This window comes from Nocardioides sp. ChNu-153 (assembly GCF_030466625.1).
GTDB lineage: Bacteria > Actinomycetota > Actinomycetes > Propionibacteriales > Nocardioidaceae > Nocardioides.
The window spans coordinates 1-44,149 of record NZ_JADEVT010000020.1 but is presented as its reverse complement, the minus strand read 5'-3'; the positions used below and the strand labels follow the sequence as shown (position 1 = coordinate 44,149).

The window sequence follows — 44,149 nt, the reverse complement described above, 5'->3', positions numbered from 1 at the left end:
ACCGCACCCTCGCCGACGGCTGGGCCTACGCCCGCCACTACCCCTCAACCCAGCAACGCGACGACACCCTCGAGACCTGGCTGCACTTCTACAATCACCACCGGCCCCACACCGCCATCGGCGGCCAACCACCCATCACCAGGCTGACCAACGTCCCTGGACATCACAGCTAGCGCGGCCACCTCAACCACCGGGCCAGCGCGCGGCCACCTCGACCACCGGGCCAGCGCGCGGCCACCTCGACCACCGGGCCCAGCGCGCGGCCACCTCGACCACCGAACCGGGAGCGGGGTGGCGCGCCAGCGCCGCGTCCCGACACGACGCCGCGTGCCGCCCTACTCCACCGCCATCTGCCGCGGTGCTGACGTCTGACGCGGTGCTGACGTGTCTGGGTGCGCCGCCTGACGCGTGTGCAGTAGCCCGGACACCGCGTTACACGGGCGGGCGACCGGCCACGGACCGGCGACGGTGCGGGCGGATCGACCCCGCCCGCTACCTCACGCCACGTACGGCGCGGCGTCGCCGTCGGCGACCACGGGGCGGCCGGCGGCCTCCCAGTCGAGCATGCCGCCGTCGAGGTTCACGACGTCGCGGCCCTGCTGCGTCAGCCACGCCACGGCCTGGCCGGAGCGGCCGCCGGCCTTGCACACGACGAGCGTCTGCTCGGTCGGCACCTCGTCGAGCCGGGCGGGCAGCTCGCTGAGCGGCACGTGGAGCGCGCCCTCGATGTGGCCGGCGGCCCACTCCGACGGCTCGCGCACGTCGAGCACGGGCAGGCCCTCGGGCAGCGGGTGGGGCACGCCGTCGATGCCGACGGTGGGGATGGAGACCATGCGGCAACGGTACGACCCGCGGGCCACCTCGGGCGGGCCAGGGCCGCGCCCTACTTCAGCAGCTTCGACATCCGCCGGTCGGCCAGCGGCTTGCCGCCGGTCTGGCAGGTGGGGCAGTACTGCAGGCTCGAGTCCGCGAACGACACCTCGCGCACGACGTCGCCGCAGACGGGGCACTTCTCGCTGGTGCGGCCGTGGACCGACAGGTTCGACTTCTTCTCGCCCTTCAGCTCGCTCGCGGCGAGCCCGCGGGAGCGGCGTACCGCGTCGCCCACGACGGCGTCGATGGCGGCGAACAGCTGGTCGACCTGCTCCGGGGTCAGGCTGTTCGCGGGCTTGAACGGCGAGAGCCGCGCGGCGTGCAGCAGCTCGTCGGAGTAGGCGTTGCCGATGCCCGCGATCGTCGACTGGTCGCGCAGCACGCCCTTGACCTGCGCCCGCCCGGCCGCGGTGAGGATGTCGGCGAGCGTGTCCCGCGTGAACTCGGCCGACAGCGGGTCGGGCCCGAGCCGGGCGATGCCGGGGACGTCGGCGGGATCGCGCACGACGTACATCGCGAGGCTCTTGCGCGTCCCGGCCTCCGTCACGTCGAGGCCCGTGTCGTCGTCGAGCACGATGCGCGCCGCGAGCGTCGACTTCGTGCTCGGCCGCGGCGGCACCGCGGGCACCTCGTCGCGCCAGCGCACCCAGCCCGCGCGGGCCAGGTGCAGCACCAGGTGAAGCCCCCCGACGCCGATGTCGAGGAACTTCCCGTGCCGCGACACCCCCTCGACGAAGGAGCCGTCGAGCGCGCTCAGCGGCGGGTCGAACGTCTTCAGCGCGCTGAACGCGGCCAGGTGCACGGTCGCGACCGCGCGCCCCTCGAGCCGGCCGCTCAGGTCGAGCGCCAGCGCCTCCACCTCGGGCAGCTCGGGCATGGGCACGAGCCTAGTGCCGCACCCCAGGTCGTACGCCGGAAAGCGGCCGCCGCAGCAGGCTGCGGCGCGTCTCTACGAACGGGGCTAGACGCCCCGATACGTTCCTCGCCATGGACCCGGTGCGCAACCCCTACGCCCCCGGCGCCGGCCAGCGGCCGCCCGAGCTCGCCGGCCGCGACCGCCAGCTGGAGCAGTTCGAGGTGACCCTCGAGCGCGTCGCGGCCGGCCGCCCCGAGCGCAGCATGGTGCTCTTCGGCCTGCGCGGCGTCGGCAAGACGGTGCTCCTCAACGCGCTGCGCTCCGCGGCGGTGAACCGGGCCTGGGGCACCGGCAAGATCGAGGCGCGCCCCGAGGTCAGCATCCGGCTGCAGGTCGCCCAGGCCGTGCACGCCGCCGTGCGCGAGGTCGCCCACCGCCACCGCGACCCCGACCGGGTCGACGAGGTCGCCGGCGTGCTCAAGTCGTTCGCGCTGGCCACCGGCCGCGGCGACCGGGCCGGCAGCCGCTGGGTGCCCGGCGCCCACCTCGCCGACGTGCCGGCCACGAAGGGCCGCGCCGACTCCGGCGACCTCGAGCTCGACCTGCTCGAGCTGTTCACCGATGTCGCCGCGCTGGCCCGCGACCTCGGCGTCGGCATCGGCCTGTTCCTCGACGAGATGCAGGACGTGCCGCTGCCCGAGCTCACCGCCCTGTGCGGCGCCTGCCACGAGATCAGCCAGCAGGGCGCCCCGCTCGTCGTCGTCGGCGCCGGCCTGCCGCACCTCCCGGCCGCCCTCGCGGCGTCGCGCTCCTACGCGGAGCGCCTGTTCGCGTACGTCGAGGTCGACCGCCTGCCGCGCGCCATGGCCGAGCGCGCCTGGACGGTGCCGGCGGCGGGGGAGGGCGTCACGTTCGAGCCCGATGCGCTCGACGAGCTCTACCGCCTCACCGACGGCTACCCCTACTTCGTGCAGGCCTACGGGAAGGTCACCTGGGACGCCGCGGTGGCCGACCCGGTGCGGCTGGCCGACGTGGAGGCCGCCGCCCCCGAGGCGGAGGCCGAGCTGGGCCGCGGGTTCTTCGGCGTCCGCTACGAGCGCGCCACCCCCGCCGAGCGCGACTACATGGTCGCGATGGCCGACCTCGCGCTGGAGACCGGCGACGGCCCCGTCGCCACCGCCGACATCGCGCGGCACCTGGGCCGCAAGCCGCAGTCGCTCAGCCCCGCCCGCGACGGCCTCATCAAGAAAGGCCTCGTCTACTCCGCCGAGCGCGGCCAGATCGCGTTCACGGTGCCGCACTTCGCCCGGTTCCTCCGCGGCCGCGACGCCTGAGCGCCGCGCCCCGACAGCACCGCGGCCCCGACAGCGCCCCGGCCGACCTACGAGGTACGACGCCCTCAGCCCCGGCGCCGCGCCTTCACCCAGCCGCCGGCGGCGCGCACGGGCGCGGTGACGCGCCACGACGTCGACCCGGTCATCGCGTCGACACGGCGCTGCGCGTCGACCGCCGCCTGCCGGCACGCCACGAGCGCGCGCCGCGCCTCCTCCAGCTCGCGCTGCACGGTGGCCAGGCGGGTCCGGCCCTCCTGGAGGTCGCGGCGCAGCTGCTGCTCCTGCGCCGACCCGTCCTTCGCGCGCGCGGCCGCCTCGGCGGCGGCCCGCCGGCGGCGCTGCGAGCCCATCCCGTACACGTCGACGAGCGCGCCGAAGAACTCGACCTCCGGCTTGCCGAGCAGGTCGGCCATGTCCTCGCGCAGGTGCGCCACCAGCGGGCCGGTCGCGTCCGGCCGGGCCAGGTAGAGCTTGTTGGCCGAGACCGCGAACGGGCGCAGGGCGCTGCTCGTCGCCAGGTAGTCGCGCAGGCCCGACAGCACGCCGAGCCAGTGGGGGTTGAAGATGTCGTCGAGCACCACGACGCCGTCGTCGACGAGGCACGCCTCGGCCAGCCGCAGGTCGTGGCACGTGATGCCGCTGGTGTGGCCGCCGTCGACGGAGAAGAGGCGCACGTGCCCGAACGTCTCCACCGCCCGGTCGGGGGCCACGTCGGTGCTCGAGCCCTGCACCACCACCACGCGGTCGGGGTCGGCCCACGCGGCGACGTTGCGCTCGAAGACGGCGCGGTCGCCCTTGCCGGACTGGTCGACGTTGAGGTGCTGGTCGTCGAAGACGTCGAGGGCCACGGCCCGCTCGTCGGGCCGCACGCCGTTGGCGAGCAGCAGGAACGACTTGCCGTGGTGCACGCCGATCTCGGCCACGTCGCCCTGCGTGCCGGCGGTCAGCTGGTGGCGCAGCAGCGAGGCGATCACCTCCGCCGACTCGGTCTCGAACCAGCCCGTGACGGCGCCGAGCCCCTCCTCGACGTACCGGCTGATCCGTCGTTCGACGGACGTCGTCCCTGCTCCCGACATGGGCCCCCCTCGTGTGGTCGCTGGCACCCGACCCTAGCGACCGCGCGCCCCGCCGCGCCGGGGACGACACGCCCCGGCGCGCCCGGCGGGCGGACGGGCGGGTTGACAATGGCGGGATGAGGCCGCTCGTCGTCGCCCACCGCGGTGCCACGGACGTGGCCGCCGAGCACACCCTCGGCGCCTTCGTCGCCGCCCTCGACGCCGGCGCGGACGGCCTGGAGTGCGACGTGCGGCTCACCGCCGACGGTCACCTCGTCCTCGTCCACGACCGGTTCCTGCCGCGCCCTGGTCGCCGCCCCGGCATCGTCTCCACCATGGAGCTCGCGGACCTCCACGAGCTCGACGTCGCCGCCCGCCACCGGCCCTGGACCGTCCTCGGCGACGAGGCGCCCGACCTCGACCCCGCCGAGCACGGCGTGCTGACGCTGCGCCGGCTGATGGAGGTCGCCGCCGACCACGCCCGCCCCGTCGAGCTGGCCATCGAGACGAAGCACCCGACCCGGTACGGCGGGCTCGTCGAGCGCCGCCTCGTCGAGCTGCTGCGCGACTTCGGCTGGGACGGCGCGGACGCCCCCGTGCGGGTGCTGAGCTTCTCCCACACCGCCCTGCAGCGGGTACGCCGGCTCGCCCCCGACCTGCGCGTCGTCCAGCTCTTCGAGCAGGCGCACTACTGGCCCGCGCTGCGCCGGATGATCGGCAGCGACTGGGGCGTGGGCCCCGGCATCGACGAGCTGAGCGAGCACCCCGGGCTCGCCGAGCGGCTGGCGCTGGGGCCGCACGAGGTGCACGTGTGGACCGTGAACGACCGCGCCCAGCTCGACCTGTGCCGCCACATCGGCGCCCACGCCGTCATCACCGACCGCCCGCGAGCGCTGCGGGAGCTGGTGGACGCCGCCCCGACGTGACCGCGCCCGACGCGACCGTGCCCGCCGGCGGCCCCACCGCGCCGCACGACCTAGGGTGGCCCGCATGGCGAAGCGCTCCCGCACCAAGGCCCGCGACCAGCAGACCACCCCCGGCGAGGTCGGGCCCCGGCAGCCCTGCCCGTGCGGCTCGGGCCGCCGCTACAAGGCCTGCCACGGCTCGCCCGACGGCCCGCCGCCCGTCTTCGTGCGCCGACCCTTCGAGGGCCTGGCCTCGGAGTGCGACCTCGTCGCGCTGCGCGAGCTCGTCCCGGCCGCGACCGCGCCCCTGACCCTGCGCGACGGGGGCGACCGCGAGGTCCTCCTCGCCACCCTGCTGCCCGGGGCCGCCCCGGCGTACGTCGGCGCGGACGGCCGCGTCGTGCTCGCGCTGCAGGTGCTCCACGGCTTCGGCGACCCGTCCCGCGACCTCGGGGCGGTGCTGACGGACGCGCTCGCCTACGCGGAGGCCGGCGACTCCGGCACGGTCGGGCTCACGAGCGACCCGGGCGAGGGCCCGCGGCTGCAGGACCTGCTGGTCGACGGCCCGCTCGACATCACGGTCCACCCGACGTTCGGCTACTGGGCCGACGTGGTGGACGACGAGTCGGGCGCCGTCGCGGCCGCCGCGGAGCAGGCCGACGCGCAGATGACGCCCACGCGGCGCCTGGAGAGCGTGACGGCGGCGTACTGGACCGACGTCCGCACCAAGGAGCACCTGCGCTGGGCCATGCCGCAGCCGGAGGACGAGCTGCTCGACGCCCTCGCCCGGCTGCACGCCGCGGGCGCCGACGAGGTGGCCGAGGGCTCGCGCCTCGTCGGGATGTTCCGCGCCCACGGCCTGCTGACCCCGGTGTGGGACCTGCCGTCGGGCACGGGCGCCGACGTGCTCGAGGACGCCGCCACCGCCTTCGCCGCCCGGCTCGACGACGCGCTCGCCGAGAGCACCCCGCTGACCACCGAGCAGCGCTCCGTGCGCTCCGCGCTGGCGGGCCGTCAGGTCACGATTCGCTGAGCGGAGACCGACCGATTTCCCGCGTCGTTGACGGCCGCCGCCCGTCTGGACCGGGATGCGGGACGTTGCCCGCGGAAGTTGCCTCGGGGCCCCGAGGTCAGTAGATTCACCCTCGTCCGGTCGTTGCTGTATCCCCCGTCAGCAGCGGCCGGACTTCTACATTTCCTCCCCGGCCCCCTCGTGCGCGCCGCAGCGGGAGACGCAGGAACCGGCGACCCCGACCGCGTGGGTGGGATCGCCGGCTCCTCCTCCGGTACGGCGGACGCCGCTCCGGTGGTGCGCCGGGGGCGCAGCCTCAGACGTTGACGCCGAAGTCCGACGCGATGCCGCGCAGGCCCGAGGCGTAGCCCTGGCCGACGGCCTTGAACTTCCACTCGGCGCCGTTGCGGTAGACCTCGCCGAAGACCATGGCGGTCTCGACGGAGGCGTCCTCGGTCAGGTCGTAGCGGGCGATCTCCGAGCCGTTGGCCTGGTTGACCACGCGGATGAACGCGTTGCGCACGGCGCCGAAGTTCTGGCTGCGACCCTCGGCGTCGTAGATCGAGACCGCGACGACGATGCGCTCGATCTCGGCGGGCACGGAGGCGAGGTTGGCCTTGATGACCTCGTCGTCGCCCTCGCCCTGGCCGGTGGTGTTGTCACCCGCGTGGTTCACGGAGCCGTCGGGGGAGGCGAGGTTGTTGAAGAAGATGAAGTGCTGGTCGGAGACGACCTTGCCGTTCGAGCCGACCAGGATGGCCGAGGCGTCGAGGTCGAAGTCGGCGCCGGAGAACGTGTTGACGTCCCAGCCGAGACCGATGTCGATGGCGGTGAGGCCGGGGGCCTCCTTCGACAGTGAGACGTTGCCGCCCTTGCTGAGCGAGACTCCCATTGCGGTTCCCTTCGCGTTGCGTGACCCGGGTCGGTCGACCCGGGTCTCCCTGGTGCCAGTTCTAACGGACCGGTGGGCACGGAAGTGCCCGTTCAGCGCCCGCCCTGCTGGGAGCGGGCGATCAACCGCTGCCCGAGCGCGCCGGCCGACTGCGCGTCGAGCAGGTTCGTGTGGCTCTCCACCGTGCGCAGGAGGGCCGCGTCGACGACGAGCTTCTCCGAGCTCTGCAGCAGGATCGTGCCGGCGCCGGTGAAGTCGTACTGGCGCTCCTCGCCGGACTCGCGCCCGAGCATCCCCTGTACCCCCGCCATGAACGACTGCGCCATCCAGTGGTGGTCGTAGTGCTGGCTCGGCGACGGGCAGTCCGACCAGCCGAGCAGCGCCTCGGGGTCGGCGCGGAACGGCGGCTCGACGAAGATGACGGGGCCGTTGGAGGAGGCCAGGAACTTGCCGGTGCCGATGAGGGTGACGAACCCCGGCACGATCGACTGCTTCAGCTCCAGCGTCGGGGCGAACCCCAGCAGGTTGGCCTGCTTGATCGTGAGGTTGCCGTCCTCCAGGTCGTAGGAGTTCACGTCGTGGCCGCGGTCGGCGACGACCACCTTGCCCTGACCGCTCGCGACGACCCACTCGTCGGCGTACATGGGGGAGGAGAAGCGGGCGGCGACCCAGCTGGCCCGCGACGCGTACTGGCTGACGCCGGCGAAGTCGACGTTGCCGTAGTAGGCGATCATCGCGCCCTTGGAGACGAACCACTCGCCCGCCAGCGCGATCGAGAACGCGTAGGGGTTGACGTTGTCGTCGGCCGGGAGGCTCTGGGCGTCGTACGACGCCGTGCCGAGTCCGTCGATCATCAGAACTTCTCCTCCGAGGCCTGGACGTGCACGACGCCGTGACCCGAGACGTGCAGCTGGAACGCCTCGCCCGAACCGCGGCCGATGAGGTCCCGCATGCCGAGCGACTGCTTGAGCTCGACCTGCAGCGCGCCGGTGTGCGCGACGTACGCCTGCGGGTCGACGCCGACGGTGTCCCCGTTCAGCTGGATCGGGAACGTGCCGCCGTGGGAGAGCAGCACGACCGTGCCCTGCCCGGACACGCGCGTGGTGAAGAGGCCCTGACCGGTCACGGCGCCGCGGGCCATCTGCCGCACGCCGCCCTGCCCGACCATCTCGATGCTGGTCTGCAGGTGGGCGTCGTGGACGAGGAGGCGGTCGGCCTCCACCACCATCGAGTCGCCCGTCAGCTGCACGACGGTCGTGTAGAGACCACGGAAGCCGTAGAGCACGGACCCGTCGCCCTCGGTGACCATCATCGCCGTCGACTCGCCCGCCAGCGCGGCGCCGACCATCGACCGCACGCCCTGGCCCTGGCCCGCGACGGGGCGGAAGGAGACCTGGCCGGAGTAGCCCAGCATCGAGCCCCGGCGGGCCAGCACGGGACGCGACTGCGTCACCGGCACCCGCACGACCTTGGAGTTGACCTGCTCGTACGTCACGACGCCCCCCTCAGCGCTCGGCCGGCTGGATGTAGACGCGCCCGTGGCCCTCGAAGCGCAGCGAGAACGGCTCGCCGCCGCCCTCCCCGACGAGCGAGCGCCACGTGACCCCGGAGACCAGGGACATCTGCAGCTGGCCCAGCCCCGCGACGTACGCGTCCGGGTCGACGACCACCGGCTGGCCCGGGGCGACGTCGAGCCCGATGAGCGGCCCGTCGGAGACGATGGCGAGCTGACCGGAGCCGCTGACCTTGGTGGTCGCGAGACCCTGGCCGGTCGTCATGCCGCGCAGGCCGGCGAACTGCACGTCGAGCTGCAGGTCGCGCGTCACCGCCAGCACGTGCTCCGACTCGACCGTCACCGTGTCGTTCTGCACGCCGATGACCGTCACGTCCTGCGCCTGGTAGGCGAGGTGGACGCGGCCGTGGCCCGTGCACTCCATGAGGGAGATCGACTCGCCGGCGACGCGCTGGCGGATCGCGGCCCGGAAGCCGCCACCCCCGCCCATGCCGGCGCTCTTGAACTCGACCTGGCCCTGGTAGGCGACCATCGAGCCGGACATCGCCCGGATCGAGTCGCCCGTGAGGTCCGCGAGCAGCACCCGCTTCTGGGCCACGAGCTGGGCCATCCGTTCCTCCTGCCGCCAGGCGCCCTGGCTCTCACGGCCCCGGGGGGCCCGTCTCGACGCACGTCACCGCACCCGCCACCACGACCCGCTCGGCCCCGAGGCCGCCGCGAGCCTAGCGTCCGGGCTCGGCCCTGCGCAGTACCCGACCGCGCACCCCGGGAAACCCCTTGAGGGTGGCGCGTCGGATGCGCCGGAAGCGGTAGGGCAGGTGGGCGGGAGCGGCCTCGCCCGTCAGCAGGGCGAGCGCCTCCTGCGCGTGGTGGCGCGCCTCGTCGGTCAGCTGCGCCGCGAGGCGGAGCACGTCGTCGCGCCCGCCCCCGTGGGGGTCCTCGGGGTCGTCGGGACCCTCGGGGTCGTCGGGGTCCTCGGGGTCCTCGGCGGCCGCGGCGAGGCTGGTGAGCACCTCCTGCAGTCCGCTGTCGACCACGACGGTGCCGGGGCGCGCGATGGACGTGAGCCGGGCCGCGATGTTGACGGTGCTGCCGTAGACGTCGCCGAGGCGGATGACCACCTCGCCGTACGCGAGCCCCGCCCGCACCTCGGGGAACGGGTCGTCGGCGTCGGCGCCGCGGGTGGTGAGCGCGAGGGCCACCTCGGCGGCCTGCACGGGGTCGTCGGTGACGAAGAGGATCTCGTCGCCGATCGCCTTGATCACCCGGCCGCCGCGGTCGGTCACCTCGGCCGTCGCGACGTCCTCGAACGACTCGATCCAGGTGACGAACTCCGGCTCCGAGAGCGTCCGGCTGCGGCTGGTGTACCCGACGATGTCGACGAATCCGACGGCCAGGTACGCCGTGGGGTCGCCCGCGCGGCTCGCGTCCGGGTCGGGCCCGGTCGGGGTCAGGATGCGGTTCGCGGCGCTGACGAGGTGCCGGCGCCAGATGTAGCTCTGCAGCACCTCCAGGCGCGGCAGCACCTCGTCGGTCAGCTCGGTGATGCGCTGGCCCGGGTCCTCCGCGGACAGCGCGAGGCGGGCCAGGAGGTCGGTCTGCCACTCGGCGAGCCGGGCGAAGCTGCGGCCCCACGTGCGCACCATGGCGGCCTGCGAACCCGCGTCGAGGATGCCCAGCATCACGAGGTCCCGGGCCAGGGAGAGCGCCTCGACGTCGGCGTCGGTGAACGCCACGTCGTCGTCGGCGTGGTGGGGGAAGCCGAGGCGGTGCCACAGCTCCTCGGCGAGGCTCAGCGGCACGCCCACGCGCTCCGCCACCTGCCGACGGGTCAGGTGCGGCTCACCGCCGAGCAGCCCGGTCTCCACCGCGCGCACCTGGGCGCGGACGTCGGGGACCTCACGGCCCTCGCCGACGTCCTCGACCTCTCCGACCTCGCCGACCTCTCCGACCTCGGGGTCCTCGGCGGCCTCGGGTGCGACGAGCGCGTCGAGGGGCTCCTCGGCGGGGGGCACGGGCCCGGGTGCGCTCAGCCGTCGTCGCCGACGCGGGCGGCCGCGGCGGCGCGGACGGCCTCGCCGAAGGCGGGCACCGAGGCGTCCAGCTTCTCGATGGCCTCCGGCGACAGGTGCACGACCTTCAGGCGGGTCAGCGCCACGATCGTCGCGCTGCGCAACGTGTGGTTGATGATCGCCATCTCGCCCATGATGTCGCCGGGGCCGAGGGTGGCGATCTCCGTGCCGCCCTTCCGCACCGAGACCTCGCCCTCGAGGATGACGTAGGCCTTGTCGGCGCCGGTGCGCTCGCTGATGGGCGACCAGCCCGCCGGCAGCGGGAGCGTCGTCCCGGCGGCCTTGACCTTCTCGATCTCGGCCGGGCTCAGGGCGTCGAAGACAGACATGTGGCTACCTCTCGCGTTCGCCGGCGCCGAGGTTCGGCGCCGGTCCTTGCTCCCCTCCGCCGGATCTTCGCGGAGCCCTCCGCCGGATCTTCGCGGAGCCCTCCGCCGGATCTTCGCGGAGCCCTCCGCCGGATCTTCGCGGAGCCCTCCGCCGGATCTTCGCGGAGCGAACGGTCGGTGTAAAGCAGTGTTCGCTCACAGCGACCGGTACCCGGCTGGTGCCGGGCGGGTCGCCGTCGGGGTCGCTGGCGGGTCGCCGGCGACCCGCTCAGGCGAGCGGCTCGCGCAGCACCGGGCAGCTCATGCAGCGCGGCCCGCCGCGGCCCGAGCCCAGCTCGGAGCCGGCGATCCGGACGACCTCGATCCCGGCCGCCTCGAGCCGGGCGTTGGTCTCGTCGTTGCGCTCGTAGGCCACCGCCACGCGCGGGGCGAGGGCGAGGGTGTTGTTGCCGTCGTCCCACTGCTCGCGCTCGGCGGTCACGGGGTCGAGGCCGGTGTCGATCTGGTGGAGGACGTCGATGCCCATGGCCCGTGCGGCCGCCACGAGGAACGGCTCGGGCGGGGCGACGGCCAGCTCCAGCGCCGCCTCGTCGGCGGCCCCCTCGGCCGCACCGGGCCCGCCGGCGAGGGTCACGGCGTGGGCGCGCAGGCTGTCGGCGACGTTGGGGTACATCACCACCTTGTCGACGTCGACCATCGTGCACACCGTGTCGAGGTGCATGGTCGCCCGCTCCTGCGCGATCGGCACGGCGAGCACGGTGTGGGCGAGACCCGCGAAGAAGGCCTGGCGCGCCAGGCGCTCGACACCCGCGGGGGTCGAGCGCTCGCCCACCCCCACCGCGATGACGCCGGGCGCGAGCAGCAGCACGTCGCCACCCTCGACGTACTCGTTGTGCCAGCCGTGGATGCGCTGCGTGCCCGCGAACCGCGGGTGCAGGCCGTAGATGAGCTCGGTCAGCTGCGTCTCCCGGGCGCGGGCCGGCATCGCGAGGCTCGTGACGGCCACCCGGTCACGCACCCACACGCTGGAGTCGCGGGTGAAGAGCAGGTTGGGCAGCGGGTCGACGAGGAAGTCGTCGGGCGCCAGCAGCGACGTCACGAGACCGTGGCCGCCGCGCACCTCGTCGTTGCGGATGCCGGCGGTGAGCGTCGTCGTCAGCTCCTCGGGGCTGGCGTCGGCGAGCGCGTCGGCGAGGTAGGAGCGCAGGGTGTCGCCGAGGTGCAGGCTGGTCAGCACCGAGGTGATGGCCTGCGCGCGGGCCTCGGGGCTCGCGAAGGTCTCGGTCAGCAGCTCGGTCAGGTAGAGCACCTCGACGTCGCGCGCCCGCAACGCCTCCGCGAAGGCGTCGTGCTCCTCCTGCGCCCGGCCGACCCACGGGATGCCGTCGAAGAGCAGCTTGTCGTTGTTGCGGGGCGTGAGGCGCTTCAGCTCGTTGCCGGGGCGGTGGAGCATCACGGTGCGCAGGCGTCCGACCTCGCTGTCGGCTCCCCACGCGGGTACGGCGGACGGGGCGGCGCTCGGCGTCGTGCTCATGCGCGCCAGCCTAGGGCGGAGCCGGGTTGGCGGTGGCGCGCCGTCGCCGGGGACGTGGACGACCCGGAGATGGGCATCGACCTCTACCTCGACTGAGGCGGGCCCTCCGGCCGCTAGGGTCGCGGGCGTGTGGATCGTCGCCGCCCTCGCCCTGCTCGTCGCCCTCGCCGCCCTCGGTACGGCGGTGGCGGCGCTGCGCCGTACCGCCCGTCCGGCGCCCGTCGAGGGCGTCCCGGCCGACGTGCTCGGCCTCCGTCAGGAGGTGGCGGCGCTGCGGGCCGAGGGGACCGGGGCGCTGCGGCACCTCGCGGTGGTGCGGTACGACGCGCACGGCGACATGGGCGGGCACCTGTCGTGGAGCCTCGCGCTGCTGGACGACCAGGGCCACGGCACCGTCGTGACCTCCATCCACGGTCGCAGCGAGGCCCGCACCTACGCGAAGACGGTGACGGGCTGGACGAGCGAGCAGCAGCTGTCCCCCGAGGAGCTCGAGGCGATCGGCGCCGCCCGGCCCTGACCCCCGGGTCGTCCCACCCGTCGGGGTGAGAACCGGCATCCGAGGGGTGGAGCATTTGCCTGCGCGGGTCGTCGCTGGGAAACTCCCCCCTGCGGTTGAGCAGGCAGCCGAGGGTGAGCTGTGCCCTGGTTTGCGGACGAAGGTGCTCGACGTGCGTGTCTCCGACCTGGGGCGCCGGATGGCGGAGCTGGCCCGGGAGCTCGACTCCCTGCGCAGCGTGGAGGCCGTCCAGGAGCACGTCGTCGCTGCAGCGGTCGACCTGGTCGAGTCCTGCACCAGCGCGAGCCTCGTGCCGTCCGCGCCCGCCGAGGGCCAGGCCAACCACGCCACCCCGGTCACCCCGGCGGCTCCCGTGCCCTCCGCCGTGACGGACCCGCGCCTGCAGGCCCTCGACGACCTGCAGCGCGCCCTCCGGGAGGGGCCGTGCGTGGACGTCGTCGGCGAGGTGGCACTGGTCCACTCCTACGACCTCGCTGCCGAGAGCCGCTGGCCCCGCTGGTCGGCCGAGGTCGTGCGCACCCTCGGGGCCCGGTCGCTGCTGAGCGTGCGGCTGCGGACCAACCGCGACCAGATCGGCGTGCTCACGCTCTACTCCGACGCGGTCGGGGGCTTCGACCACGAGGAGCGGGAGAGCGCGCAGGCCATCGCGGCGCACGGCGCCGTGGCCCTGGCCGCGGTCCGCAACGTCGACCGGATGCTCGAGGCGATGAACCGCCGCACCACCATCGGCGCCGCCATCGGGATCGTCATGGAGCGCTTCGACCTCGAGGAGGCGGTGGCCTTCGAGGTGCTCCGCCGGCTGTCGCAGGAGCAGAACCGCAAGCTCTTCGACATCGCCGAGGAGCTGGTGCGCGAGCGGCACGTCGAGGGGCTCGGCGCCCCCGCTCCCGCCGCCGACTGACGACTCGAGCGCCGGGGGCGGCTCGCGGCGGCTCGCGGAGGCGGCTCAGCGGGGGACGCGCACGAGCACGCGCCCGTGGATGCACTCCATCCGCAGCTCGCGCCCGGAGCCGACGGAGTCGCCGTCGAGCTGGCGGGGGGTGTCGGTGTGGGTGCGCACCACGATGCGCTGGCCGGTGAAGCGGTTGATCGTGTCGTCGACCCGCGACAGCTTGGCGACGATCCGCAGGGCGAGCGGGATCCACGACACGAAGCGCTGGGGGTGCAGCAGCACGACGTCGAGCAGACCGTCGTCGATCGAGGCGCTCGGCAGCAACGGCATGCCGGCCTGCAGCGAGCCGACGTTGCCGACGACGACCGTGCGGGCGCGGTGGACGGTCGGCTCCCCGTCGTCGACGGTGATCTCGACGCGCACGGCCGGGAACATGAGCGAGCGCAGCCCGGAGATGACGTAGGCGAGCCAGCCCACCTTCTTCTTGATGTCCTCGTTGACGCCCTCCATGATCGCGGCGTCGAAGCCCATGCCGGCCATCACCATGAAGTGGGTGTCCTCGATGCCGTCGCCCGAGACCGCGACGAGGTCGATCGCCCGGTCCTGGCCGTTGAGCCCCACGTCGATGGCGGAGCGCAGGTAGAGGGGGATGTCGAGGTTGCGGGCCAGCAGGTTGCCGGTGCCCGCGGGGATGATCCCGACGGGCACGCCGGTGCCGGCCAGCTCGGCGCAGACCTCGCGCACGGTGCCGTCCCCGCCGCACACGAGGACCAGGTCGGCGCCCGCGAGGGCCGCCTGCTCGGCCATGCCCGTGCCGGGGTCCTCGATCGTCGTCAGGTACCAGGTCGGCTCCGACCACCCCGACTCCAGCGCCAGGCGGGTCACGACGGCGCGGAACGCGTCCTCGTCCTCGACCTTGATGGGGTTGAGCACGACGGCGAGTCGCCGGGTCGAGGTGAAGACCTCCGGCAGCGGCTCGACCTTCCCGGCGGTGCTGCGGGGCAGCGGGGAGACGACGACCATGCCGAGCAGCACCATCCCGGCCGCCAGCAGCACGCCGCCGAGCACGTCGGTGGGGTAGTGCCGGCCCAGCAGCACCCGGTCCGCGGCGACGGCCAGCACGGCGAGCAGGCCCAGGGTGGCGACGAGGCGGCGTACCCCCGCCCGGCGCGCCAGCATCACGGCCAGCACGAGCCCCACGCCGGCGAGGGCGCTCACCCCCGACACGTGGCCCGACGGGAACGAGTTGGTGCCGAGCGTGCCGACGACGTCCTGCCACTCGGGCCGCGGGCGACCGACGGCGAGCTTGATGCCGGTCGTCGCGAGCGAGGTCGCGAGCATGACGACGACGACGTAGATCGCCGCCCGGCGGTGGGCCCGCACGAGCAGCAGCGCCAGGACCGCGGTCATGATCGTCAGGCCGACGGTCCCGAAGACGAGCTCGACGACCCCCAGCACGTCGCGCAGCCACGACACCTCGGTGCGCCACGACTGGGCGCCCTCGCCGCGGTTGTCGAGCGCGGCGACCGGTCCCCACTCGCCGACGGCCAGGGTGCCGACCAGCGCCAGCAGCAGGAAGCACGTGAGCGCCCAGCCCAGTTGCAGGGTGCGGGAACGGTCGAGCACGGGGCCTCCTCGGGCGGCTGTCGGGCGGGGCTGCGGACGGCTGTCGGGCGGGTACGACGGGGCTCCCCGCCGCGGGGCCCGGCGCGCACGGGAGCCCTGGAGAGTATGCCTGCTGCGGGCTCCGCGACCGGGCCCGGCGACGCCGTGGCCGCCCCCACGTCCGCGCCCGCGCCGGTACCCCCCACCGGGCGCGCGACGCGCGGCCCGCGCGGCAGGCCGGGCCCGATAGCCTCGCCCCATGATCGATCCCCGCCTCCTCCGTGACGACCCCGACCGGATCCGTGCCGCGCAGGCCAAGCGCGGGCTGTCCGACTCCGTCGTCGACGAGGCCCTCGCCGCCGACCGCGCGCGGCGCACCGCCATCGCGACGTTCGAGGCGAGGCGGGCCGAGCAGAAGCAGCTCGGCAAGCTGGTGCCGAAGGCGGCGCCGGAGGAGAAGCAGGAGCTGCTGGCGCGCACCCGCGAGCTCTCCGCCGAGGTGAAGGCCGCCGAGGCGGCGCAGGGCGAGGCCGAGGCGGCGTGGCAGGAGGCGCTGCTCGCCATCCCGAACCCGGCGGCCGAGGAGTCGCCCGCCGGCGGCGAGGACGACTTCGTGGTGCTGGAGACCGTCGGCACGCCGCGCGACTTCGCCGCCGAGGGCTTCGAGCCGCGCGACCACGTCGAGCTCGGCCGGATGCTCGGCGCCATCGACCTCGACCGCGGCGCCAAGGTGTCGGGCTCGCGGTTCTACTTCCTCACGGGCGTCGGCGCGCAGCTGGAGCGCGCGCTGGTCAACATGGCGATGGACCAGGCGCACGCCACCGGGTTCACCGAGGTGATCGCGCCGGCGCTGGTGAAGCCCGAGGCGATGGCCGGCACCGGCTTCCTCGGCCAGGCGGCCGACGACGTCTACCGGATCGAGGGCCAGGACATGTACCTGGTCGGCACCTCGGAGGTGCCGATGGCGGCGTACCACTCGGGGGAGATCCTCGACGGGGCGACGCTGCCGCTGCGCTACGCCGCGTTCAGCCCCTGCTTCCGCAAGGAGGCCGGCTCGCACGGCAAGGACACGCGCGGCATCATCCGCGTGCACTGGTTCGACAAGGTCGAGATGTTCGTCTACACGACGATCGAGGAGTCCTACGCGGAGCACCAGCGCCTCCTGCAGTGGGAGAAGGACTTCCTCGACAAGCTCGAGCTGGCCTACCGGGTCATCGACGTGGCGGCGGGCGACCTCGGGCTCTCGGCGCAGCGCAAGTTCGACTGCGAGGCGTGGATCCCGACGCAGGGCAAGTACCGCGAGCTGACGTCGACGTCGAACTGCACCGATTTCCAGACGCGCCGGCTCGAGACGCGCGGGCGCTTCCCCGAGGGCACCGGCGCGGTGGCGACGCTCAACGGCACGCTCTGCGCGATGACGCGCACCATCGTCGCGATCCTCGAGACCCACCAGCAGGCCGACGGCTCCGTGCGCGTCCCGGCCGCGCTCCGCCCGTACCTCGGCGGCCGCGAGCTGCTGACCCCGGTCGGTGCCTGACGTGGCCGGCCCCACCCCGGGGGACGGCTGGCGTCCCCGCCTCGTCGCGCTCGACATCGACGGCACGCTGCTGAAGTGGGTCGACGGCTCGGGCACCACCCACGAGGAGGTCGCCCCGGCGGTGCGCGCCGCGGTGCAGCGCGCCCTCGACGCGGGGGCCCACGTGGTGCTGGCCAGCGGCCGCTCCGTGCACTCGATGACCCCGGTCGCCGAGCTGCTCGGCCTGCGCGGGCAGCCCACGCCCGACGGTGACGACCGCCTGTGGGTCGTCGCGTCGAACGGCGCCGTGCTGACGCGGTGGGCCCCGCTGGAGATCGTGCACGAGGAGACGTTCGACGCCCGCGAGGCGGTCCGAGCCGTGCTCGAGCACCACCCCGGCGCGCTCGTGGCGGTGGAGGACCGCAACGGCGGCGGGTACCACGTCAACGCGCCGTTCCCCCCGGGCGAGCTCGACGGCGAGCTGCGGGTCACCGAGCTCGACACGATGGTCGCGGAGCCGGTCAGCCGCGTCATCATCCGCGACCCCGAGGCCACGGCCGAGGACTTCGTGGCGCTCGGCGCCCGGCTCGGCCTGCAGGGCACCGACTACGTCGTCGGCTGGACCGCCTGGCTCGACCTCACCCCGGTCGGGGTCCACAAGGCGTCGGGCCTCGCCCACGTGTGCGAGGCGCTGGGCCTCACCGCGGCCGACGTGCTCGCGATCGGCGACGGGCGCAACGACGTCGAGATGCTCGCGTGGGCGGGCCGTGGCGTGGCCATGGGCCAGGCGGTGGAGGCCGTGCGCGAGGCCGCCGACGCCGTGACGGACACCGTGGCCGACGACGGCGCGGCCGTCGAGCTCGACCGCTGGTTCGGCTGAGTCGTCCAGTGACGCACGCGGAGGGGGCCGGCGGCGCGCCCCGGACGGACGGCGCCCTGCCGCGCCTCGTCGCCACCGACCTCGACGGCACCCTGCTCGGCGCCGACGGGCGGGTCAGCGACCGCACCCGCGCGGTGCTGGTCGAGCTCGACGCCCGGGGCGTGCCCGTCGTCTTCGTGACCGGCCGCCCGATCCGCTGGATGGAGGACCTCTGGGCCGACGTCGGGGGCCACGGGCTCGCGGTCTGCTCGAACGGCGGGATCGTGTACGACGTCGCCGCCCGCGCCGTGCGCACCGCCCGCCCGGTGCCCGGCGCGGTGCTGCTCGAGGTCGCGGACCGGCTGCGCGCCGCCGTACCGGGCACCGTGCTCGCGCTGGAGACCACCGAGGGCCTCGCCTGCGAGCCCGCCTGGGCGCCCCGCCCGTCGGGGGCGCGCGACCCGCGCGACGCGGAGCCGCTCGTCGCCCCGTTCCCGGAGCTGGCCGAGCGCTCCGACGGCCCGGCCCCCTGCGTGAAGCTGCTCGCGCGGCACCCGACCCGCACCCCGGAGGTCTACTGGGGTGAGGTCGAGGAGGCGGTGGGCGACCTCGTCACCGTCACCTGGTCCTCGACCGGCGCGCTCGTGGAGATGAGCGCGGCCGGCGTCACCAAGGCCTCGACGCTCGCGCTGCTCTGCGACGAGCTGGGCGTGGCGCCCGCGGAGGTCGTCGCGTTCGGCGACATGCCCAACGACATCCCGCTGCTGAGCTGGGCGGGCACGTCGTACGCCATGGCCGACGCCCACCCGGCGCTCGTCGCGGTGGCCGGCCACCGCGCCGGTCCGCACGACGCCGACGGGGTCGCGGCCGCCCTGGCCGCCGTGTTCGGTCTGGCAGGATGGCCGGCGGCCGAGGACCCCGACGAGGAGGAGGGCGCACGATGACCGACCGACGAGCGCGACACCGCGTCGGAGCCGCCGTGCTCGGCGGCTGGGTGCTGGGCGCCGTGCTGGTGGCCCCGGCCACCGCTGCCACCGCTGCCACCGCCGCCCCGGCCGGCACGACGGTCGCCGCCGAGGAGTGCGCCGGCGACGTCGAGGACCGCACCCGCGAGGCCCAGGTCGTGCTACGCGGCGTCGTCCGCACCGCGGGGGTGCCGGGCGTGCCCCCCAAGGACCCGTCGGGCGACGCGAGCGCCGCGGGCGAGCCGGTGCGCGACGTGGTCGTCGTCGCCCAGCGCGTCTTCCGCGGCGGCGTCGAGGAGGGCGGGGCGCCGCTGAAGGTGCAGGTCTCGGGGGCGGCGTCGGCCACGACGCCGGAGCCGCGGGCGGGCGCGTCGTACGTCATGTTCCTGACGCCGCAGGACGGCGCGGTGGAGTCCTACGTGCTCACCACCGACCTGTGCGGCCTCGTGCCCGCCGGCGAGCTGACCGACGCGGCGGTCGAGGAGGCCGTCGCGGGCGTGGACGCGAGCCCCACCCTCACCTCGGCGGGGGCGGGCGAGCCGCCGGCCTACCTCGGCGCCATGCTCCCGGGCCTGCTGGTGGTCGCGATCGGCCTCGTCGGCTTCGCCGGTACGGCGCTGCTCGGCCGGGTGGTGGGCCGCCGCCACTGACGGCGGCCCGGCGCCGGTGACCCGGCGCGCGACCTAGAGGTACATCCCGCCCGACTCGCCGGGCTGCGCCGGGCGAGCCTGCGCCGGGAGCCCCGCGGTGGGGACGGCGCCGGGCTGGCCCTGGCCGGGCGGCAGCGCGCGCCGCATCTGCTCGAGCTGGGCGCGCGCCACCATCTGCTGGGCGTGGATCGCGGTCTGGATGCCGTGGAAGAGGCCCTCGAGCCACCCGACGAGCTGGGCCTGCGCGATGCGCAGCTCGCCCTCGCTCGGCGTGCCGTCGGCGAACGGCAGCGAGAGGCGCTGCAGCTCCTCGACGAGCTCGGGGGCGAGGCCCTCCTCGAGCTCCTTGATCGACGACTCGTGGATCTCCTTGAGGCGGTTGCGGCTGGCCTCGTCGAGCGGTGCCGCCTTCACCTCCTCGAGGAGCTGGCGGATCATGCTGCCGATCCGCATGACCTTCGCGGGCTGCTCCACGAGCTCGGCCGGGTGCCGCTCGCCGCCCTCGCCCTCGGCGTCGCCGTCCTGCGCGCCGGCGTCCGCCAGGGCGCTGGCCGGCACGGTCGCGACGGGCTGGCCGTCGGGGCCGATGATGACCACGCGCTGCTCGTCGCGGGGGGTCTCCTCCGCGGGGGTGCCAGCCGCGGGGGTGCCGGCCGGGGTCGTGCTCTGCTCGGGCTGCTGGCTCATGCGCCCCACCCTAGCCAGCGGCCGGTGCCGCCCCGGGGCGCCCAGATCGCCCAGATCGCTCAGAGCGTCAGCAGCACCTTGCCGGAGTGCGAGGACTCCTCGACCACGGTGTGGGCGTCGGCGACCTGCTCGAGCGGCAGCGTCGCGTGCACGACGGCGCGCACGGAGCCCGCGCCGACGAGGGGCCACACGTGCTCGGCCACCTGGGCGCAGATCTCGGCCTTCTCCGCCACGGGACGCGCGCGCAGGGACGTCGCGGCGACCGACGCGCGCTTCGTCAGCAGCGTGCCGAGGTCGAGCTCGGCCTTGCTGCCGCCCTGCATGCCGATGACCACGAGCCGCCCGCCGGTGGCGAGGGCGTCGACGTTGCGGGACAGGTACTTCGCGCCCATGTTGTCGAGCACCACGTCGGCGCCGCCGAGCTCGCGGAGCACCGCGACGAAGTCCTCCTCGCGGTAGTCGATGGCGCGCTCGGCGCCCAGGTCGACGCAGAGCGCGCGCTTCTCGGCGCTCCCGGCGGTCGCGAGCACCCGGGCGCCGCGGGCGGCGGCGAGCTGGATGGCGAAGGTGCCGATGCCGCCGGCGCCGCCGTGCACCAGGAAGGTCTCGCCCTCGCGCAGACCGGCGGTCATCACGACGTTCGACCACACGGTGCAGGCGACCTCGGGGAAGGCCGCGGCCGTCACGAGGTCCACGCCGGGCGGCGGGGGCATGAGCTGGCCTGCGGGCACGACGACGTGCGAGGCGTAGCCCCCACCGGCGAGGAGCGCGCAGACCTCGTCACCGACCGACCAGCCCTCGACGCCCTCGCCGAGCGCGGCGACCCGGCCGCTGCACTCGAGCCCGAGCACGTCGGACGCGCCCGGCGGCGGCGGGTAGAAGCCGCGGCGCTGGAGGAGGTCGGCGCGGTTGACCGCGCTCGCCACCACCTCGACGAGCACCTCGCCGGGCCCCGGCTCGGGGTCGGGCAGCTCGGACAGGACGAGGGCCTCGGGCCCGCCGGGCTCGGGAGCAGTCACGGCACGCATGGCTCCGACCCTACGCTGGCCCGCATGTCGTCCCCCGGGTCCGGAGCCGCCCCGACCGCCGCCCTGCGGGTGGCCCTCGTGCAGGAGGCGTCGGGGCTGGACCCCGCCGCCAACCGCCGCCGTCTCGCCGAGGTCGTCGCCGACGCCGGGCCGGGCGCGGACCTCGTCGTGCTCCCCGAGGCCTTCGCCCGCGACTTCGGCACGGCGGGCTCGGACGTGGCGGCGTTCGCCGAGCCGCTCGACGGGCCCTTCGTGGAGGCAGCGGTCGCCGCGGCCGCCGCGGCCGGTACGACGGTGCTCGCCGGCATGTTCGAGACGTCCGACGACCCGGCCCGGCCCTGGAACACGCTGGTGCTCGTCGACGCCGGGGGCGTGCGGGCGTCGTACCGGAAGATCCACCTCTACGACTCCTTCGGCTACCGCGAGTCCGACCGGCTCAGCGCGGGGGAGCCGACGCCGGTCGTGGTGCCCGTCGCGGGGTTCACGGTGGGCCTGCTCACCTGCTACGACCTGCGCTTCCCCGAGCTGGCGCGCGCGCTGGTGGTCGACCACGGGGCCGAGGTGCTCGTGTGCCCGGCCGCCTGGCTGGCGGGGGAGGGCAAGGCCCACCACTGGCGCACGCTGGCCACGGCCCGCGCGATCGAGGACACGGCGTACGTCGTGGCGACCGGCCAGCCGGCGCCGCGCTACACCGGCCGCTCCGTCGTCGTGGACCCGTTGGGACGGACCGTGGCCGAGGCCGGCGACGGCCCCGAGGTGCTGCACGCCGAGCTGCGCCGCGAGGTGCTCGACGAGGCGCGGCGCACCAATCCCTCGCTCGCGAACCGGCGGCTGTAGCGTTGGCGGCCGTGTCGAGAGCCTCCGCCGTCCCCCGGACCCCGCGGGAGCAGCGGCTGTCCGCGTGGTGGCTGCTGGTCCTCGGTGGTCTCGCGCTGCTCGTCGGCGGTGGTGTCGGCTGGCTGCCGGCCGTCACCGAGGGGCTGGGCGCCGTCGCGGTGTCCGCGGCCTACTCGTGGGCGCTCGCCGCCCGCACCGGCGGCCGTCCCATCATCGCCGGCGTCCTCGCCGCGTCCCTGGGCCTGGCGGCGCTCGTCGTCGACACCCAGACGCTGCGCACCGGAGCGGCGGTCATGACCTGCACCGTCGGTGCGGTGCTCGGCGTGATGGCCACCGTGCCGGCGCGTCGCTTCCTCGCCTGCGTCCGCGAGGTCGCGATCGCCCTCGCGCTCGCCGGCGGGGCCGCCGTGGGGGCGGTGGGCTACGGGCCGACCATCTCGCTCGCCCGGTTCGAGTACACGGTGCTGGCCCTGTCGTTCGTCGTCGTCGCGCTGCTGGTGCACCGGCTCGGCGCGGGCCTGCACGGGCTCGGGCGCCGCGGCGTCGTGGGCGTCGTCGTCGGCACCCTCGTGCTGGCGGTGATCCTGGCGTACGCCGAGGCCCTGCGCCGCTACGGCGCCAGCTCCCTGGTCACGACGGTCCTCGACACGGCCTCGTGGATGCTCGACACCCTCGGCGGCGTGCCGCGGCCCATCCAGGCCGTGCTGGGCGTGCCCGCCCTCGCCTGGGGCGTCTACATGCGCGCCCGCCGCCGCCAGGGCTGGTGGCTCTGCGTCTTCGGCGTCGCCGCCACCGCGCCGGTGGCCAACGGCGTCATGAACCCCTCCGCCACGCTGCTCGAGGCCCTGCTGGGCGTCGTCTACTCCGTCGTCGTGGGCCTCGTGGTGGCGTACGGCGTGATCCGCGCCGACCTGGCGCTCACCGGTTCGCGCGGGTCGCGCGCCCGCCGGGCCGAGGAGCGCAGCGCCGTGCGCCCCGAGCCCTCGCGCACCCGCCCGCTGCTCTGACGGGCCCCGACGGGCGCCGACGCGGGGCGGGCGTGGCGACCGCGGGGTGCGGCGTACCTCCCGGTAACGACTAGCGTCACGCCCATGGCTCGCAAGCAGGTCGTGGAGGTCGTCGCCGAGATGGTGGCGTCGGTGGTCGAGGTCGGGTGCGCCGTCGGGGACGACGTGACGCCCACCAGCACGGTGCTGCTGCTGGAGTCGATGAAGATGGAGATCCCCGTGCACCCGGAGCACGCCGGGCGGGTGCGGGAGATCAAGGTCGCCGCCGGCGACGTCATCCAGGAGGGTGACGTGCTGGTGGTGCTCGACCCCGCCTGACGGGGCGGGCGTGCGGCAGAGGGGGCGGGATTCGAACCCGCGGCTGACATCACTGCCAGCGACCGCTTTCAAGGCGGTTCCGATCGGCCACTCCGGCACCCCTCCGTGCGCGGCGCCGCACGGGCCCGCGCGGGCGTCAGTCTAGGCAGGGGCTAGGCGGGGGGCGCGGCGGCGGGCTCGGTGCCGACCCGGCCCGCCTCGCGGACCCGCACGACGTGGTGGTCCACGTCGATGAGCAGGCGCATCAGCTCGCGGCGCACCGTGTCGGGCTCGGGGCTCTGCAGCACGAGGGAGTCGAACGCGCGGGCCCGCTCGATGAGGTGGTTGCGCTGGTCGAGGAGACCGCCCTCGCCCGTGCTGCGCCACCCGGGGCCGTAGCCGTCGGTCTCGTTGACCAGCATGTTGCGCACGGCGCCGAGTCGCTGGCGGACCGTCCAGCGCCAGTTGCCGAGGGCGGGACCCTGGCGGCTGTGCGGCGGCGGGAGGGCGTCGAGCGCCACGTGCAGCGCGTGCAGCGCGGGGGCGGAGCTGCGCACAGGGTCACCTCCATCGGGCGTCCGGGCGGACGGACCACCATCGTAGCGGCTTGTGACGGCCATCACGCAGCGGTCCCCGTCCGCGGACGGCGCGAGGGGCGGGGGGAGAATGGCGGGGTGCAGCACGACTACCGCCCGGCCCCCGCCCTCGTTGCCCGCCTGCTGGGCCTGGCCCTCGCCGGCCTCGGGGTGGTCCTCCTGGTGCTCCTGGTCGCGGCGTGGCTGCTCGACCTCCCGCTGGGGTACGCCGTGCTCCTCGCCGCCGTCCTGCTGTTCGTGCTGGGCGCCGTCGGCCTCTGGCTCGTGCGCCGGGCCACCGTCCTCCGGTTCACCGACCAGGGCTACCGCCTGCGCTTCGTGCGCGGCGCCGGCGTGACCCGCGCCCGCTGGGCCGACGTCGAGGACGCGGTGACGACCCACGTCGCGGGCTCGCCCTGCATCGTCCTGCGCCTGCGCGACGGCGGGTCGACGACCATCCCCGTCGACGTGCTGGCCGGCGACCGCGAGGAGCTGATCCACGTCGTGCAGGCGGCGCTCGACCGCGGCCACGGGCTGCGCCGGCTGAAGTGAGCCCGGGCGCCCGCCCTACCCGACCTGGTTGCGCACTTCCCGCGGCTTCCTAGTAGCCTGTCCGGGCTGTCGGGGAGGCGTCGCCTAGTCCGGTCTATGGCGCCCGCCTGCTAAGCGGGTTTGGGGCTACAACCCCATCGAGGGTTCAAATCCCTCCGCCTCCGCCAGCCGAGCCGAAGCCCCGCCCAGGAACTCCTGGGCGGGGCTTCGTGCGTCCGAGCGGGGCTGGTCAGCGCACCGAGAACGTCCGGGTGGCGCTGGAGGGCAGCAGGTCGGGCGTGCCGCCGTACCCCACCACGAGCTGGTAGCTCCCGCGCGGCAGGCGGGGCAGGCGCACGACCATGTCGCCGAGCCGGGGCGGCACGCGCAGGACGCCGGAGGACCAGACGACCCGGCTCCCCTGGTAGATCTTCCACGCGATCGGCGCCGGCGGGCTGCCGATACCGCCGAACCTGACGGTGGTGCGCAGACGACCCGTCGCGCTGCTCGTCGGCACCTGGAGGAACGAGGTGCCGATGCTGGTCGCGGCGGGCACGATGGTGACCCGCCCGGTGGCGCTCAGGCCGTCGCCCACCGCGCCGTCCGGGACGTCGAGGGTCGCGGTGTAGTCGTAGGTGCCGACGTGGTCGGCGGGGAACGTCGTCACCCCGGGGTCGCCCAGCAGGTTGATGTAGCTCTTGACCGGGCCCCGGGGAAGACCCGTCACCGTGACGAAGCTGCCGTGCGGCGTGTCCTGCACGGTGATCGGGAGGCGGGCGACGCCGTACGGCACGGTCACGGGCCCGCCCGCGGTGATCGCCACCCGCGGCTCGAGGGCGGCCCAGTCGATGGTGATCGGCGCCTCGGCCTGCCCGAGCGCGCGCCCGCCGTCGGGGACGACGTACAGCGCGTAGGTCTGGTCGGGGTCGAGCGGGTACGCCGCGAGCCGGTACGTGCGGGTCGCGTCGTCGCTGTTCAGCGAGTACCGGGCCCCCCGCGACACGACGGCCTCGGGCGTCGCGGCGACGTCCTCGATGCCGGGCGCCGCGAGGGCGAGGCGGTAGTAGGCGAAGTCCTGCTCGCTGTAGGGCCCGAGGCCCCACCCCCGCAGCCGCACCGTGACGTCGATCCCGGGGCCGTAGCCGACCTCGTCGACCGCGAGCACCTCGACGCTCGGTGCGGGTTCGGCCGCAGCCGTGCGTCCCGGCGCCGCGGTGGTCTGCGTCGCGGCCTGCGCCGCGGGCGCGGGCAGCGGTGCCAGCGCGACCACGATGCCCAGCACGACGGTGGCGACCCACCCCTTCCGCCGGGCCGTGCCCGACGTCTCCCCCGTGTTCGTCATGGGGGGAGGGTACGTCGCAGCGGACCCCCGCTCACCTGGTTCTGCATATATCTGCATTGCACAGAGTTGAGCCAGCATTCGGCACTGCGGGCCCGTCGGGGTGCCGCACTATTGACCTCGGAGCGCCGCGAGGCCCGCGGTGCACGAGCAGGATGGAGACCTGGATGAGATTCGTTCGTCGAGCCGGCCTCGCGCTGGCAGCGACTGCGGTGAGCATCGGGCTTCTCGGGGCCGCATCGACCACGGCGCACGCCGACACCAGCTGGGGTCAGAAGTTCAAGAGGACCGTTCCGACGGAGACCGTCGAGGTCCAGCCCCTCGACACCAGCTGGGGCATGAAGTGACCGTCTGAGGCGGTCGCGCACGACACAACTCAACAGACTCCTGAGGCGAGGGCCAACCCAACCCCCACAGTTCGGTCCCTACGCCCCCCCGGCTCGCCTCAGGTGGTGAGGGCGGTGGACGCGGATCCCGCGTCCTCCGCCCTCGGTACGTCCTCACCTCGTCAGCGGCACGCCGACGAGGCGTGCGGGTGTGCCTCAGCCGGCCGAGCGCAGCTCGAGGAACACGGTCGTCCCCACGCCCAGCGTGCTCTCGATCCGCACGTCGCCGTGCTGGCGCGCCATCAGCCGTCGCACGCTGTCGAGGCCCAGGCCGTGCCCGCCGTCGGCGGTGGCGAGGCGCCCTCGCTCGCCGGGCTCGAAGATCCGCTCGAGGTCGTCGGGATGGATGCCGCGCCCGGAGTCGGTGACGGTGATCCGCACCAGCGACGTGCCCGGCCGGGCGCCGTCCGCCGTACCGGTCGGCACGGCCTCGGTCGCGACGACCACCTCGCCGTCGGAGTAGCGCAGCGCGTTGCCGACGACGTTCGCGAGCACGCGCTCCATCGCCTGCCGGTCGGCCAGGACGGTGCGGGCGGTCGTCGACAGCCGCAGCCGCACCCGGTCGGCCGCGGGGGCCGTGAGCGCTGCGCGCACGGTGGCCGGCACGACCTGGTCGATGCGGATGGCCTCCAGCTCCAGGACGTCCGCGGACGCGGACCCCGGAGAGCGCGGGGCGCCGAGCTGACGCTCCATCATCGTGTCGAGCCGGCGCAGGCTCCGTACGGCGCGCTCCAGCATCGCGGCGGGCACCCCGGCGGCGTCGAGCTCCTCGAGGGCGAGGTCGACGTACCCCAGGGCCGCGGTCAGCGGGGCCCGCAGGTCGTGGGTGAACGCGGCGTGCTGCTGCTCCCGGGCGAGCTCGGCGAGGTGCTGGTCGGTGACGTCGCGGGTGACCTTGACGAAGCCGGCCAGGCTCCCGTCGGCGTCCCGGACGGCGCTGATCGTGACGTCGGCCCAGAACCGCGTGCCGCCCCGGCGCACCCGCCAGCCCACCGAGTGGGCCACGCCCTCCTCGGCGGCCTGGCGCAGCAGCCGGCCCGGGAGGTCGGCGCGCTGGTCGGCCTCGGTGTAGAAGCGGGTGAAGGAGGTGCCGACGACCTCGGAGCTGCGGTAGCCCTTGACCTGCTCGGCCGCCGCGTTCCAGCTCAGCACCGTGCCGTCGACGGTCAGGGTGATGACGGCGTAGTCGCGGATCTGCGCGAGCAGCGCGTGCACGTCGCGCAGCACCCACGACTCGTGGGCGGGGCCCACGGCGGGACCGGAGCTGTGGGGCACGGGCGTGTCGCGCGGCCCGTCCGCGCGGGACGAGGCGCGTCGGGCGTCCGTGGGCACTCGGGTTCTCGGCACGCGGCTGGCTCCTGGGTCGTCGACGATCAACGGCGGTCGCGGTCCGAGATGCCGCAGGCGACGGCCGGGGCCGCCGTGGTGGTCCCCGGGCACGCACACCCGACGACCGTGAACAGTGTGCTCCGTCGGGACGGGCGACGGGGCTTTTTCGAGGTTACCGGCTGGCCGGAGGCCGCTCGTGGCCCGAGACCCCCCGCTGGCCCATCGTGTAGCCGAGCTGGAACCGGGTCTGCGCCTCGAACTCCTCCTTGAGGTCGGCGACGTAGCCGGCGTACGTGCGGGGGCTGACGCCGAGACGCTTCGCGCTCACCGGGTCGGCGTGGCCCTCGATGAGCATCCGGATCGTCATGGCCCGCTGCTCCGCGGCGATGTCGCGCAGCATCGACGACTCGTTGTTGGCGAAGGCCCGGCCCCGCTCCCAGTGCCGCTCGAACACGTCGACGAGGTAGGCGACCAGGGACGGCTCGCGGATCGCGATGGCCACGGAGTGCCCCTCCCGGCCGGGGATGATCGCGAGCCGACGGTCCACCACGATGAGGCGGTTGAAGAACTCGTCGAGGGTGCGCACCTCCGCGCCACGCTCGGTGACGGTCGCGACGTACTTGTGCGTGATCGAGCTGCGCCGCGCCGCGTGCTGGTAGAGCGTGCGCATCCGCACCCCTCGCTCCAGAGCGGCGCTGTCGCGCTCGGCGGCCTTGGCCAGCGCCGCCGCGTTGCGGCCCACCTGCGGCTGCGCGGTCAGCAGCTCGGTCTCCGCGTCCGCGACGATCGCGCCGATGAACGGGTCGATCGCGTCGCCGCGGATCTCGGTGACGGGGCCCGAGGCGGGCTGCGGCGCGCGCCGCCAGGCGTGGGCCAGCGTGCCGAACGTGCGGGCCCAGGCCGAGGACTCCGCGAGCAGCTCGGCGCCGCGCTGACCCAGGGGCGAGACGACCTGCGACTGCGCGGCGGTGGGGTCGATCGCGACGTACCGGTTGCCCTCGCGGCCCAGCAGCCCCAGCTCGAGCAGGAGGGCGAGCGCCTCGGCGAGCTCGGCCCCCGGCAGCAGGCGGGGGTCGTCGACGGCCAACCCGTTCGCGTCCAGCGCCTCCTCGTACAGGCGGGTACCCGCCTCCTCGAAGAGCGCTCGCGCCCCGGGACCCACCTCGACCACCGCACCCGCCCTCCGCGACGACACACCGACCCCCGCGGACGATCATCCCACCCCGCGCACGCCCGAGGTGGGCAGATGCGGCAGCACGCCGGACGGCCCCGGGACCGTGGGGTCCCGGGGCCGTCCGTGTGCGGTGCGCGACCTGCCGCCGCGGCGTGGTCTCAGAGGCCGAGGCGGGCCTTCAGACCGTCGAGCTCGGTCCACAGCACGCTCGGCAGGTCGTCGCCGAACTTGTCGAACCACTCCTGGATCTGCGGGATCTCGGCCTGCCACTCCTCGACGTCGACCAGGAGCGCCTGCTCGAGCGCCTCCGTGGTCATGTCGAGGCCGTCGATGTCGAACGAGCCGACCTCCGGCACGTGGCCGATCGGGGTCTCGACGGCGGCGGCCTGGCCGTCGATGCGCTCGACGATCCACTTGAGCACACGGCTGTTCTCGCCGAACCCGGGCCACAGGAAGCCGCCCTCGTCGTCGCGGCGGAACCAGTTGACGTAGAAGACGCGCGGGAGCTTGGCCGCGTCGTTCTCCTTGCCCACGTTGATCCAGTGGCTGAAGTAGTCGCCGGCGTTGTAGCCGATGAAGGGCAGCATCGCCATCGGGTCCCGGCGCACGACGCCGACCGCGCCGACGGCCGCGGCCGTGGTCTCCGAGGAGAGCGTGGCGCCGAGGAACGTGCCGTGCGTCCAGTCGCGGGCCTCGAAGACCAGCGGGACGGTCGTCTTGCGGCGACCGCCGAAGAGGATCGCGTCGATCGGCACGCCGCGCGGGTCGTCGTACTCCGCCGCGAGGATGTCGCACTGCTTGATGGGGGTGCAGTAGCGGCTGTTGGGGTGGCTCGACAGCTCGTCGCTGTCGGGCGTCCAGGGCTCGCCCTTCCACGAGGTGGCCTTCGCGGGCGGGTTCTCGAGGCCCTCCCACCAGACGTCGCCGTCCTCGGTGAGCGCGACGTTCGTGAAGAGCGAGTTGCCCTTGTTGATCGTGCGCATGGCGTTGGGGTTCGTGTGCTCGTTCGTGCCCGGCGCCACGCCGAAGAAGCCGTACTCCGGGTTGACGGCCCACAGGCGGCCGTCGGGGCCGATGCGCATCCAGGCGATGTCGTCGCCCAGCGTCTCGACCTTCCAGCCGGGGATGGTGGGCTCGAGCATCGCGAGGTTGGTCTTGCCGCAGGCGCTCGGGAAGGCGGCGGCGATGTACTTCACGACGCCCTGGGGCGAGGTGAGCTTGAGGATGAGCATGTGCTCGGCCAGCCAGCCCTCGTCGCGGGCGATGACGCTGGCGATGCGCAGGGCGTAGCACTTCTTGCCCAGCAGCGCGTTGCCGCCGTACCCGGAGCCGAAGGACCAGATGGCCCGCTCCTCGGGGAACTGCACGATGTACTTCGTCTCGTTGCACGGCCAGGCCACGTCGGCCTCGCCCGGCGCGAGCGGGTGGCCGACGGAGTGCAGCGCGGGGACCCAGCGCACGTCGGCACCGGCGGCGTCGAGCTCCTCCATGCGGCGCAGTACCGGGGTGCCGAGGCGCGCCATCACGCGCATCGAGACGGTGACGTAGGCGGAGTCGGTGATCTCGACGCCGAACATCGGCTGCTCCGCGTCGAGGTGACCCATCACGAAGGGGATGACGTACATCGTGCGCCCGCGCATGCAGCCGGCGTAGAGCCCCCGCATGAGCTCCTTCATCTTCTCCGGCTGCATCCAGTTGTTCGTGGGGCCGGCGTCGCGCTCGTCGACGGAGCAGATGTAGGTGCGGTCCTCGACCCGGGCGACGTCGATGGGGTCCGACGCGCCGTGGAACGAGTTGGGCTTGAGCTCGGGGTTGAGCCGGGTGAAGGTGCCGGTCGCGACGAGCGCGTCGGTCAGCTCGGTCCACTCCTCGTCGGAGCCGGTGACCCAGTGGATGCGCTCCGGCTGGGTGAGCTCGGCGACCTCGGTGACCCAGGCGAGGATGCCCTCGTGGCTGGTCGGCTGGTCGGTGCTGGCGGGTGCTGCGGTGGCGGTCATGCCTGCGGGGTTCCCTCTCGCGCATCGCGGCGCCGGCCCCTGTGGGACGACGCCGGCCGTCGAGCGTGTCGACGGTGTGGTCGGAGTGTGCTGATCGCGCGGCGACGTCGGCGGCGATGCCTCCCCGTGACGCGGCTGCACCGCGGGGAGGACTTCTGGGCGCCCGGCGGGCCGGGCGTCACCGAGGCTGGCACACGATCGGCTGCCGCCCTATTGGATCGATCTACGGGTCCTGGTTCCGGTTGGGAACATGCCCGAACGTGCCCGCTCGAGGTATCTCCGCAGGTCACCGGCCGAGTGATCGCTCGGCGCGGGCGTCACGATAGCGCGCCGACGGCCCGGACGTCATGCGGATCGTGGCGCGGGGCCTCGGGTCCGGATGACGTCCGGGGTGGGGGCGGCGGTGGGGCGGGCCCCAGGGCGGTGGTGGGCGGCGGCGGGGGCCTCAGGCGGCCGGTACGGCGGAGCGGGGCACCACGCGGGCGCGGTGCGCGACGAGCTCGACGACGGCGGGGTGTGCGCCGATGACGTCGGCGACGACCGTCGCGCCGGCGGCGCGGGCGAGCTCGGCGCAGCGCCGCGCGAAGAACCCGGGCGCCAGGAGGTAGGGCACCACGGCGTCGCCGGGACGCACGACGTCCTCGGGGCGCTCGCCGAGCCCCGAGAGGGTGGCGACGCGCACCGGGGCGCCGCGCAGCACGCCGAGCATGCGAGCCGCGGCCGCGAGGTCGGTGCTCGACCCGGGGCGGCGGGAGCCGGCGGCCACCATCGTCACGGGCTGGCCGGGGCGGGCGCCGGCCGCGACGAGCCGGTCGCACATCGCGTCGGCCAGCAGGGGCGAGGGCCCCAGGGCGGCGGCCAGCGCGGCCGGGACGGGCGCCGCGGCGACCGCCTCGGGCACGTCCGAGTCCACGTGCAGCCCCGACGACAGCAGCAGCGGCACGACGACGACCGGGTGGGTCGCCGCGGCCAGCACGTCCTCGAGCAGCGGGGCCGCGAGCTCGACGTACGACGCCGTGGCCCGCAGGCCGAGCCGGGCGCCGACGGCGGCGGTCAGCTCCTCGGCCACCGGGCTCCCGGACCCGTCGCGGGTGCCGTGGGCGACGGTGACGAGGTGGGCCTGCTGCGGGGAGAGGTGGCGGGGGTGGCGGGCGGGGGTCACGGCGCTCCTCGGGCTCACAGGTCGACGGCGAGGCGGTAGCCCCGCTTGTAGACGGTCTGGACGACCTTCGTGCCGACGCCGGCGCGCAGCCGGGCCACGGCCATGTCGACGGCGTGGTCGGAGCTGCCGGCAGCCGCGGCGCCGCGGGGCAGGGCGGCGAGCAGCTCGCGGCGCGAGACCACCGCGCCCGGCCGCTCGGCCAGCGCCTGCAGGATCGCGAGCGGGGCCGGGGTCAGGGGCGCCTCCGCGCCGTCGACGATCACGGTGTCGCCCACGAGCCGCAGGACGTGGCCGCCCGCCTCGAGCACGAGGCCGGCGTGGCGCAGCGGCAGCTCCTGCTCCAGCAGCTTGACCATCGCGGCGAGGCGGGCGCGCTCGGGCTCGACGGTCGGCACGCCCCACAGCTCGAACGCCGCGGAGGTGACGGGACCGACGCAGGTGGCGAGCACGTCGGCCTGGAACGCGGCGACGACGTCGTCGCGCCGGCCGACCGAGGCGGCGGCCTCCATGAGGGCGGCGACCGCGGGCGCGGAGGTGAACGTGACCGCGTGCAGCGAGCGGTCGGCGATGCGGTCGATGAGGGTGAACATCGGCGTCGGGTCCTCGGCGGGCTCGACGCGGTAGACGGCCACCGAGGTCACGGCCGCCCCCAGGCGGCGCAGCGCGTGGGCGACCATCGACAGCGACTGCCCGTGCTCCTGCACGACGATGTGCGCACCGGAGAGGTCGCGGCCGCGCACGTGGCGCAGCACGTCGTCGAAGCGCTCCGAGTCGGGCGCCCACAGCTCGCGCAGGCCGCGGCGCCGCAGCGCCCCCACGGACTTCGGGCCGCGCGCGAGGATCTCGGCCCGCCCCAGGTGCGCGACCAGCGCGGGCAGCAGGCCCCACTCCTCGGCGGAGTCGAACCACGCCTTCATGCCGATGCCCGTCGTGGCGAGGAAGAGGTCGACCGGGGTGGACAGCACCTGCTCGGTGACCGCCCGGAGCTCGGCGTCCTCGACGCGCCGCGGGTGCATCGAGAGCGCGGGCGCCCACACGGTCGCGGCGCCGCGGCGCTCGAGCAGCGCGACCTGCTCCTCCACCTTCCGCGCCGCCGTGACGCCGACGGTGAACCCGGCCAGCGGCCCGGTGCCGTCCGCCGTACCGGTCTCGTCGGCGGCGTCGGCGACCGCGGGGGCCTCGTCGGTCATGGGGCTGCGACTCCCTGGGTCTCGGGCGGTGGGCCGGCGACGGTGCCCACCTCGACGACGCCGTCGACGACGCGGACGGGGTACGTCGCGACCCGGACGTCCGGGTCGTCGAGGCACACGCCGTCGCGCAGGCCGAAGGGCTGCTTGAGCATGGGCGAGGCCACGAAGGGTACGTCGCCGCGCGTGCCGACGATGCCGCGGGCCAGCACCGAGGCGCGGGCGAACGGGCAGTGGTTGTCGAGCGCGAACCACTCGTCGTCGTACGTGCGGAACACCGCGACCGCCCGGCCGCCCACCAGCGCCGCGACGCCGCGCTCGCGTCCCAGCCGGTCGGTGGCGCAGACGGGGGTCCAGACGGTCGTGGCGGCGGCAGCCGGGCCGGTGGCCGGGGTGCCGGCGGGGGTGCCGGTGGTGGTGCCGGTGGTGGTGGTCGGGGTCATCGGGGGGCTCCCACGGGGATCGTCGCGCCGAGGTCGACGGCCGCGGGGGCGGGGTCGCCGGCGAGGACCGGGCGGATCTGGCCGCGCTCGGTCGTGAAGGTGATGGCCGGGTCGGGGGTGCCGGGTGCGTTGACGAAGGAGACGAAGCGGGACAGCTTCTCCGGGTCCTCCAGGGTCGCGCGCCACTCGTCGGCGTAGGTCTCGACGTGCCGCTCCATCGCGGCCTCCAGCTCGCTGCCGAGGCCGAGGGCATCGTCGACGACGACCTCCCGCACCCGCTCCAGGCCGCCGTCGAGGGACTCGACCCACGCGGCGGTGCGCTGGAGGCGGTCGGCGGTGCGGATGTAGTACATGAGGAACCGGTCGAGGTAGCGCAGCAGCGTGGGGGTGTCGACGTCGCCGACCAGCAGCTCCGCGTGACGCGGGGTCGCGCCGCCGTTGCCCCCGACGTACAGGTTCCAGCCCTTCTCGGTGGCGATGACGCCGAAGTCCTTGCCGCGGGCCTCGGCGCACTCGCGGGCGCAGCCCGAGACCCCGCCCTTCAGCTTGTGGGGGCTGCGCAGGCCGCGGTAACGCAACTCGAGGTCGATGGCGAGCTGCACCGAGTCCTGCACGCCGTAGCGGCACCAGGTCGACCCGACGCACGACTTCACGGTGCGCAGCGACTTGCCGTAGGCGTGGCCGGACTCGAAGCCGGCGTCGACGAGACGGGTCCAGATGGCCGGCAGCTCCTCCATGCGGGCGCCGAAGAGGTCGATCCGCTGGCCGCCGGTGATCTTCGTGTAGAGCCCGAAGTCCCGGGCGACCTCGCCGATCACGATCAGCTTCTCGGGGGTGATCTCGCCGCCGGGGATGCGGGGGACGACCGAGTAGGTGCCGTTGCGCTGGATGTTGGCGAGGTAGGCGTCGTTGGTGTCCTGCAGGGCGCCGGTCTCGCCCTCGAGCACGTGCCCGTTGAACTGGCTGGCGAGCACCGAGGCGACGGTCGGCTTGCAGATGTCGCAGCCGCGGCCGGTGCCGTGGGCCTCGACGACCTCGGTGAAGGTGCGGTAGCCGTGCACGGCGACGACGTCGAAGAGCTCCTGGCGGGTGAGCGCGAAGTGCTCGCAGAGGCTGCGGTCGACCTCCTTGCCGACGGAGGCGAAGTAGTCCTCGATGATCCCCTTCACCGTCGGCACGCACGAGCCGCAGGTGGTGCCGGCGCTCGTGCACGTCTTGACCGTCGCGAGGTCGGCGCAGGCGTGCTCGCCGTCGACGTCCACCGCGTCGAGCAGGTCGCGCTTGCTGACGTTGTTGCAGGAGCAGACGACGGCCTCGTCGGGCAGGCCCAGCTGCAGCGCGCCGCGACTCTCCGGGAGGATCAGCTCCTCCGGGTTGTCGGGCAGCAGCATGCCGCTGGCCACCATCGGCCGCAGCAGCCCGTACGCCGACGCGTCGCCGACGAGCACGCCGCCGAGCAGCACGTAGGCGTCCTCGCGGGGGGTGCCGTCCTCGGCCGGGCCGGCGGGGCCGACGACCAGCTTCTTGTAGAGCCCGGCGACGGCGTCGGCGAAGACGAGCTCGAGCGCGTCGGGGGTGGTGGCGAACGCGTCGCCGAACGACGCGACGTCCACCCCGAGCAGCTTGAGCTTGGTGGACATGTCGGCGCCGGTGAAGGCACCGGCGGTGCCGCCGAGGAGGGTGTCGACGACGATCTCGGCCATCGCGTAGCCCGGGGCGACGAGGCCGTACATGACCCCCGCCGGGGCCGCGCACTCGCCGATCGCCCACACGTGCGGGTCCGTGACCGAGCGCAGCTGCTCGTCGACGAGCACGCCCCCGCGCGGCGCGACCTCGAGCTCCGCGGCCCGGGCGAGGGCGTCGCGGGGCCGGATGCCGGCGGAGAACACGACGACGTCGGCGGCGATCGGCTCGGCGTCGCGCAGGCCGAGGCCGGCGACGCGGCCGGTGCCGTCGTCGAGCACCTCGGTCGAGGCCACCCCGCAGTGGACCGTCAGCCCCAGCTTCTCGACGTGGCGCACGAGCGTCGCGCCGCCCACCTCGTCGAGCTGCACGGGCATGAGCCGGGGCGCCATCTCCACGACGTGGGTCTCGGCGCCGAGCTGGTGCAGCGCGTTCGCCGCCTCCAGGCCGAGCAGGCCGCCGCCGATGACGATGCCGCGCCGGCGCGCACCGTCCGGCCTGGGGGCCACCGCGTCGCGGATCGCCTCGAGGTCCTCGATGGTGCGGTAGACGAAGCAGCCGTCGAGGTCCTTGCCGGGGACGGGCGGCACGAAGGGGGCGGCGCCGGTGGCGAGCACCAGCTCGTCGTACGTCGTGGTGCCGCCGTCGGAGAGGGCGAGGGTGCGGGTCGCCCGGTCGAGGCCGACCACCTCCGTGCCGAGGTGGAGGGCCACGCGGGGGTCGTCGTACGCCGCGCCCGGCAGGAACGACAGCGCCTCCGCGCCGACCTCGAAGAAGGAGGTGAGGGCGACGCGGTCGTAGGCGGCGCGGGGCTCGGCGCCGTAGACGACCACGTCGTGGGTCTCGGTGAGGCCGCGCTCGATCGCGGCGGCCACGAAGCGGTGGCCGACCATGCCGTGGCCGACGACGACGATGCGGGGCCGGCGGCCTTCGGTCGTGGGGCTCATGGGGTTCTCCTCGGGGTACGGCGGGTGGTGCGGGCGGGCGTACGGGGGTGGCGTGCGGGTCAGGCAGGGGCCGGCACGGGCGGCCGGGCGGCGAGCAGGGCGCGGACGCTGCTCGCGCAGCCGCCGCACCCCGTGGTGGCGCGGGTGGTCGCGCGGACGTCCTCGACCGACGCGCACGCCCGGACGGCCCCGGCGCTGACGCCCGCGCAGGCGCAGACCTCGGCGTCGTCGGGCAGGTCGGCGGGACCGGTGGCGGCCGAGCGGGCCTCGGGCAGGAGCAGGTCGCCCGGCTCGTGGGGGCCGAGCACGGTGCCGCGCTCGACGTACTGGGTCAGCAGGCCCACCCGCGCGAGGTCCCCGACGAGGGCGGCGGCGACGATGCGGCCGTCGCGGACGACGAGCTTGCGGTGGGAGCGGGTGATCGGGTTGGTGACGGCGACGACCTCGCCGCCGGCCGCTGCCTCCGCCTCGGGGTCGCCGACCACCGCCACGTCGAGGCCGGTCGCCCGCAGACGGGCGACCTCCCGGTTGCCGGGGTACGGCGCGACCTCGCCCCCCGCGCGCCGCGCGAGCAGCTGCGCGGCGAGCGCGGTCGCCTGGTCCCACGCCGGCCCGACGAAGCCCGACACGCGCCCGGCGTGCTGGGCGCAGTCGCCGATCGCGTGGACGCGGGGGTCGCTGGTGGTGAGGTGGTCGTCGACGACGACGCCGCGGCGCACCTCGAGGCCGGCGCCGCGGGCGAGGGCCACCGAGGGCCGGCCGCCGGCGGTGAGCACGACGAGGTCGGTGGCGAGCACGTGGCCGTTGTCGAGGCGAACGCCGACGGCGTGCTCCGGCATCGGGGAGGGCACGAGACCGGTGGCGCGCGCCCCGGCGTACGTCGTGGTGCCGAGCCGCGCCAGGTCGCGGGCCAGGATGCCGGCGCCGCTGCGGTCGAGCTGGCGGCTCAGCACGTGGGCGGCGCCCTCGACGATCTCGGTGACGACGGCGGCGCGGCCGGTGCGGGCGCCCTCCTGGCTGCTGAGCGCGCGGGCCACCTGGAGGCCGAGCAGGCCGCCGCCGACGACGACCGCGCGGCGCACCGGCTGCTCCCGGCGGGCGAGGGCGGCCACGAGGCCGCGGCAGTCGGCCTGGGAGCGGAAGGCGTGGACGGTCGGGTGCAGCGTGCCGTCGGGGCGCACGAGGCCACGGATGGGCGGGAGGGTCGGGATCGACCCCGTGGCCAGCACGAGGCGGTCGTAGGGCACGCGGTCGCGGTCGACGAGCACGACCTCGCGGGCGTCCCGGTCGACCTGGGCGACGCGGACGCCGGTGCGCAGGGCGACGCCGTGCTCGGCGTACCACTCCTCGTCGCGCAGCTCCGTGGCGCGCGGGTCGTGGGTGCCCTCGAGCACGGCGGAGAGCAGGATCCGGTTGTACGCCGGCCCCGGCTCCTCGCCGAGCACCGTCAGGCGACCGCCGCCGGTGACCCAGCCGCCCGCGACGAGGCTCTCGATCAGGCGCACGGCGGCCATGCCGTGGCCCACGACGACGAGGTGCTCCCCGGTGCTCATGCGCTCACCGCCGCGGCGCAGACCTTGAACTCGGGCATCCGGCTGGCCGGGTCGAGCGCGTCGTTGGTCAGCCGGTTGGCCCCGACCCAGTGGAACGGGACGAAGACGGTGTCGGGGCGGATGGTCGCGACGACGCGGGCCGGGGCACGCATCGCGCCGCGCCGGGTGCGGACCGTCAGCAGCTCGCCGTCGGCGGTGCCGAGGCGGCGGGCGAGCTGCGGGTGCAGCTCGACGAACGGGCCCGTGTCGGGCAGCTCCTTCACGCGGCGGGTCTGGGCGCCGGACTGGTACTGCCCCAGCACGCGCCCGGTCGTCAGGTGCAGCGGGTAGTCGGCGCACGGCTGCTCGGCCGCGCCGCGGAACTCGGTGACGAGGAAGCGGGCCCGGCCGTCCGGGTGGCCGAAGCGGTCGGCGAAGAGGCGCGGGGTGCCGGGGTGCGGCGCCCCCTCGGTGCCGTCGGTGGCGTCCTCGGTCGCGGGGCAGGGCCAGAACACGCCGTGCTCGGCGCGGATGCGGTCGTAGGTGATGCCCGAGTAGTCGGCGGGCCCGCCGGCCGAGGCCCGCCCCAGCTCGGTGAAGACCTCCTCCGGGTCGGTCGCGAACGGCACGGGGGAGCCGAGGCGCTCGGCGAGCCCGGCGATCACCTCGAGGTCGGTGCGGACCCCCTCGGGCGGCGTCAGCGCCCGCTGGCGCAGCACGACGCGGCCCTCGAGGTTCGTCATCGTGCCGGTCTCCTCCGCCCACTGGGTCACGGGCAGCACGACGTCGGCCATCGCGGCCGTCTCCGACAGCACGAGGTCGGCGACGACGAGGAGGTCGAGCGCGGCGAGGCGCTCGGTGACGTGGGTGGCGTTCGGGGCCGAGACGACGATGTTGGAGCCGTGCACGAGCAGGGCCCGCGGGCCGTCCGGCGTACCGAGGGCCTCGAGCAGCTCGTAGGCCGAGCGGCCCTTCCCGGGCAGGGAGTCGGGCTCGACGCCCCACACCCCGGCGACGTGGGCGCGGGCGGCGGGGTCGGTGATGAGGCGGTAGCCGGGCAGCTGGTCGGCCTTCTGCCCGTGCTCGCGCCCGCCCTGGCCGTTGCCCTGGCCGGTGAGGCAGCCGTAGCCGGCGCCCTCGCGCCCCGGCATGCCCAGCGCCAGGGCCACGTTGATCCAGGCCAGCACGGTGTCGGAGCCCTGGCTGTGCTGCTCCACGCCGCGGGCGGTGAGCACCATGACGCGCCCGCCGCGGGCCGCCGTGGCGATCAGCAGGTCGGCCAGCGCCCGCACCTCGTCGGCGGCGACGCCGGTGATCCGCTCGACCCGCTCGGGCCACCACGAGGTGACGCTGCGGCGCACCGCGTCGAAGCCGCTCGTGCGTGCGGCGACGTACTCCTCGTCGACCGCGCCCGCGGCCACCACGAGGTGGAGCACGCCGAGCGCGAGCGCGAGGTCCGTGCCCGGCACCGGGGCGAGGTGCAGGTCGGCGCGGTCGGCGGTGGGGGTACGACGGGGGTCGACCACCACGACCCGCCCGCCGCGCTCGCGGAGGCGGTCGAGGTGGCGCGCGGCCGGCGGCGCGGTCTCGGCCAGGTTGGAGCCGGCCAGCACGAGCACGTCGGCGCGCTCGACGTCGGCGAGCGGGAAGGGCAGCCCGCGATCGAGGCCGAGGGCCCGCAGCCCCGCCGAGGCGGCCGAGCTCATGCACCAGCGGCCGTTGTAGTCGATCTGGCTCGTGCCGAGGGCGACCCGGGCGAACTTGCCGAGCTGGTAGCCCTTCTCGTTCGTCAGCCCGCCGGCCCCGAAGACAGCCACGGCGTCGGGGCCGTCCTCGGCGCGGATCGCGGTGAGGCGGTCGGCGACGAGGTCGAGCGCCTCGTCCCAGGTCGCGGGGCGCAGCTCGCCCCGCGTGCCGTCGGCGGCGCGGTCCCGCACCAGCGGGGTCGTGAGGCGCTCGCGGTGCCCCCGCAGCCCGGCGGCCGTCCAGCCCTTGCGGCACAGCGCGCCCTCGTTCACCGGGAACGCCTCCCACGCCCCCACCGCGAGGGAGCGTCCCTCGCGGGTGAGCGTCATGCCGCACTGCAGGGAGCAGTAGGGGCAGTGGGAGGTCGTCACGGGGGCTCCTCGTTCCGGTGCGGGTGGGTCGCTCAGACGTGCGACGCGGTGCGGCCGCGGCGCAGGTAGACGGTGCAGACCACGACGACGCAGAGCGCGTAGTAGCCGGCGAAGACCATGAAGGCGCCCTTGGTCGCGGTCAGCGGGTCGGCCACCCAGGGCGCGCTGAACGCGAGCGGGATGAGGAAGCCGCCGATCGCCCCGACGGCGCCGATCACGCCGAGGGCGGCCGAGGCCTGCTGGCCCGCAGCGGTGAGCGCGGCGGTGCGCTCCGGCGTACCCGCGGGGGAGGCCGCCTCGGCCCGGCGGCGCCAGATGGCGGGGATCATCTTGTACGTCGAGCCGTTGCCGATGCCGGTGCAGGCGAACAGCACGAGGAAGAAGCCGAGGAAGAGCGGGAACAGGCTCTCGTTCTCGGTGGCGATGGCCGGGTCGGCGGTCGGGTTCGGGGTGAGCTGGAAGACGGTCCAGAGCACCGCGAGCGTGCTGGCGGCCAGGCCGAGGAAGGCGACCAGCGTGATGCGGGCGCCGCCGTACCGGTCGGCCAGCCAGCCGCCGATCGGGCGGGCGACCGAGCCGACGGCCGCGCCGAGGAACGCGAAGTAGGCGAAGTAGATGCCCGTGCCGAGCGGAGCCGGGTCCGGCACCCAGAAGTTGAGCTTGATGAGCAGCGGCATGGCGGCGGAGTAGCCGATGAACGAGCCGAAGGTGCCGATGTAGAGCACCGACATCACCCAGGTGTGCGGCTCGCGGACCACCCGCAGCTGCTCGCGGGGCTTCACGACGGCGGTGCCGAGGTTGTCCATCCACAGCCACGCGGCGACGGTCGCGACGACGGCGAGGGCGGCGTACACGAGCGCGGCCCGCTCCAGGTGGATGCCGCCCTGCGAGGCCTGCACCAGCCCGAAGAGGCCGGCGCCGCCGACGATGACGGGCAGCAGCAGCTGGATGAGCGCGACGCCGAGGTTGCCGCCCGCGGCGTTCAGGCCGAGCGCGGCGCCCTTGCGCGCGGTCGGGTAGAAGTAGTTGATGTTGGCCATCGAGCTGGCGAAGTTGCCGCCGCCGAAGCCGGCCGTGGCCGCGATGACGCAGAAGACCCAGTACGGCGTGCCCGCGTTCGTCACCGCCAGCGCGAACCCGAGCGTCGGGACGAGGAGCAGGGCCGCCGAGACGATCGTCCAGTTGCGCCCGCCGAACAGGCCGACCGCGAAGGTGTAAGGGATCCGCAGTAGCGAGCCCACCAGGTTGGGGATGGCCACGAGCAGGAACAGCTGCTGGGCCGAGAAGGCGAAGCCCATCGCGACGAGGTACGCCGAGCTGACGCTCCAGATCAGCCAGACGGAGAAGCCGAGGTGCTCGGCGAAGATCGACCACGCGAGGTTGCGGCGGGCCACGGGCCGGCCGGTCTCGGACCAGAACTGCGGGTCCTCGGGGCGCCAGTCGTCGATCCAGCGGCGGGTGCGGCGCTGCGGGCCCGCCGGTGCGTCGGTGGCCGCGGCCCCGGTGCGCGCCTCGGGCGCGGGACCGGTGCCGGGCGGGGGAGCGGTGATGGTCACGGGGGCCTCCTGGGGCCTGCGTGGGCCTGTTCTCGGACTCCCCCGACACTGGGTCGCTCGTGTTACGCCGAGCCGTGCTCGTGTTTCACGAGTGCGTCACTTTTCGCTCACGGGCTCACAAGAGCCGTCGGGGCCTGCCCGTCCGGGCCATCCCTCCTCCCCGATGAGTTCGCCGCCGCCGGCCGGTCGGTGCGGGCGTGGACACCGATCGACCCGTGCCGGCGACCACCGCCGCCGCCGTGCTCGCGCGCCTGGAGGCCGCCGCGACCGACGCCGACCTGGCCGCGCTGCGGCGCCGGCTCGGACCGGACGAGCCTGCGTTCGGCCTGCGGATGGGCACGCTCTTCGCGATCGCGCGGACGGCCGCCGGCCTGTCGCTGCCGGAGGTGGAGCGCCTCCTGGCGCACCCGACCTTCGAGGGCCGGATGGCGGGGTTCTGCGTGCTCGACGAGCAGGCGCGTCGGGCGCTGCGCGCGGACCGCCGCGGCGACCGGGCGCTGCGCGAGGTCTACCTCGCCCACCACGACGCGATCACGACGTGGGACATGGTCGACCGCGCAGCGCCCCGGGTGGTCGGGGCGACGCTCCTGGGCGGCCCCCACGACCTGCTCGACGACCTCGCCCGGAGCCCCGACCCGCTGCGCCGGCGCACCGCCGTGACGGCGCCCCTGTGGTTCACGCGGGCGGGGACGGCGGACGACCTCGCGGCCGGCTTCGCGCTCGCGGCCCGCCTGCACGCGGACCCCGAGCCGCGGGTCCACCTGCCGGTGGGCATCTTCCTCGCCCACGCGGGCAAGGTCGCGCCCGACGAGCTCACCCGGTTCCTCGAGCGGTACGGCGCCGCGATGCCGCGCGCGGCCCTGCGTCAGGCCACCCGCCTCCGGCGCACCGCGTGAGCCGCGCCCCGGCCCGTCGCGTTCAGCCGCCCCAGCCGCGCAGTGCGGCGTCGAGAGCGTCCAGCGCGCCCGGCCAGGTGGCGGCGGGCGGCGGGTCGCTGTGGTCGAACGCGCCGGACAGCTCGAGGTCGACGTACCCGTGCACGACACTGCCGAGCAGCCGGACGGCGAGCACCTCCGCCTTGGGTGGGAGGTCGTACCCGCGGAGCACCGCCCGCGACAGCTCGGCGAGCCGGCGCCCCTCGGCGACCGCCGGGGAGCCGGGCGCGACCCGCAGCCGCGTCGCGGCGTACCGCCCCGGGTGCGCCTGGGCGTAGGCGCGCACCACGTCGGCGTACGCGACCAGCGCGTCACGGCCCGCTCGGCCCGCCACCGCGTCGCCCGCCCGGTCCGCCAGCTCGCCCAGGGCGAGGGCGGTCACCGCGGCGCGGATCTCGTCGAGCCCGGCGACGTGGGCGTAGACGCTCGCCGGCCGCACCCCCAGCCGCTCCGCCACCGCGGCGACGCGCAGGGCGCCGAGGCCCTCGGCGTCGACGAGGTCGGCGGCCTCCCGGACCACCCGCTCGGCCGTCACGCCTGCTCGTGCCACATCGCCTCCTGCTGTCAGGCATTTGCCTACGGGTCGTAGGAAACCTAGCGTGCTCGTCGTGGACCCGCTCACCGAACCCCAGATCCGCTCGTCCTTCGTCAACTGCTCGAAGGGCGAGGCGGCGCGCCTGGGGGTGCCGCGAGACCTGGCCGACCGGCCCTGGGACGACCTGGACTACCTGGGGTGGCGCGACCCGCAGGCGCCCGCGCGGGCCTACCTCGTGACCGTCCACGACGGGGTACGGCGGGGGATCCAGCTCCGCGCACCCGGCGGGACCGGCGCTCGGCAGCAGGGCATGTGCTCGCTGTGCGCGGCGGTCCGCTCGGGCGAGGTGGCGCTCCTCGTCGCACCCCGCGCCGGCCGCGCGGGGCGGGCTGGGCACACGGTCGGCACCTACGTCTGTGGAGACCTCGCGTGCTCCCTGCTGGTGCGCGACAAGCTCGTCTCCGGCGGTCCCCGGACCTAGGAGACGCTCACCGTCGAGGAGAAGGTGGCGCGCCTGCGCCGCAACCTCGACGCGTTCGTCGCTCGGGTGCTGCGCCAGGACTGAGCCTGCGCTGCTGCGCTAGCCGTGGGCGGTGGGGGAAGGCGATTTCGCCTCGCCCGGCGCGTCGGCTATTGTTCACTGGTCGCTCGCTCGAGTGAGCGGCATGCGCCTGTAGCTCAACGGATAGAGCATCTGACTACGGATCAGAAGGTTTGGGGTTCGAATCCCTACAGGCGCGCAGCACAGGAGAGGCCCCCGACCACGCGGTCGGGGGCCTCTCCGCGTTCGTGGACGTCACTAGGCTGGCCCGAACCGCACCGAGGAGGTCACCCGTGCCGCTGTTCGAGTTCCAGGGCGTCGCCCCCACCATCGACCCCGACGCGTGGGTCGCGGAGACCGCGACGCTGATCGGCGACGTACGTCTCGGGCCCGGGGTGAGCATCTGGTACGGCGCGGTGCTGCGCGCCGACGTCGGGCCCATCATCATCGGGGCCGGCACGAACGTCCAGGACAACTCGGTGCTGCACGTGCGCACCGGCAGCCGGCTCGACATCGGCGCCTCGACCACGATCGCCCACGGCTGCATCGTCCACGGACGATCCATCGGCGACGGCTCGCTCGTCGGGAACGGCGCCGTGCTGCTCGACGACTCGGTGATCGGCTCGGGGGCGTTCATCGCTGCGGGGTCGCTCGTCACGCCCGGCACCGAGATCCCCGACGGCGCCCTGGCCAAGGGCTCGCCCGCGAAGGTGACCGGCGCGGTCGAGCCGGGCGGCACCGCCGCGGGCATCCTCGAGCGCAACGCGCCGGGCTACCAGGAGCTGGCGCGCGCCCACCGCGAGGGTGTGCGCCGCATCGGCTGAGGGGCCTTGGGGTGTGTAACGCGGTGTCCGGGCGGGGGGGCCCCGGGGGGGCCCCCGGGGGGGGCCCCCCCCCCCCCCCGGGGGGGGGGGGGGGGGGGGGGGGGGGGGCAGGCCGGCCGGG

Annotated in this window: 43 protein-coding genes and 3 tRNA genes; 19 read left to right on the top strand and 27 right to left on the bottom strand. The window is 75.0% G+C overall.

Going from position 1 to position 44,149, the window contains the following annotated elements; all coding sequences use genetic code 11:
• Positions 1-173 (top strand): integrase core domain-containing protein (locus INN71_RS17295; protein WP_277497804.1); only part of this gene is annotated, 173 nt, incomplete at its 5' end.
• Between the two features lie 324 nt (positions 174-497).
• On the opposite strand, the gene INN71_RS17290 is transcribed toward INN71_RS17295, so the two are convergent.
• Together INN71_RS17290 and INN71_RS17285 are read right to left on the bottom strand one after the other, a co-directional pair.
• Positions 498-833, bottom strand: a complete 336-nt coding sequence (locus INN71_RS17290; RefSeq protein WP_301801333.1) for a rhodanese-like domain-containing protein — start codon at positions 831-833, stop codon at positions 498-500.
• Positions 834-883: 50 nt separating this feature from the next.
• Positions 884-1,750 (bottom strand): Fpg/Nei family DNA glycosylase, encoded by an 867-nt coding sequence (locus INN71_RS17285; RefSeq protein ID WP_301801332.1) that lies wholly within the window; start codon positions 1,748-1,750, stop codon positions 884-886.
• 110 nt (positions 1,751-1,860) lie between these two features.
• Here INN71_RS17285 and INN71_RS17280 point away from each other — a divergent pair, with 110 nt between their 5' ends.
• A complete protein-coding gene (locus tag INN71_RS17280) occupies positions 1,861-3,063 on the top strand; it encodes an ATP-binding protein (protein ID WP_301801330.1) in 1,203 nt (400 codons plus the stop codon).
• A 65-nt stretch (positions 3,064-3,128) separates the two neighbouring features.
• Here INN71_RS17280 and INN71_RS17275 read toward each other — a convergent pair whose 3' ends face one another.
• Positions 3,129-4,139, bottom strand: coding sequence for a class I SAM-dependent methyltransferase (locus INN71_RS17275; protein WP_301801329.1), 1,011 nt, complete (start codon positions 4,137-4,139; stop codon positions 3,129-3,131).
• Positions 4,140-4,255: 116 nt separating this feature from the next.
• On the opposite strand from INN71_RS17275, the gene INN71_RS17270 reads away from it, so the two are divergent.
• Both INN71_RS17270 and INN71_RS17265 read left to right on the top strand, forming a co-directional pair.
• Positions 4,256-5,044 (top strand): glycerophosphodiester phosphodiesterase family protein, encoded by a 789-nt coding sequence (locus INN71_RS17270; RefSeq protein WP_277497695.1) that lies wholly within the window; start codon positions 4,256-4,258, stop codon positions 5,042-5,044.
• 64 nt (positions 5,045-5,108) lie between these two features.
• Positions 5,109-6,056: a DUF5926 family protein gene (locus INN71_RS17265; protein ID WP_277497696.1), complete on the top strand. Its 948-nt coding sequence runs from the start codon at positions 5,109-5,111 to the stop codon at positions 6,054-6,056.
• Positions 6,057-6,351: 295 nt separating this feature from the next.
• Here the strand turns inward: INN71_RS17265 and INN71_RS17260 are convergent, their stop codons facing one another.
• The 7 genes from INN71_RS17260 to INN71_RS17230 form a co-directional block, all read right to left on the bottom strand.
• The gene (locus tag INN71_RS17260; RefSeq protein WP_277497697.1) at positions 6,352-6,927 is read right to left on the bottom strand and encodes a TerD family protein; all 576 of its coding nucleotides are present in this window, start codon (positions 6,925-6,927) and stop codon (positions 6,352-6,354) included.
• Positions 6,928-7,019: 92 nt separating this feature from the next.
• On the bottom strand, positions 7,020-7,781 hold the full coding sequence (locus tag INN71_RS17255) for an AIM24 family protein (protein ID WP_277497698.1): 762 nt from the start codon (positions 7,779-7,781) through the stop codon (positions 7,020-7,022).
• Entirely contained in the window at positions 7,781-8,422 is a 642-nt protein-coding gene (locus INN71_RS17250) for an AIM24 family protein (protein ID WP_277497699.1), read from the bottom strand. The genes INN71_RS17255 and INN71_RS17250 overlap by 1 nt, the downstream gene beginning before the upstream one ends.
• 10 nt (positions 8,423-8,432) lie before the next feature.
• A complete protein-coding gene (locus INN71_RS17245) occupies positions 8,433-9,050 on the bottom strand; it encodes an AIM24 family protein (RefSeq protein WP_277497700.1) in 618 nt (205 codons plus the stop codon).
• Positions 9,051-9,162: 112 nt separating this feature from the next.
• Positions 9,163-10,455 carry an adenylate/guanylate cyclase domain-containing protein gene (locus INN71_RS17240; RefSeq protein WP_277497701.1) on the bottom strand — a complete coding sequence of 431 codons (1,293 nt, stop codon included), beginning with the start codon at positions 10,453-10,455 and terminating at the stop codon, positions 9,163-9,165.
• Between the two features lie 14 nt (positions 10,456-10,469).
• Positions 10,470-10,841, bottom strand: coding sequence for a Crp/Fnr family transcriptional regulator (locus INN71_RS17235; RefSeq protein ID WP_277497703.1), 372 nt, complete (start codon positions 10,839-10,841; stop codon positions 10,470-10,472).
• Positions 10,842-11,109: 268 nt separating this feature from the next.
• Positions 11,110-12,375 carry an arginine deiminase gene (locus tag INN71_RS17230; protein WP_277497704.1) on the bottom strand — a complete coding sequence of 422 codons (1,266 nt, stop codon included), beginning with the start codon at positions 12,373-12,375 and terminating at the stop codon, positions 11,110-11,112.
• 127 nt (positions 12,376-12,502) lie between these two features.
• On the opposite strand from INN71_RS17230, the gene INN71_RS17225 reads away from it, so the two are divergent.
• Together INN71_RS17225 and INN71_RS17220 are read left to right on the top strand one after the other, a co-directional pair.
• A complete protein-coding gene (locus INN71_RS17225) occupies positions 12,503-12,892 on the top strand; it encodes a DUF4446 family protein (protein WP_277497705.1) in 390 nt (129 codons plus the stop codon).
• Positions 12,893-13,043: 151 nt separating this feature from the next.
• Entirely contained in the window at positions 13,044-13,793 is a 750-nt protein-coding gene (locus tag INN71_RS17220; protein WP_277497706.1) for a GAF and ANTAR domain-containing protein, read from the top strand.
• Positions 13,794-13,838: 45 nt separating this feature from the next.
• Here the strand turns inward: INN71_RS17220 and INN71_RS17215 are convergent, their stop codons facing one another.
• Positions 13,839-15,410 carry a YegS/Rv2252/BmrU family lipid kinase gene (locus INN71_RS17215; protein ID WP_277497707.1) on the bottom strand — a complete coding sequence of 524 codons (1,572 nt, stop codon included), beginning with the start codon at positions 15,408-15,410 and terminating at the stop codon, positions 13,839-13,841.
• Positions 15,411-15,648: 238 nt separating this feature from the next.
• Between INN71_RS17215 and serS the strand changes: the two genes are divergently transcribed.
• From serS to INN71_RS17195, 4 genes are read left to right on the top strand one after another with little or no spacing between them, the layout of a single operon-like run.
• Positions 15,649-16,926, top strand: a complete 1,278-nt coding sequence (gene serS / locus INN71_RS17210) for a serine--tRNA ligase (RefSeq protein ID WP_277497708.1) — start codon at positions 15,649-15,651, stop codon at positions 16,924-16,926.
• Between the two features lies 1 nt (position 16,927).
• Entirely contained in the window at positions 16,928-17,785 is an 858-nt protein-coding gene (locus INN71_RS17205; RefSeq protein ID WP_301801324.1) for an HAD family hydrolase, read from the top strand.
• A gap of 8 nt (positions 17,786-17,793) precedes the next feature.
• The gene (locus INN71_RS17200; RefSeq protein ID WP_301801322.1) at positions 17,794-18,708 is read left to right on the top strand and encodes an HAD family hydrolase; all 915 of its coding nucleotides are present in this window, start codon (positions 17,794-17,796) and stop codon (positions 18,706-18,708) included.
• Entirely contained in the window at positions 18,705-19,379 is a 675-nt protein-coding gene (locus INN71_RS17195; protein ID WP_301801320.1) for a hypothetical protein, read from the top strand. The genes INN71_RS17200 and INN71_RS17195 overlap by 4 nt, the downstream gene beginning before the upstream one ends.
• 33 nt (positions 19,380-19,412) lie before the next feature.
• Here INN71_RS17195 and INN71_RS17190 read toward each other — a convergent pair whose 3' ends face one another.
• A complete protein-coding gene (locus INN71_RS17190) occupies positions 19,413-20,066 on the bottom strand; it encodes a bacterial proteasome activator family protein (RefSeq protein ID WP_301801317.1) in 654 nt (217 codons plus the stop codon).
• A gap of 59 nt (positions 20,067-20,125) precedes the next feature.
• A complete protein-coding gene (locus tag INN71_RS17185) occupies positions 20,126-21,094 on the bottom strand; it encodes an NAD(P)H-quinone oxidoreductase (protein WP_301801315.1) in 969 nt (322 codons plus the stop codon).
• A gap of 24 nt (positions 21,095-21,118) precedes the next feature.
• Between INN71_RS17185 and INN71_RS17180 the strand changes: the two genes are divergently transcribed.
• The 3 genes from INN71_RS17180 to INN71_RS17170 all read left to right on the top strand — a co-directional run bounded on the left by INN71_RS17180 (position 21,119) and on the right by INN71_RS17170 (position 23,256).
• Positions 21,119-21,931: a carbon-nitrogen hydrolase family protein gene (locus INN71_RS17180; protein WP_301801313.1), complete on the top strand. Its 813-nt coding sequence runs from the start codon at positions 21,119-21,121 to the stop codon at positions 21,929-21,931.
• An 11-nt stretch (positions 21,932-21,942) separates the two neighbouring features.
• Positions 21,943-22,938 carry a hypothetical protein gene (locus tag INN71_RS17175; protein ID WP_301801312.1) on the top strand — a complete coding sequence of 332 codons (996 nt, stop codon included), beginning with the start codon at positions 21,943-21,945 and terminating at the stop codon, positions 22,936-22,938.
• 84 nt (positions 22,939-23,022) lie between these two features.
• Positions 23,023-23,256: a biotin/lipoyl-binding carrier protein gene (locus tag INN71_RS17170; protein WP_277497716.1), complete on the top strand. Its 234-nt coding sequence runs from the start codon at positions 23,023-23,025 to the stop codon at positions 23,254-23,256.
• 16 nt (positions 23,257-23,272) lie between these two features.
• On the opposite strand, the gene INN71_RS17165 is transcribed toward INN71_RS17170, so the two are convergent.
• Positions 23,273-23,361 (bottom strand) — tRNA-Ser (locus INN71_RS17165).
• Positions 23,362-23,408: 47 nt separating this feature from the next.
• A complete protein-coding gene (locus INN71_RS17160; protein WP_277497717.1) occupies positions 23,409-23,792 on the bottom strand; it encodes a hypothetical protein in 384 nt (127 codons plus the stop codon).
• 117 nt (positions 23,793-23,909) lie between these two features.
• On the opposite strand from INN71_RS17160, the gene INN71_RS17155 reads away from it, so the two are divergent.
• Together INN71_RS17155 and INN71_RS17150 are read left to right on the top strand one after the other, a co-directional pair.
• Complete coding sequence (locus INN71_RS17155) at positions 23,910-24,362, top strand: hypothetical protein (protein ID WP_301801310.1); 453 nt, start codon at positions 23,910-23,912, stop codon at positions 24,360-24,362.
• 73 nt (positions 24,363-24,435) lie between these two features.
• A tRNA-Ser gene (locus INN71_RS17150) sits at positions 24,436-24,529 on the top strand.
• Between the two features lie 62 nt (positions 24,530-24,591).
• Here the strand turns inward: INN71_RS17150 and INN71_RS17145 are convergent.
• The 11 genes from INN71_RS17145 to INN71_RS17095 form a co-directional block, all read right to left on the bottom strand.
• Entirely contained in the window at positions 24,592-25,683 is a 1,092-nt protein-coding gene (locus tag INN71_RS17145) for a hypothetical protein (RefSeq protein WP_301801309.1), read from the bottom strand.
• 539 nt (positions 25,684-26,222) lie between these two features.
• Positions 26,223-27,413, bottom strand: coding sequence for an ATP-binding protein (locus INN71_RS17140; protein WP_301801307.1), 1,191 nt, complete (start codon positions 27,411-27,413; stop codon positions 26,223-26,225).
• 154 nt (positions 27,414-27,567) lie between these two features.
• On the bottom strand, positions 27,568-28,566 hold the full coding sequence (locus tag INN71_RS17135; protein ID WP_301801305.1) for a LuxR family transcriptional regulator: 999 nt from the start codon (positions 28,564-28,566) through the stop codon (positions 27,568-27,570).
• 161 nt (positions 28,567-28,727) lie between these two features.
• Positions 28,728-30,566: a phosphoenolpyruvate carboxykinase (GTP) gene (locus INN71_RS17130; protein WP_277497722.1), complete on the bottom strand. Its 1,839-nt coding sequence runs from the start codon at positions 30,564-30,566 to the stop codon at positions 28,728-28,730.
• 445 nt (positions 30,567-31,011) lie between these two features.
• Positions 31,012-31,728 carry a sirohydrochlorin chelatase gene (locus INN71_RS17125; protein WP_301801302.1) on the bottom strand — a complete coding sequence of 239 codons (717 nt, stop codon included), beginning with the start codon at positions 31,726-31,728 and terminating at the stop codon, positions 31,012-31,014.
• Positions 31,729-31,742: 14 nt separating this feature from the next.
• Positions 31,743-32,918 (bottom strand): uroporphyrinogen-III synthase, encoded by a 1,176-nt coding sequence (locus INN71_RS17120; RefSeq protein WP_301801301.1) that lies wholly within the window; start codon positions 32,916-32,918, stop codon positions 31,743-31,745.
• The gene (gene nirD, locus INN71_RS17115; RefSeq protein WP_301801298.1) at positions 32,915-33,358 is read right to left on the bottom strand and encodes a nitrite reductase small subunit NirD; all 444 of its coding nucleotides are present in this window, start codon (positions 33,356-33,358) and stop codon (positions 32,915-32,917) included. Before nirD ends, INN71_RS17120 begins: the two co-directional genes overlap by 4 nt.
• Positions 33,355-35,988: a nitrite reductase large subunit NirB gene (nirB, locus tag INN71_RS17110; RefSeq protein WP_301801296.1), complete on the bottom strand. Its 2,634-nt coding sequence runs from the start codon at positions 35,986-35,988 to the stop codon at positions 33,355-33,357. The genes nirD and nirB overlap by 4 nt, the downstream gene beginning before the upstream one ends.
• A 59-nt stretch (positions 35,989-36,047) precedes the next feature.
• On the bottom strand, positions 36,048-37,541 hold the full coding sequence (locus INN71_RS17105) for an FAD-dependent oxidoreductase (RefSeq protein WP_301801293.1): 1,494 nt from the start codon (positions 37,539-37,541) through the stop codon (positions 36,048-36,050).
• Positions 37,538-39,637 (bottom strand): molybdopterin oxidoreductase family protein, encoded by a 2,100-nt coding sequence (locus INN71_RS17100; protein WP_301801292.1) that lies wholly within the window; start codon positions 39,635-39,637, stop codon positions 37,538-37,540. Before INN71_RS17100 ends, INN71_RS17105 begins: the two co-directional genes overlap by 4 nt.
• 32 nt (positions 39,638-39,669) lie before the next feature.
• Positions 39,670-41,193 (bottom strand): MFS transporter, encoded by a 1,524-nt coding sequence (locus tag INN71_RS17095; protein WP_301801291.1) that lies wholly within the window; start codon positions 41,191-41,193, stop codon positions 39,670-39,672.
• Between the two features lie 197 nt (positions 41,194-41,390).
• Between INN71_RS17095 and INN71_RS17090 the strand changes: the two genes are divergently transcribed.
• Positions 41,391-42,089, top strand: coding sequence for a DNA alkylation repair protein (locus tag INN71_RS17090; RefSeq protein ID WP_301801290.1), 699 nt, complete (start codon positions 41,391-41,393; stop codon positions 42,087-42,089).
• A 22-nt stretch (positions 42,090-42,111) separates the two neighbouring features.
• Here the strand turns inward: INN71_RS17090 and INN71_RS17085 are convergent, their stop codons facing one another.
• Positions 42,112-42,678: a TetR/AcrR family transcriptional regulator gene (locus tag INN71_RS17085; RefSeq protein WP_277497731.1), complete on the bottom strand. Its 567-nt coding sequence runs from the start codon at positions 42,676-42,678 to the stop codon at positions 42,112-42,114.
• A gap of 49 nt (positions 42,679-42,727) precedes the next feature.
• On the opposite strand from INN71_RS17085, the gene INN71_RS17080 reads away from it, so the two are divergent.
• The 3 genes from INN71_RS17080 to INN71_RS17070 all read left to right on the top strand — a co-directional run bounded on the left by INN71_RS17080 (position 42,728) and on the right by INN71_RS17070 (position 44,028).
• Positions 42,728-43,144: an FBP domain-containing protein gene (locus INN71_RS17080; RefSeq protein ID WP_277497732.1), complete on the top strand. Its 417-nt coding sequence runs from the start codon at positions 42,728-42,730 to the stop codon at positions 43,142-43,144.
• 186 nt (positions 43,145-43,330) lie between these two features.
• Positions 43,331-43,403: transfer RNA gene (locus tag INN71_RS17075), tRNA-Arg, on the top strand.
• A gap of 94 nt (positions 43,404-43,497) precedes the next feature.
• Entirely contained in the window at positions 43,498-44,028 is a 531-nt protein-coding gene (locus INN71_RS17070; protein ID WP_277497733.1) for a gamma carbonic anhydrase family protein, read from the top strand.
• The last annotated feature ends 121 nt before the right edge of the window (positions 44,029-44,149 follow it).

What these genes read in the sequence shown, in the direction of transcription:
- INN71_RS17130 (WP_277497722.1), bottom strand. Translation starts at nt 30,566, where the DNA reads ATGACCGCCACCGCAGCACCCGCCAGCACCGACCAGCCGACCAGCCAC.
- INN71_RS17260 (WP_277497697.1), bottom strand. Translation starts at nt 6,927, where the DNA reads ATGGGAGTCTCGCTCAGCAAGGGCGGCAACGTCTCACTGTCGAAGGAG.
- INN71_RS17120 (WP_301801301.1), bottom strand. Translation starts at nt 32,918, where the DNA reads ATGACCGACGAGGCCCCCGCGGTCGCCGACGCCGCCGACGAGACCGGT.
- INN71_RS17290 (WP_301801333.1), bottom strand. Translation starts at nt 833, where the DNA reads ATGGTCTCCATCCCCACCGTCGGCATCGACGGCGTGCCCCACCCGCTG.
- INN71_RS17265 (WP_277497696.1), top strand. Translation starts at nt 5,109, where the DNA reads ATGGCGAAGCGCTCCCGCACCAAGGCCCGCGACCAGCAGACCACCCCC.
- INN71_RS17245 (WP_277497700.1), bottom strand. Translation starts at nt 9,050, where the DNA reads ATGGCCCAGCTCGTGGCCCAGAAGCGGGTGCTGCTCGCGGACCTCACG.
- INN71_RS17185 (WP_301801315.1), bottom strand. Translation starts at nt 21,094, where the DNA reads ATGCGTGCCGTGACTGCTCCCGAGCCCGGCGGGCCCGAGGCCCTCGTC.
- INN71_RS17195 (WP_301801320.1), top strand. Translation starts at nt 18,705, where the DNA reads ATGACCGACCGACGAGCGCGACACCGCGTCGGAGCCGCCGTGCTCGGC.
- INN71_RS17170 (WP_277497716.1), top strand. Translation starts at nt 23,023, where the DNA reads ATGGCTCGCAAGCAGGTCGTGGAGGTCGTCGCCGAGATGGTGGCGTCG.
- INN71_RS17145 (WP_301801309.1), bottom strand. Translation starts at nt 25,683, where the DNA reads ATGACGAACACGGGGGAGACGTCGGGCACGGCCCGGCGGAAGGGGTGG.
- INN71_RS17255 (WP_277497698.1), bottom strand. Translation starts at nt 7,781, where the DNA reads ATGATCGACGGACTCGGCACGGCGTCGTACGACGCCCAGAGCCTCCCG.
- nirB (WP_301801296.1), bottom strand. Translation starts at nt 35,988, where the DNA reads ATGAGCCCCACGACCGAAGGCCGCCGGCCCCGCATCGTCGTCGTCGGC.
- INN71_RS17105 (WP_301801293.1), bottom strand. Translation starts at nt 37,541, where the DNA reads ATGAGCACCGGGGAGCACCTCGTCGTCGTGGGCCACGGCATGGCCGCC.
- nirD (WP_301801298.1), bottom strand. Translation starts at nt 33,358, where the DNA reads ATGACCCCGACCACCACCACCGGCACCACCACCGGCACCCCCGCCGGC.
- serS (WP_277497708.1), top strand. Translation starts at nt 15,649, where the DNA reads ATGATCGATCCCCGCCTCCTCCGTGACGACCCCGACCGGATCCGTGCC.
- INN71_RS17275 (WP_301801329.1), bottom strand. Translation starts at nt 4,139, where the DNA reads ATGTCGGGAGCAGGGACGACGTCCGTCGAACGACGGATCAGCCGGTAC.
- INN71_RS17230 (WP_277497704.1), bottom strand. Translation starts at nt 12,375, where the DNA reads ATGAGCACGACGCCGAGCGCCGCCCCGTCCGCCGTACCCGCGTGGGGA.
- INN71_RS17270 (WP_277497695.1), top strand. Translation starts at nt 4,256, where the DNA reads ATGAGGCCGCTCGTCGTCGCCCACCGCGGTGCCACGGACGTGGCCGCC.
- INN71_RS17190 (WP_301801317.1), bottom strand. Translation starts at nt 20,066, where the DNA reads ATGAGCCAGCAGCCCGAGCAGAGCACGACCCCGGCCGGCACCCCCGCG.
- INN71_RS17180 (WP_301801313.1), top strand. Translation starts at nt 21,119, where the DNA reads ATGTCGTCCCCCGGGTCCGGAGCCGCCCCGACCGCCGCCCTGCGGGTG.
- INN71_RS17235 (WP_277497703.1), bottom strand. Translation starts at nt 10,841, where the DNA reads ATGTCTGTCTTCGACGCCCTGAGCCCGGCCGAGATCGAGAAGGTCAAG.
- INN71_RS17280 (WP_301801330.1), top strand. Translation starts at nt 1,861, where the DNA reads ATGGACCCGGTGCGCAACCCCTACGCCCCCGGCGCCGGCCAGCGGCCG.
- INN71_RS17285 (WP_301801332.1), bottom strand. Translation starts at nt 1,750, where the DNA reads ATGCCCGAGCTGCCCGAGGTGGAGGCGCTGGCGCTCGACCTGAGCGGC.